Source organism: Stutzerimonas kunmingensis (genome assembly GCF_002929225.1).
Classification (GTDB): domain Bacteria; phylum Pseudomonadota; class Gammaproteobacteria; order Pseudomonadales; family Pseudomonadaceae; genus Stutzerimonas.
Window position 1 is genome coordinate 1 of record NZ_PISM01000003.1, and the last position, 57520, is coordinate 57520.

Here is a 57520-nt window from a genome sequence, read left to right on the forward strand (position 1 = left end):
AGTGGTGCCACCGCTGCCGAAGGTGATGTTGCGCAGCCCGCCATTGAACACCGTCATCTCTTCGTAGTTGGAAGAGTCGCGGTAGCTCGTGCGATCCAGCATGCCGAGATCCAGCGTGAGGCCTTCGACGTCCTTGCTCTGCAGCCAGGCGCCGCGATAGATGTTCGGCAACAGGCGGCTGTCGTTGCGCATCAGCACCGGAATCACCGGTTGCAGGGTCCCCACGTGCAGCGTGGTGGCGGACAGCTTGGCCTTCGCCGTCAGGCCTGCCGTGCCGTAGTCGTCCGCCGGCTCGCCGGAAGCCGAGCGTGGCAGGAGGCCGGTGCCGCCGCGACCGGAGCCGGAGTCGAGCTTGACGCCGAGCAGGCCGATGGCATCCAGGCCGAAGCCGACCGGTCCTTCGGTGTAACCGGACTCCATTTTCAGGATGAAGCCCTGGGCCCACTCCTCGGCCTTGGACTGAGCAGCGCCAGACTGCCGGAAGTCGCGGTTCATGTAGAAGTTGCGCAGTTCGACAGCGGCCTTGCTGTCTTCGATGAAGGCGGCGCTGGCGGGATTGGTGGCGATCACTACGGCGCCGCCGCAGAGAATGTGGCAGAGGGATTTGTGGTGCAGTCGCATGGTATTTCCTCTTGTTGTTGTTTTGGGCCGCTCTCGGGCGGCTACAGGGCATAGAGCGAAAGGCGTGCCAGGCGCGGCGCTCGAGTGGCCACCCGCCGCAATGGCACGTGGTAGAGCGGTCTATGGTCGGTTGGCTGGGCTTGCTGCGAGGGCTGCGGTGCGTCCGTTGGACTGGACATGTATGGCGGACGGTGGTGTTCTGCGGGGTCGAGGTGTCCAGTCGGGCAGACTGGACGGCGCCGGCGGGTGAGACCGGCGCCGGATCAGATCAGCGCGTGCCCCTGCGACTCTTGACGCAGACGAAGCTCGATGCGGCATTCACGTCGCCCTTGCCGAAGTACTTCGGCCAGCCGGGGTATTCACACAGCGGGCGGGTGCGGCCGGGTACGCCAACGCTGTCGGCTGCGACCTGCCGGCGCGGCGCGCGGCCCTGTTCGACCCAGTCTTCCAGCGCGGTCAGCGAATCCCAGGCGGCGTTGAACACGGTGCTGGCGGCGTGGCCGTAGCCGGGGATCTCGTAGTAGCGCAGGAAGTGCCTGGTCCTGCCTGGGCCCATGTCGCGGCGTACGCGCTTGTAATACTCGGCGGTGGCGCGGGTGCTCACCAGCTGATCGGAAGTGCCGTGGGCCATGAGGATCTTGCCGCCGTTGCGGGCGAAGGCGGTGAGGTCGGTCCGGTTGACGTCCTGGCGCAGCGACAGCTCGCTGATGCGCGCCTGCCACGGGCCGGGGTTTTGCGGGTCGAGGGTCAGCGAGTTGAAGGTGGGGTTGCGCGTCACGAAGAAGCGCACCCATTCATCCCAGAAGCCCGAATGGTAGGGCGCGCCCTCGGCGAAGCCGGTGCCGTGCACGGGCATCGGATAGCTCGGCTGCAGGGTGTTGAGGCCGAGGCGGTTGACCACCAGCTGCAGGCCTTCACCCGGCCGGCCGAGGTCGGTGCCCCAGGTGTTGAAGCCGGGGTAGTGGGTCTCGCCGCTGGCCAGCCGGAAGTTGAAGCGGATCGGCGTGTTGAACACCCGCAGCGCCTGGATCTGCGCATCCGAGAGGCAGCGTTGCGAGGTATCGGCACCGCCCGGGCAGCGCAGCGGTTTGCCGTTGAGCCTGGCGCGGGCCGGGTCGAACTGCGCATTGCAGGCCGCCTGGTGGCTGATCACGCCGTCGCGCACGCCATCCAACTTGTCGCAGGCCTGCATCGCGGCTTCCAGCAGTGCGGCGCGCTTCTCCAGGCTGGGAAAGGCGCCGGGCTGGGCGAGGGCGCGGGTGATGCGGCCGAACTGCAGGTCCAGCGCCAGGGCGTTGTAGGCGGGGTAGAGGACGATGGCGCCGTTGAAGTCGGTCGGCCATTGCTGCACCACGGCCAGCGCCTCGCGGCCACCGGTGGAGCCGCCGGCGAAATAGCTGCGCTCGGGCGCGGCGCCGTAGCGCTGTTCGATCAGGTAGACGGCGGCATCGCGCGTTTTCTTCAGCGCGTCGTGGGCGTAGTTGGCCAGGGCTTCGTCGTTCCAGGCGAAGGAGCCGGGGCTCAGCGGATCGGCCACATGCCCGGAATCGCTGCCGAACACCGCGTAGCCACGGCCGAGCGGCGTGGGTTGATCGGCGGGGCCAGCGGGTACGTTGCCGGCGACGTTCGGCACCGTGCCGTTGTAACCGCCGCCGCCGAACATCATTGCCTTACGGTTCCACTGTTCGGGCAGCACCAGGCGCATGCGGATTGCCGGTGCGGCGGGATCGACCGGGCGAATCTCGGCGCTGAGGTCGCAGTAGGCGCCGAACGTCTGCGGTGCGCTGCCGCCAGCGGCCACCGGGGTCGCCGCGGTTACGCGCGCGCCGTTGCTGGGCAGGCCGATGGCCTGGGCCGGTATCTCGCGGCCAAGCAGTTCGGTGCAGGTCGCCGCCTGCACGGATTCGGCGGCAAGTAGCGCCAGCGCCAAGGGCGTCAGGTACAGCGCGCGGCGGGTAAACGGATTGCTACGGATAGGCATCATTGGGGCTTCCTTCTTGTTGTTGTCGAGCCGATGCGCCGGGTCGGGCGCATAAGCGCTCAAGCCAATGACATGCCAGCGGACGGAAGGAAGGGAGAGCAGGCGATAGTCGGTCATCGCCGTCGGGGCGAGGGCTCTAGGGCGGGGATGCGGAGGCGCTTTGGGAGGCAGAAAAATGTTCGGCGCGGCGGAGCTCAGGTGGAGCGATGTCCGGCGCGCTGGACGACTGTCCGCCTCGCCGGACATGGCGCTGTCAGTTGTAGCGGCCGGTGATCCCGCCGACGCTGTAGCGCCCGGCACCGAGCAGCAGGATGGCCAGCGCGCCGAACAGGAACAGGCCCTGCAGTTCGATGGCCCAGCCGCCCATCGGCCCGATGTCGAACAGTTCGGCCCGGTGCGCTAGCGCCAGCGCGACGACCATGTTGCCCAGCATCAGCAGAGCGCCGAGGCGGGTGTAAAGGCCAAGGATCACCAGCAGCGGCCCGACCACCTCACCCAGATAGACGCCGTAGGCGAGGACCGTCGGCAGGCCCATGCCGGCCAGCATGCCACCGATGCCACCGATGCCATCGACGCCGTGCAGCAGTTTGTGGATGCCGTGCAGCAGCATCAGCACGCCGACTGCCAGTCTGAGAACCAGTTTGCCTGCATCGTCTGTCATCGTTGCGCGTCCCCTTGCGGCGCCGGGAATCGGCGGCCCTGCCTCCAATGTAGATCAGCCGCTGTGACATTGCCGCGTCGTCAACGACGGCCAAGCCGCGGGTTAGACCGCTCAGCGCTGGCTCAGGCCATGCTGCTGCAGCTTGCTGTAGAGGCTGGCGCGGGAGATGCCGAGCTCCATGGCGGCGCGCCGGCGGTTGCCCTTGCAGGCGGCCAGTGCGCTCTGCAGCGCGCGACGCTCTGCCTGGGCGATGGTCTGGGCCAGCGGTTGCAGCGGCAGTTCTTCGAGACTGGCTGCGGCTGCGGCTTGAGCAGGTGGAGACACGGCTGCCAGATGGCTGCTGGCGTCTACCGGGCGTGCCTGATCGCCGAGCAATGGCATCAAGTGTGCCGCCTGCAGCTGCGGGCCGTCGGCGGAAAGCTGCGCGCGCTCCAGCAGGTTGCCCAGCTCGCGCACGTTGCCGCGCCAGGGGTGCGCGCAGAGTAGCGCCAGCGCTTCGGGGCTCAGCTCCATGGGCGGCTAGCCGGAGCGGTTGGCGATGTCGTCGAGCAAGTGTTCGACCACGGCGGGGATGTCGCTGGCGCGCTCGCGCAACGGCGGCACGCGCAGGGCGAGGACGTTGAGGCGGTAGTAGAGGTCGTCGCGGAACTGGCCGGCGTTGACCTTGGCTTCCAGGTCGATATGCGTCGCGGCAATCACCCGCACGTTGAGCGCCTTGACCTGATTGGAGCCGAGCGGCTCGACCTCCTGTTCCTGCAGCACGCGCAGCAGCTTGGCCTGTAGCGGCAGGGGCAGGTCGCCGATCTCGTCGAGGACAGCGTGCCGCCATTGGCCACCTCGAACTTGCCGATACGCGCCTTGCGGTCGGCGCCGGTAAAGGCGCCGGGGGCCGTGCCGAACAGTTCGGCCTCGACCAGACTTTCCGGGATCGCCGCGACGTTGACCGCGACGAAGGGCCCGCGCGCCCGTGGCGACAGGTTATGGATGCCCTGGGCCAGTAGCTCCTTGCCGGTGCCGGTTTCGCCGCGCAGCAGCACGGTGGCATCGAGCTGCGCGGCGCGCCGGGCCTGGCGCTTGATCTCGCTGGCGGCCGGGCTGTTACCGATGAAGCCGGCGATGGTGTACCGCGCCCGGCGCGCCTTGGCCAATTCGTTCTGCGTGGCGACCAACTGCGTCTGCAGGCTGGTGTACTTGGACATCAGCGGTTTGAGATGCCGTGCGCGGTCGAACAGCACGAAGCCCAGCGCGCCGACCAGGGTGCCGTCCTCGTCGCGCAGCGGAATGCGCGTGACGACGAAGTGCTCGTCGCCGAAGGCCATCAGGTCGATGATGCTCGGCAGGCCGCTTTCCACCACCTCGCGCAGGCGGCTGGCCGGCAGCACTTCCTCGATTTCCTTGCCGAGCACGCTGGCCGGATCGCGAATGCCGACCTTCTCGGCGTACTTGTCGTTGATCCAGACGATGCGCGCCTGGCGGTTGACCGCGATGGTGCCCTCGCACTGCGCGTTCAGGTGGTCGAACAGCAGTGGCATGGCCACGGCACGGAAGCGTTCCGGCGAAACGCCGACGATCAGGCCGTGGTTGTCGAGTGCGTCGCGGGCAATGCTCATGGGCAGTCAGGTCCGTTCTGGGGCGACCGATTATGGTTGGCCCCGGCTGCCACGGGCAAGGCAGCCGGGGCATGCTCACGGCTGGGAATACACTTCGTTCGGCAGCCAGGTGGCCAGCGGAGCGAAGTAAAACACCAGGGCCAGACCGATCAGCTGGATGATGATGTACGGCAGCACGCCGAGGTAGACATCGCGGGTGGTGATACCCGGCGGGCAGACGCCCTTGATGTAGAACAGCGCGAAGCCCACCGGCGGGGTGAGAAACGAAGTCTGCAGGCAGAGCGCGAAGAGAATCGCGAACCACAACGGATCGACGCCCATGGAGAACAGCACCGGCGCTACCAGCGGCAGGATGATCAGGGTGATCTCCACCCAGTCGAGGAAGAACCCCAGCAGGAAGGTGATCGCCAGCACGGTGAGCAGCACGCCGGTCTGGCCGAACGGCAGGCCGGTCAGCGCCGCGCGGATCACGTCGTCGCCACCCAGGCCGCGCAGCACGGCGGCGAATACCGTGGCGCCAATGAAGATGCCGAAGATGAACGCGGCGGTGCGGCTGGTCTGGTACAGCGCATCCTTGAGCACCGGCAGACTCAATCGGCGGCTGGCAGCGGCCATCAGCAAGGCGCCGAAGGCACCGACGGCGGAGGCCTCGGTGGTGGTGGCGATGCCGAAGAAGATCGAGCCGAGCACAGCGAAGATCAGCGCCAGCGGCGGGACCACGGCCCAGAACACGTCGAGCAGGGCACGGGCGTCGAGCTTCGGCCGGTTGACCGGGGCCGGGGCGAAGTCCTTCTTCAGCCAGGCGACGACCACGATGTACAGCACGTACATCAGCGCCAGCATCATCCCCGGGATCAGCGCGCCCATGAACAGCTTGCCCACCGAGGCTTCCGAGGTGCCGAGGCGGTCGGCCATCAGCACCAGCATGATGCTCGGCGGGATGAGGATGCCCAGCGTGCCCACCGAGCAGGCGGTGCCCACCGCCAGGCTCTTGTTGTAATTGGCCTGCAGCATCGGCCCGATGGAGAGCATGCCGAGCAGCGCCACCGAGGCGCCGACGATGCCGGTGGAAGCGGCGAGCAGGATGCCGACCACCACCACGGTCACCGCGTAGCCGCCGCGCAGCGGACCGAGTACGCGTACCAGGCTGTGCATCAGGCGTTCGGCGATGCCGGAGCGGTCGAGCATGATGCCCATGAAGATGAACAGCGGCAGGGCGACCATCAGCTCGTTGGCGACGATGCCGTAGATGCGCGCGTCGAGCACGCCGATGGTGCCGTCCCAGGTGAACCAGAGATTGGCGTCGAAATGTTCGACCAGCACATAGCCGACCACGGCGAACAGCAGGCCGATGCCGGCCAGCGACCAGGCGACCGGGAAGCCGAGCAGCAGCAGGCCCATGAAGCTGGCGAACATGGCGATGACGAGGATTTCTTCCAGACCCATGATTGCGACTACTCCATCAGGGCTGCGAACGAGTGCTGTCGCGCTCGTCCAAGGGGGCCGTCAGGGCCCGCGGGAAATTGAACAGCAGGGTGCTGCAGCGCAACGCGCGGGACAGCAGCGCCAGCGCCACCAGGGCGAGGCCGATGGGCAGCACGCTCTTGAAGATGAAGCGATGGGGCAGCCCGCTGGGTGCCTGGGAGCGTTCGTTGTAGAGGTAGGCCTTGTAGGCGTAGGGAATCAGCGCATCGATCATCAGCGCGATCACCGGCAGGGCCAGCAGCACGATGGCGACCAGCTCGATCCAGGCGCGGCTGCGCAGGCTGAAGCGTTCGCTCAGCACATCGACGCGCACATGGTCGTCGCGCACCACGGCATAGGCGAGGGCAAGCATCAGCGCGGCGCCGAACAGGTGCCAGGACATTTCCTCCAGCGCGATGGAGCCACGCGAGAGGGCGAAGCGGCTGAACACATTGGCCAGCACGACCAGCAGCACGGCCAGCCAGAGCCAGGCGCTGGCTTCGCCGATGGCCACCAGCAGGCGATCCAGCGGCCGCGAGATGCGGTTGTACGGCAGCGCGTCGGGCGCTGGCGCATCGGGAGAGACGGGCTTGAAGGACACGGCGGACCTCGAAATCTCGACACAAGGGATAGGAGGCGGGCACGCTGCCGTGCCCGCGGGTTAGTGGCCTGTTTGGTAAGTCTGGTTGGTCAATTTCGGCGCCCATGGCCCCGATGCAGCGTTGCTGCTCATTGCCTCAACCCACTCACCGCACAGGCCACAGCGCGTAGCCGTCAGTCGTACTTGTAGAAGTCGCGCGGCAGGTAGCCCATGCCGTGCCAGATCGAGTGGTGCTTCATGAACTCGCGCTGGCTGGTCAGCACGCGCTTGAACATCTCGTCCTTGGCGGCCATCTCGTCGAGCACTTCATCGGTGACCTTCTGCAGTTCGCGCAGTACCGGCTCAGGCAACACCTGGGCCTTCACGCCCTGCTTCTGGTAGTCGCGCAGCGCGGTCGGCTGTGCCCACTCGCTTTCGGCGAAGCCCTTGAGGGTCGCCGACTCGCAACCCATCTCGATGAGTGCGCGGCTTTCCGGCTTGAGCTTGTCCCAGACGTCCTTGTTCACCAGCAGGTGCGAGGTGGTCAGCGTCTGGTGCCAGCCGGGCATGATGTAGTTTTTGATGATCTGGTCCAGGCCCAGCATCTTGTCCACCGCCGGCTGCGAGAACTCGGTGGCGTCGATGGTCTTGCGCTCCAGCGCCTGGTAGATCTCGCCGCCCGGCACCATGGTCACCGAGGCGCCGAGCTTTTCCAGCACCTTGCCGCCGATGCCGGCGAAGCGAATGCGCAGGCCATCGAAGTCATCCAGCTTCTCGATGGGTTTGGCGAACCAGCCGGCGCCTTCCGGGCCGATGATGCTGCACAGCATCGGGTGGATGTTGCGCTCGGCGTAGATCTCCTCGAGCAGCTTCTTGCCGTCGCCCTGGTAGTACCAGGCCAGATGCGCCGGCGGCTCCATGTTGAACGGCGCGCCGGAGTACAGCGGCAGGGCCGGGATGGTGCCCTGGTCGTAGCCGATCCAGGTGTAGCCGGCCGGGTACTTGCCGCTGCTCACCGCATCCATGATCTCGAACGGCGGCACCAGCTCGCCCGGCTCGTAGTAGCGCAGCTGGATGTCGCCGCCGGACACGGCCTTGAGCGATTCGGAGAGGTGCTTGACCGGAGTGGAGAGGCCGATCAGGTGCGAAGGGAAGGCCAACGGCACCTGCCAGCGGATCTTTTCCGCGGCGCTGGCGACGCCACTGAGCAGGCTAGCGCCGAGCAGGGTGGTCGCACCGATGGCGCAGGCGATACGGGAGAGTTTGTTCTTGGTCGACATGCAGGTTTCCTTCTTGTTGTTGTTCTGGTGCCCGAGGGCGGACGCGTAACCGCCCGTGGGTCGAGGGCGTTAACAGGCCAGAACAAGAACAGAGGCCGAGCCGATGCTGCCGATCCGGCGCCAGTCTTGTTCTTTGGTTTGTTCTGGCGTCGCAGGGTGGATTGCAGGTTCTGTGCCTATCGCTCGGGAGCGAGGAAAGGTGCGCTCTGCAGCGGCATTCGGATGATTGCAGGGCGATAGCGGTGTCCGCTGCGGCAGACACTGCTCAGGTGAGCACGCGGCAGTGTCCGGAATTCTGGAACATGTCCAGTTCCATGGACGGTCGCAATGACTGACTGCTGGACAAACAAAATCCGGCGTTGCGCGGGGCGCGACGCCGGATGAGAGGAGTAGAGCGGAGGGTGTGCGATCAGCTGGCGGCTTGCTTGGCCAGGGTGCTTTCCAGGGCGCTGCGGCAGCGCTCCTCGGCGGTGTCCAGTTCCAGCTGCATCTGCTGGATATCGAGTAGCTGCTGCTCCAGCTGCTGGCGCCGCTCGGCGATCATCTGCAGCATGATGTTCAGCTGCTTCTGGTTGCCGGCCTTGGGGTCGTACAGCTCGATCAGCGTCTTGCATTCAGCCAGCGAAAAGCCGATGCGCTTGCCGCGCAGGATCAGCTTCAGCGCGACGCGATCCTTGGGTGAATAGATGCGTTCCTGACCGCGGCGGGTCGGCGTGAGCATGCCCTGTTCTTCGTAGAAGCGGATGGCGCGAGTGGTGATATCCAGCTCATTGGCCAGGTCGGAAATACTGTAGGTCTGTTTCGCCATGATTCTTCCGATCATCCTCTGTCGCGCCCGGCGAACCGGGCGCGTGTCTGCCAGCATGCCCTGCCGCGACGGTGCGCTCAGGGGCGTTCGACTGCCAAGGCTACTCCCTGGCCACCACCGATGCACAGTGTTGCCAGGCCCTTGCGAACATCGCGGCGCTGCATCTCGTGCAGCAGGGTCACCAGGATGCGGCAGCCCGAGGCGCCGATCGGGTGGCCGAGGGCGATGGCGCCGCCGTTCACGTTGACCTTATCGGCATCCCAGCCCAATTCCTTACCCACAGACAGCGCCTGCACGGCGAAGGCTTCGTTGGCTTCGATCAGGTCCAGTTCGGCCAGCGACCAGCTGGCTTTTTCCAGGCAGCGGCGGGTGGCGGAAACCGGGCCGATGCCCATGATCGCCGGGTCGACGCCAGCGTTGGCGTAACCGGCGATCTTCGCCAGTACCGGCAGGCCCAGGGCCTCGGCCTTGCTGGCGCTCATCAGCACCACCGCGGCGGCGCCGTCGTTGAGGGTCGAAGCGTTGCCGGCGGTGACGCTGCCGTCCTTCTTGAACGCTGCGCGCAGGCCGCCGAGGGAGTCGGCCGTAGTGCCGGCGCGGGGTTGCTCGTCGCGGGCGAAGGCGAGCGGATCGCCCTTGCGCTGCGGGATCAGCACCGGGGTGATCTCGGCATCGAAGCGGCCGCTCTCGATGGCAGCGGCGGCGCGCTGCTGGGACTGGGCAGCGAAGGCGTCCTGCTGCGCACGGTCGATACCGTACTTGTCGGCCAGGTTCTCTGCGGTGATGCCCATGTGGTAGTCGTTGAAGGCATCCCACAGTCCGTCGGTGATCATGCTGTCGACCATCTGCGCGTGGCCCATGCGCAGGCCGGTGCGCGCGCCGGGCATGACGTAGGGCGCCAGACTCATGTTCTCCATTCCGCCAGCGATGACCACCTCGGCGTCGCCGCAGCGGATCGCCTGCACGGCCAGATGCACGGCCTTGAGGCCCGAGCCGCAGACCTTGTTCAGCGTCATGGCCGGCACGGCGTGGGGCAGGCCGGCCTTGATCGAGGCCTGGCGCGCGGTGTTCTGCCCGGCGCCGGCGGTGAGTACATGGCCGAGGATGACTTCATCGACCTGGGCCGGGTCGATGCCGGTTTTTTCCAGCAGGGCGCGGATCACGGTGGCGCCCAGTTCGACCGCCGGCACATTGGCCAGCGCGCCCTGGAAACTGCCGATGGCGGTGCGGGTTGCAGCTACGATGACGACGTCTTGCATGACGGACTCCGAATAAAAAAGCGCTACGCCGGGGCGTAACGCGAGGGCCAGACACGCGGCCTGGCTCCGGGAAAGGGTGCCCTCGAACGACAGGGGGCAAGCCGCTGGTCAGCGCGCTGGCAGACCGGTCAATGCCGCAGTATACGGGCGCCTAAGTGACTGGCCAGTGCTGGCGGCAGCCGGCTCTAGGGCGTTCGGGACAGGCGGGAAGACGCGGCGGGCAAGGGGTGCTCCTGCGTTCTTCCCGCACGCTGGCTTCAGCGCTGGATCGGGCTGCCGGTAGCCTCTTGCAGCTCATCGAAGCTGACGCCTTCGGCCAGTTCGACCAGCTTCAGGCCCTGCTCGGTGACGTCCAGTACGCCGAGGTCGGTGATGATCCGGTCGACCACGCCGAGGCCAGTCAGCGGCAGATCGCAAGCCGGCAGGATCTTGTGCGCGCCGCCCTTGGCGGTGTGCTCCATCAGCACCACGACGCGCTTGACGCCGGCCACCAGATCCATCGCGCCGCCCATGCCCTTGACCATCTTGCCGGGGATCATCCAGTTGGCCAGGTCGCCCTTTTCCGACACCTGCATGGCACCGAGGATGGCCAGGTTGATGTGACCGCCGCGGATCATGGCGAAGCTCTGCGCGTTGTCGAAGAAGCTCGAGCCGGGCAGTGCGGTGACGGTCTGCTTGCCGGCGTTGATCAGGTCCGGGTCGATCTCTTCCTCGGTCGGGAAGGGGCCGATGCCGAGCAGACCGTTCTCGCTCTGCAGCCAGACGTCCATGCCCTCGGGGATGTAGTTGGCGACCAGGGTCGGCAGGCCGATACCGAGGTTGACGTAGAAGCCGTCCTGCAGCTCCTGGGCGGCGCGCTGCGCCATCTGTTCACGTGTCCAGGCCATGGTCTCAGCTCCTCACCGTGCGTTTTTCGATGCGTTTTTCCGGGTTCGGGTTGTGCACGATGCGATGCACGTAGATGCCCGGCAGGTGAATCTGGTCCGGGTCCAGCTCGCCGGTTTCGACGATCTCCTCCACCTCGACGACGCAGACCTCGCCGGCCATCGCTGCCAGCGGGTTGAAGTTGCGCGCGGTCTTGCGAAACAGCAGGTTGCCGGCCTTGTCGGCCTTCCACGCCTTGACCAGGGCCAGGTCGGCGGTGAGGGATTCCTCCATCACGTACCACTCGCCGTTGAACTGGCGGGTTTCCTTGCCTTCGGCCACCAGCGTGCCGTAGCCGGTCTTGGTGTAGAACGCCGGAATGCCCGCGCCGCCGGCACGCAGCTTCTCGGCCAGAGTGCCTTGCGGGGTGAATTCCAGGGCCAGTTCGCCGGCCAGGTACTGGCGCTCGAACTCCTTGTTCTCACCCACGTAGGAGGAAACCATCTTGCTGATCTGCCGCGTCTCCAACAGCAGGCCGAGACCGAAGCCGTCGACGCCGGCATTGTTGCTGATGGCAGTCAGGTCCTTCTTGCCGCTGTCGCGCAGGGCGGCGATCAGCTGCTCGGGGATGCCGCACAGGCCGAAGCCGCCGACGGCGATGGTCATGCCGTCCTCGACCAGGCCTTCCAGAGCGTGGGCGGCGCTGGGGTAAATCTTGTTCATGAATTACCTCTACTTGTTGTTCTATCTGTGCCGGGTGGTCCGTTAGATGGCCGCCCGACGAATAGGGTTTAGCAAAATCGGTGCCGCTAACCGGCCTGCCTGGCGCGGGCGACCCGCGAACCGTTGGCACGCCCCAGCAGCTGGCTGATGCGCTGGCCGGCGCCGATCAACGCATCGAGGTCGATGCCGGTGGCTATGTCCAGCCCGTTGAACATGTACAGCACGTCTTCGCTGGCGACATTGCCGCTGGCGCCTTTGGCGTACGGGCAACCCCCGAGGCCGGCGACCGAGCTGTCGAACACGGCGATGCCTTCCAGAAGGCTGGCATAGATATTCGCCAGCGCCTGGCCGTAGGTGTCGTGGAAATGCCCGGCCAACCGTTCGCGCGGCACTTCACGAGCCACCATGTCGAATAGTGTGCGGGTCTTGCCCGGTGTGCCGGTGCCGATGGTGTCGCCCAGGGAAACCTCGTAGCAGCCCATGGCATACAGCTCGCGGGCGACTTCGGCGACCTTGGCTGGCGGTACCTCCCCTTCGTAGGGGCAGCCGAGCACGCAGGAAACGTAGCCACGCACACGGATGTCCTGCTCGCGGGCAGCCTCCATCAGCGGGGCGAAGCGGGCCAGGCTCTCGGCGATGGAGCAGTTGATGTTCTTCTGCGAGAAGGCTTCGGAGGCCGCACCGAACACCGCGACTTCCTTCACGCCGGCCTCGATGGCCGCTTCCAGCCCCTTCATGTTCGGCGTCAGCGCCGCGTAGGTGACACCGGCCTTGCGCTGGATTTGCGCGAAAACCTCGGCGGAACCGGCCATCTGCGGCACCCACTTGGGTGAGACGAAGCTGCCGACTTCGATGTAGCTGAGGCCAGCGGCGCTGAGGTCGTCCACCAGGCGCACCTTGTCCGCCACGCTGATGGGCTGCTGCTCGTTCTGCAGGCCGTCACGCGGGCCGACTTCCACCAGCCGGACCTGTTTGGGCAGGCTCATATGTCCTCCAGAGGGTAAATGCTTAGCGAGCCTTCACCCGTGTCGTTGAATTGTGGCGCTGCTGGTGGGCTAAAGCCCACCCTACGGATCAAGCCTCTTCCATCTCCAGCAGCACCGCGCCTTCGCTGACCATTTCGCCTTCGCTGCAGAACAGGCTCTTGACCACGCCAGCCTGGGCGCTGCGGATGCTGTGTTCCATCTTCATCGCTTCCAGCACGATCAGCGCGGTGCCGGCCTCGACATGCTGACCGGCCTCCACCAATACACGAACGATGCTGCCGTTCATCGGTGCGGTCAGGCCGCCGTGATGCTGGTGGCTGGCCTCGGCTTCGGCGATGGGGTCGAAGGCGCGCACGGCCAGCCATTCGCCGTTCCACTGCAGATACAGCGCATCGCCCTGGCGAATTGCCCTGGGCGTACGGACGTTCTGCTGCGGTGCTGCCGGGTCGACCTTCAACCGGCGGCTTTCGCCATTGCACTGCAGATGCAGGCTGATCTGCGCCGGCATGCCGAAACGCAGCCCGCTGCGCTTGGACCACGGCGAATGGGCATCGTCGCCGCGTACCTTGGTCGGTTCGGTCTGCACGAAGCACTCCGCAGCCTGCTGCCAAAACGCATCGGATAGCTCGCCAGCCGGACGCAGCAATTCGCTTTCGTGACGCGGAATAAAGCCGGTATCCAGCTCGGCCTCGGCAAACGCGCGGTGGCCGACGACGCGGCGCAGGAACGCAAGGTTGGTGCGCACGCCGCCCACGGCGGTCTCGTCGAGCATGGCCAGCAAACGCAGGCGCGCTTCCTCGCGGTTCTCGCCCCAGACGATCAGCTTGCCGAGCATCGGGTCGTAGAACGGCGACACGGTATCGCCCTCGGCGACGCCGCTGTCGACACGACGGCCCGGGCCATCCGCCGCTTCACGATATAGATCGAGGGTGCCGGTGGCGGGGAGGAAATCGTTGTCCGGGTCCTCGGCGTACAGCCGTACCTCGATGGCATGGCCGATCAGCGGCACCTGCTCCTGGCCGATCGGCAGCGGCTCGCCGCGGGCGACGCGAATCTGCCAGGCGACCAGATCGAGGCCGGTGATGGCCTCGGTGACCGGGTGCTCGACCTGCAGGCGGGTGTTCATCTCCATAAAGAAGAACTCGCCGCGGGCATCCAGCAGGAATTCCACGGTGCCGGCACCGACGTAGCCGATCGCCTGCGCGGCCTTTACCGCCGCCTCACCCATGGCGCGGCGCAGTGCCGGGGTCAGGCCGGGCGCCGGCGCTTCCTCGACCACTTTCTGGTGGCGGCGCTGGATCGAGCAGTCGCGCTCGTTCAGGTACAGGCAGTTACCGTGCTGGTCGGCAAACACCTGGATCTCCACGTGACGCGGCTTGAGCACGTATTTCTCGACCAGCATGCGCGAGTCGCCGAACGACGACTGCGCTTCACGCTGGGCGGACGCCAGCGCTTCGGCTAGATCGGCCTCGCGCTCGACCACCTTCATGCCCTTGCCGCCACCGCCGGCGGTGGCCTTGAGCAGCACCGGGTAGCCGATGGTTTCGGCGGCAGCGCGGAAGGTTTCGTAATCCTGGGCCTGGCCGTGATAACCCGGCACCAGCGGCACGCCGGCTTCTTCCATCAGCGCCTTGGCGGCGGACTTGCTGCCCATGGCGTCGATGGCCGAAGCGGGCGGGCCGAGGAAGATCAGCCCGGCCTGTTCGATGGCGCGGGCGAACTCGGCGTTCTCCGAGAGAAAGCCGTAGCCCGGGTGGATCGCTTGGGCGCCGCTGGCCTTGGCCGCCTCGATCAGCTTGTCGATGCGCAGGTAGCTGTCGGCCGGCTTGGCGCCGCCCAGGTCGATGCAGATATCGGCTTCGCGGGCGTGGCGTGCCGTGGCGTCGATGGCGCTGTGCACGGCAACGGTGGTCAGGCCCATGGCCTTGGCGGTGCGCATTACGCGGCATGCGATCTCGCCGCGGTTGGCAACCAGGAGGGTCGTTATCATTTTTGTGATTCCTGCGTGGCCTGGAAGACGTTTCCCCTCACCCTAGCCCTCTCCCCTGAGGGGCGAGGGGATGACGGAGTGGGGCGAAGCAATGAAGTGGTTCGGCAATGATTGGCGTGACCGGTTGATGTGCGATCAGCGGCATGAGCGCGGACGATATGGTTAGGCAGCCGCTCCCAAACCCCACACAACCCAACCCCATCTCCCTCTTGGGGAGCGGGCCGGGGCGAGGGGGAGTTGCTACGCACATGCACTCCCGCCCAGCCATTGCACAGACCAACTCCCTCTCCCCTTTGGGGAGAGGGCTGGGGTGAGGGGGCGGTGCTGCGGCCCTGCACAATCACCCTGCCACTGCACAAGCCAACATACTCTCCTCCTTGGGAAGAGTGCCGGGGAGCGGGCTGGGGCGAGGGGGCGGTGCCAAGGACCGACACAGCCGCCCGACCACCACACAACGCAACCCTCTCACCGCGCGTACGCGACAACGTATACGAGCGAGCACCCCACAGAAGCCCAGTCATCACGCGCGCTCCTGCCAGGCGGGCGTGCGTTTTTCCAGGAAGGCGCTCAGGCCTTCCTGACCTTCCGAGCTGGTGCGCAGGCGCGCAATGGCCTGTTCGGTGGTCTGGCGCAGGTCGGCGCTGAAATCGCCATCACCCACTTCCAGCAGCAGGTCCTTGCAAGCCTTGAGCGCCTGCGGGCTGTTGAGCAGCAGGTTGTCGACCCACTGCTCGAGCGCGGCGTCCAGTTCACTGGCCGGGTAGGTCTCGGCAAGCAGGCCGAGTTCGCGGGCACGCTTACCGTCGAAGCGTTCGGCGGTCAGCGCGTAGCGGCGGGTGGCGCGCTCGCCGATGGCCTTGACCACGAACGGGCTGATCACCGCCGGTGCCAGGCCGATGCGTACTTCCGACAGGCAGAACAGCGCATCGCTGGCGCCGATGGCCATGTCGCAGCAGGCGATCAGCCCCAGCGCGCCGCCAAACGCCGCGCCCTGCACCACGGCCAGGGTTGGCTGCTGCAGCTCATACAGGCGCTGCATCAGCTCGCCGAGCTCGTGGGCGTCGGCGAGGTTGGCCTGGTAGTCGAGTTTGGCCGATTCGCGCATCCAGCCCAGATCGGCGCCAGCGGAGAAGTGTTTGCCACGCCCGCGCAGGATCAGGAAACGGATGCTGGCATCGTCCTGCACCTGGGCCAGCGCCGCGTTCAGTTCGCCGATCACCCGGGCGTCGAAGGCGTTGTTCTTGTCCGCGCGGTTGAGCCAGAGGGTGGCCACGCCGCGCGCGTCTTTGTTCAGTTCGATGGTCTGGAAATCGGTCATCTCGGCATCCTCGATGGGACTGCAGTCGCCGGCGCGCTTGGCTGCCGACGGCTCGGATTACATGCGGAACACGCCGAAGCGGGTCGGCTCGATCGGCGCATTCAGCGCGGCGGACAACGCCAGTCCCAGCACCTCGCGGGTCTGCGCCGGGTCGATCACACCGTCGTCCCACAGCCGGGCGCTGGAGTAGTACGGATGGCCCTGGCGCTCGTACTGCTCGAGGATCGGCTGCTTGATCGCGGCTACCTCGTCGTCGCCGAGACTCTTGCCGGCGCGTTCGCTTTGCTCCTGCTTGACCTGCGCCAGCACCCCGGCGGCCTGTTCGCCGCCCATCACGGCGATGCGTGCGTTAGGCCACATCCACAGGAAACGCGGATCGTAGGCGCGGCCGCACATGCCGTAGTTGCCGGCGCCGAAGCTGCCGCCGATGATCACGGTGAACTTCGGCACCCTGGCGCAGGCCACCGCGGTGACCAGCTTGGCGCCGTGCTTGGCGATGCCGCCGGCCTCGTACTTCTGGCCGACCATGAAGCCGGTGATGTTCTGCAGGAACAGCAGCGGGATGCCGCGCTGGCAGGCCAGCTCGATGAAGTGCGCGCCCTTCTGCGCCGCCTCGGCGAAGAGGATGCCGTTGTTGGCGAGGATGGCCACCGGATAGCCGTGCAGGCGGGCGAAGCCGCACACCAGGGTGGTGCCGAACAGTGCCTTGAACTCGTCGAACTCGCTGCCATCGACCAGTCGTGCGATCACCTCGCGCACGTCGAACGGCTGCTTGGCGTCGGCCGGGATCACCCCGTACAGCTCCTCGCTGGCGTACAGCGGCGCGCGCGGCGCGGCGCTCTCCACCCGGCCCTGCTTGCGCCAGTTGAGGTTGGCCACGCAGCGGCGGGCGATGGCCAGGGCATGGGCGTCATTCTCGGCGTAGTGATCGGCCACCCCACTGGTCTTGCAGTGCACGTCGGCGCCGCCCAGCTCCTCGGCGGTGACCACCTCGCCAGTGGCAGCCTTCACCAGCGGCGGGCCAGCGAGGAAGATGGTGGCCTGGTTGCGCACCATGATGGTCTCGTCGGCCATGGCCGGCACGTAGGCGCCGCCGGCGGTGCACGAGCCCATCACCACGGCGATCTGCGGGATGCCCTGGGCGCTCATGTTGGCCTGGTTGAAGAAGATGCGGCCGAAGTGTTCGCGGTCGGGGAACACCTCGTCCTGGCGCGGCAGGTTGGCGCCGCCGGAGTCGACCAGGTAGATGCACGGCAGGCGATTCTGCTGGGCGATGGTCTGGGCGCGGATGTGCTTCTTCACTGTCAGCGGGTAGTAGCTGCCGCCCTTCACGGTGGCGTCGTTGCCGATGATCATGCACTCGACGCCTTCGACGCGGCCGATGCCGGCGACCACGCCGGCGGCCGGCACGTCCTCGCCGTAGACCTCGTGGGCGGCCAGGGCCGAGACTTCGAGAAAGGCCGAGCCGGGGTCGAGCAGGGCGTTGATGCGCTCACGCACCAGGAGCTTGCCGCGCGCGGTGTGACGCTGCTGGGCAATAGCGCCGCCGCCCTCGCTGATGCGCCCGAGCAGGGCGCGCAGGTCGTTCACCTGTTCGAGCATGGCCGCGCTGTTGGCGGCGAACTCCGGCGAACGGGTATTGAGCTGGGTATGCAGGATGGCCATGGACGGGCTCCGTTCAATTCCATCATGGATGGCATTGCCATCCACAGACTGCGGTGGAAAACCCTTCGCGGTTTTCCACCCTACGAGGCTGGGGGCGTTCTTTCCGCCCGCAGGCTCACCTGGATTCGTTGAACAGCTCGCGGCCGATCAGCATGCGGCGTATTTCGCTGGTGCCGGCACCGATCTCGTAGAGCTTGGCGTCGCGCAGCAGGCGACCGGTGGGGAATTCGTTGATGTAGCCGTTGCCGCCGAGGATCTGGATCGCCTGCAGGGCCATCTGTGTGGCGTTTTCGGCGCTATAGAGGATCACCCCGGCGGCGTCCTTGCGGGTGGTCTCGCCGCGGTCGCAGGCCTGCGCCACGGCATACAGATAGGCGCGGCTGGCGTTGAGCTGGGTGTACATGTCCGCCACCTTGCCCTGGATGAACTGGAACTCGCCGATGCTCTGGCCGAACTGCTTGCGATCGTGGATGTAGGGCACCACCACATCGACGCAGGCCTGCATGATCCCGGTCGGGCCGCCGGCCAGCACCACGCGTTCGTAGTCCAGGCCGCTCATCAGCACCTTGACGCCGCCGTTCTCGGCGCCCAGCACATTCTCTTGCGGCACCTCGACGTCATCGAAGAACAGCTCGCAGGTGTTGGAGCCGCGCATGCCGAGCTTGTCGAACTTGTTGCCGCGGGAGAAACCCTTCCAGTCGCGCTCGACGATGAACGCGGTGATGCCGTGCGCACCCTTGTCCAGGTCGGTCTTGGCATAGATCACGTAGGTGCTGGCGTCCGGGCCGTTGGTGATCCAGGTCTTGCTGCCGTTGAGCACGTAGCGGTCGCCGCGCTTCTCGGCGCGCAGCTTCATGGAGACCACGTCGGACCCGGCATTCGGCTCGCTCATGGCCAGCGCCCCGACGTGTTCGCCGCTGATCAGCTTGGGCAGGTAGCGGGCCTTCTGCTCGGGGGTGCCGTTGCGGTTGATCTGGTTGACGCACAGGTTGGAGTGGGCGCCGTAGGAGAGGGCGACCGAGGCCGAGCCGCGGCTGATTTCTTCCATCGCCACCACATGCGCCAGGTAGCCGAGGCCGGCGCCGCCGTACTCCTCGGAGACGGTCACGCCGAGCAGACCCATCTCGCCGAATTTCTTCCACATGTCCGCCGGGAACAGGTTTTCCTGATCGATGGCTTCGGCGCGCGGGGCAATCTCGGCGGCGACGAAGGCCTGCAGCTGCTCGCGCAGCATGTCGATGGTTTCACCGAGGGCGAAATTGAGGCTGGAGTAGTTCATGGGGCCACCTGCTTGTCTTGTAATTGTTCTGTTTTCAGAGGATTCGTTCGTCCGGCGGAGTGCAGGCCGGCGCTCTGGTAGCGGTTCGAGGTCATCGGCATGGATGATCGTTCGCTGCTTTACGTTAACGTAAAGGTCCGCTCTCAGTCTGTCAACACACCGCCGAGTCGGCATGCTGCAAGCATAGGCCCGCCAAGGTGCGGCCGTGGGTTGCTGGCGCGCGGTGGTGTTTCGTCGGTGGAGGGGCACTTGGCTGGAGGCTGGCGGGACTAAACAGGCAGTGGCCGCAGCGTCGGCCTGCCACCGACGAGGAAATCCATGCCCCGCATCGGCTTCGCCTGCATGTATCACCACCCGCAACAGAGCCTCTCGCTGAAGGAGCTGGAGCGCATCGAGCGCACCTTCAATCCGCGCAGCACCACGCTGCGCTGGATGGCTTCGGCGGGACGCGAGGCGGCGGAGGCGAAGCTCGAGGAGATCGTCGAGCACAATCTGAGCGCTCAGCGGGTGCTGCTCGAATACGTCGCCACGTTGCCGCCGATGCTGCGCATGTTGCGCCTGTCCAGCGACTTGCTGCCGTTCTACAGCCATGCCGAGATCGCGCCGTTCTACCGTCGCGCCGAGATACGGAACCGCCTCGAGGCTGGCTTCGCCGCGATCGGCGAACTGGCACGGGCCAACGAAATCCGTCTGTCGATGCATCCGGGGCAGTATTGCGTGCTTGGCTCGGACAAGCCGCAGGTGGTGGAAAACAGCCTGGCGGAATTCGAATACCACGCCGACATGATCCGCATGATGGGTTACGGCCGGCGCTTCCAGGACTTCAAATGCAACCTGCATATCGCCGGGCGGCTCGGCGCCGAGGGGGTGCGTGCCGTGTGGCCGCGCCTGTCGACCGAGGCGCGCCACTGCATCACCTTCGAGAACGACGAAAAGACCTATGGCCTGGACGACTGCCTGAGCCTCGCGGACCTCGCGCCGGTGGTGCTGGATATCCATCACTGCTGGATTCACGAGGGCCGCTACATCGAGCCGGACGACCCGCGCATCGAGCGCGTTCTGGAAAGCTGGCGCGGTGTGCGGCCGACCATGCACTACTCGCAGCCGCAGGAGAGCCTGATGGAGCTCGGCTTCGCGCCGGAGCAGAAGCTGGAAATCCCCGAGTTGCTGGAGAAGGTCAACAAGCGCGACCTCTATGCGCATAGCAAACGCATGTGGAACCACTGGACGAATCACTATGCGTTTCAGTTTCTTGATCGCTTCGACATCATGCTCGAAGCCAAGGACAAGAACCTCGCCGCGCTAGATTTCCATCACGAGTACCAGCGCGAATGCGGCTGACGAGGCGTCTTCGGCAGACGCATGCGCGGCATCGTTGCAGAGGCTCCGGCGCAACCGTTTTTGCGCCGCTCAGGCATGCCTTCCGACACGTCGTGTCAGCGCCGATCTGGCCGCGGCTGACCCCGTTATTCGTCACCAGATAATGGCCATTTGACTGCTCGAGCTCCTCGACTTTCGCCTACCCTGCGACATATTGTCAGCTAGTTACCTTTACGTTAACGTAATCGTGGCCTAGGGTGACTGTCAGCAGCGCCAGCACCCTTGCGAGCACGCCTCATAACAAACATAAGACTGAGGAAAATCGTCATGAGTCTTCCGAGCTATACCTGCGGACCGCAGAGCAAACCCCTGTTGCCCATGACCATCGGCGCGGCATTCGACCGTACCGTGGAGCGCTTTCCCCAGCGCGAGGCCCTGGTGGTGCGCCATCAGCAGCTGCGTTACACCTGGGCGGAGCTGGCGGAGGTGGTGGACCGTTGCGCGCGTGGCCTGTTGGCCCTCGGACTGCAAGCTGGCGAACGAGTGGGAATCTGGTCACCGAACAATGCCCAGTGGTGCATTACCCAGTTCGCCACGGCGAAGATCGGCGTGGTGCTGGTCAACATCAATCCCGCCTACCGCCTCAGCGAACTCGAGTACGCCTTGAAGCAATCCGGCTGCCGCTGGCTGATCTGCGCCGATGCCTTCAAGACCTCCGATTACCACGCCATGCTCCACGAGCTGCTGCCGGAGCTGGAAAGCGCCGCTGTCGGCGCCCTGCAGAGTCATATGCTGCCGGAGCTGCGCGGGGTGATCAGCCTGTGCGACAAGCCGGTGGACGGCATGCTCCAGTGGCAGGCGCTGATGGAGATGGCCGAGCAGGTCGGCCCCGAACAGCTGCGCCAGTGCGGCGAACGCCTGCAGTTCGACGACCCCATCAATATCCAGTACACATCCGGCACCACGGGCTTCCCCAAGGGCGCCACGCTCAGCCACTACAACATCCTCAACAACGGCTACATGGTCGGTGAGAGCCTCAGGCTGACCGAGCACGACCGCCTGGTGATTCCGGTGCCGCTGTACCACTGCTTCGGCATGGTCATGGGCAATCTCGGCTGTGTCACCCACGGCACCACGATGATCTACCCGAGCGCCGCCTTCGAACCGCTGGCGGCACTGCAGGCCGCGGCCGAGGAAAAGGCTACCGGCATGTACGGCGTGCCGACCATGTTCATCGCCATGCTCGATCACCCGGAGCGCCAGTCGCTGGACCTCAGCAGCCTGCGCACCGGCATCATGGCCGGCTCCACCTGCCCGATCGAGGTGATGAAGCGCGTCATCGACGACATGCACCTGGCGGAAATGCAGATCGCCTACGGCATGACCGAAACCAGCCCGGTCTCCACCCAGACCAGCGCCGACGACGACCTGGAACGTCGCGTGACCAGCGTCGGCCGCACCCAGCCGCATCTGGAAAGCAAGATTGTCGACGAGCACGGCGCGGTGGTGCCGCGCGGGCAGATTGGCGAACTCTGCACCCGAGGCTACAGCGTGATGCTCGGCTACTGGAACAACCCGGACGCCACCCGCGATGCCATCGACGGCGCCCGCTGGATGCACACAGGTGACCTCGCGGTAATGGACGATGAGGGTTACATCAAGATCGTCGGCCGCAACAAGGACATGATCATCCGCGGCGGCGAGAACGTTTACCCGCGCGAGATCGAGGAATTTCTCTTCACCCATCCGGCGGTGGCCGACGTGCAGGTGATCGGCGTGCCGGATAGCAAGTTCGGCGAGGAGATCGTCGCCTGGGTAAAGCTGCACCCGGGCCATCAGGTCGAGGCCGAGGCGCTGCGCGAGTTTTGCAAGGGCCGCATTGCCCACTTCAAGAGGCCGCGGCACATCCGGTTCGTCGACGATTTCCCGATGACCATCAGCGGCAAGGTGCAGAAGTTCCGCATGCGCGAAATCAGCGTGGTCGAGCTGGGCATCAGCGAACAGCACTGACCGGCACCGGCCGGGTTCGCCCGGCCGGCAATTCGCTCATCCGAAAAGGAGCTTTCCATGGCGCTGCCTACTACTCAGTCGATCAGCCGTTTTCCGCTGCCCGATAGCCTCGACACGCTGCCCGCCGACCTGCGCGAACGGATTCTCGCCGTGCAGGAAAAGGCCGGTTTCATCCCCAACGTGTTTCTCATGCTGGCTCATCGGCCGGCGGAGTTTCGCGCCTTCTTCGCCTATCACGATGCGCTGATGGAGCGCGAAGCCGACAGCCTGACCCAGGCCGAGAAGGAGATGATCGTGGTGGCGGTCAGCGCCGACCACGGCTGCCTGTATTGCGTGGTCGCCCATGGCGCGATCCTGCGGATCCTCGCCAAGGACGCGCAGCTGGCCGACCAGATCGCCGTCAACTACCGCACCGCGCCGATCTCCGAACGCCAGCGCACGATGCTCGACTTCGCCCTGCACCTGGCCGCCGGGCGCGGCGTGCTGGACGACGCCTGGCAAGCGCGGCTGGAGGCCCAGGGTTTCAGCCTCGACGACATCTGGGACATCGGCGCCATCGCCGGGCTGTTCGGCCTCTCCAACCGCCTGGTGTCCATGGCGCGCACCCCGCCCAACGACGAGTTCTATCTGCTGGGCCGCGTGCCCAGAAGCACCGCGCGCTGAGCGCGACACCGCTTTACCGCATGAAGTGGTAATCCGAGCCCGGGCAGTTGGCAGTCGGGCTCAACAGCTGCATCAACGATCACAACAACAAGAGAGATAGCTATGCAACTGAAACCAGCAAGCCGGACCTTCCTGCTTTCCAGCCTGGCTGCAGCCATCCTGGGCATGTCCAACACGGCTTCGGCCGCCTTCATCGAAGACAGCAAGGCAAGCATCGACCTGCGCAACTTCTATATGAACCGCGACTTCCGGCAGTCTGGCGCTGCTCAGTCCAAGGCCGAGGAGTGGGCTCAGGGCTTCATGCTGAAAATGGAGTCCGGCTACACCGAAGGGCCGGTCGGCTTCGGCCTGGATGCCATCGGCCTGCTCGGCGTCAAGCTTGACTCCGGCTCCGGCCGTGGCGGCACCGGCCTCCTGCCACGCTCGGCTTCCGGCGAGCCGGCGGACGACTACGGCACGGCAGGCCTGACCGCCAAGGCCAAGCTGTCCGCCACCACGCTGCACGTGGGCACGCTGCAACCGGTTATCCCGGTGCTGATGCGCAACGACAGCCGCCTGTTGCCGAACATCTATCGCGGCGCCTGGCTGCAGAGCAAGACGTCGCAGGCCTCACGCTGGATCTCGGCATGCTGGATCGCACGAGCTACCGCGACTCTTCCAACTACGAAGAGATGACGGTGTTCAATGGCGGGCTGCGCAACATTACCTTTGGCAGCAATACGACGATTCCCGGGCTGAGCCTGATGACCCGCTACGTCTCCGGTGACAACGTCGACCGTGGCGCCGGCGCCAGCGAAGGCAAGACCTGGGAGCGCAACACCGACATCGCCTACGTCATCCAGAGCGGCCCACTGAAGAACCTCGGCTTCAAGCTGCGCAACGCCACCACGCGAAGCAACTTCCAGAGCGACCTGGACGAGAATCGCTTTATCGTCAGCTACAGCCTGCCGTTGTGGTAACCGCGAAACCGCTGTGAACCTCCTCGTTGGAAATTTCCGGGCCGCATAGGCCCGGCTTTTTCTGCGTCGGCCGGGCCTTCTTTCGGCGCTCGCGGTTTGCATCGCCGATGCAAACCAACTACCTCAATGGCGCGAAAAATACTGGCCTTTTGCCTTTCATTTGCCCGCTTTACCGCTCAATCACCCGTTTGAAAAAGCCACTTGCCGTATACGGAAACTGGTTGTTATCGTTTACGTAAAGGTCATGCAGCGACCTGCGCCATAACCAACAACAACAAACAAGGTTAGAGGGCACCCAAAGGAACCAGAGTTCGTGCTGGAAACGCGCGGCCTGACCAAGGAATTCCGCGGCTTCACCGCAGTGGATTCCGTCGATCTGAAGGTCCGTCAGGGTCACATCCATGCGCTTATCGGCCCCAACGGCGCCGGCAAGACCACCGTATTCAATCTGCTCACCAAATTCCTCACGCCCACCCGTGGCGAGATCCTCTATCGCGGCAAGAACATCACCTCGATGAAGGCCAACGAGATCGCCCGGCTCGGCCTGGTGCGCTCGTTCCAGATTTCCGCAGTATTTGGCCACATGAGCGTGCTGGAAAACGTGCGTGTAGCGCTGCAGCAGAAGATGGGCAACTCCTTCCATTTCTGGAAATCCGAACGCAGCCTGCGCGAGCTGGACGACCAGGTGATGCAGCTGCTCGCTGAAGTCGACCTGCAATCCTTCGCCCAGACCCTGGCAGTCGAGCTGCCCTACGGCCGCAAGCGCGCGCTGGAGCTGGCCACCACCCTGGCGCTCGACCCCTTCGTGCTGCTGCTCGACGAACCGACCCAGGGCATGGGCAGCGAAGACGTCGACATGGTCGTCGAGCTGGTGCGCAAGGCCGCGGCCAACCGTACGGTGCTGATGGTCGAGCACAACCTCAGCGTGGTCAGCCGCCTGTGCGATCGCATCACTGTGCTGGCGCGTGGTTCGGTACTCGCCGAGGGCGACTACGAAAGCGTGTCGGCCAACCCGCAGGTGCGCGAGGCCTACCTCGGCAGCGAAGCCGCGACACTCGAGGAGGCGCACGCATGAATCCACCCATGGACCGCGATCAGCTGCGCGTCAGTGATCTGCATGCCTTTTACGGCGAATCGCACATTCTGCACGGTGTCGATCTGGTGGTCGGCCGCGGCGAGCTGGTGACCCTGCTCGGACGCAACGGCGCCGGGCGCTCCACCACGCTGCGGGCGATCATGAACATGGTCGGTCGGCGCACCGGCTCCATCGTGGTCAACGGCAACGAAACCATCGGTATGCCGGCCCACCAGATTCCGCGGCTGGGCGTTGGCTACTGCCCGGAAGAGCGCGGCATCTTCGCCAGCCTGAGCGTCGAGGAGAACCTGCTGCTGCCGCCGACGGTGCGCAGCGGCGGCATGAGCCTGGACGAACTCTACGAGATGTTTCCCAACCTCTACGAGCGCCGCTTCAGCCAGGGCACGCGGCTGTCCGGTGGCGAGCAGCAGATGCTGGCCATGGCGCGCATCCTGCGCACCGGTGCCAACCTGCTGCTGCTCGACGAGATCACCGAAGGCCTGGCGCCGGTCATCGTGCAGAAGCTTGGCGAGGTACTGATCAAGCTCAAGCAGCGTGGCCTGACAATTGTCCTGGTGGAGCAGAACTTCCGCTTCGCCGCGCCGTTGGCCGACCGCCATTACGTCATGGAGCACGGCCGCATCATCGAGGAGATCGAGGCGGCGGAGCTGGATTCGAAGAAGGACTTCCTCAATTCCTGTCTCGGGGTGTGAACCTCAGGAAGCTGTAAACCGGCCGCAGTGGATGCCGGCCCGAACCACAACAAAAACAATCGAGAGTGGTGAATACATGAGCTTTTTCCGCAAGAGCGCGAGCGCCATCCTGGCTTCTTCCCTGATCGCTTCGGCCGCCCAGGCCGAGATCAGCAATGACGAAATCCGCATCGGCTACCTGGCCGACATGTCCGGCACCTATCGCGACCTCTCCGGCCCGGGCGGCCTGGAAGCGTTGAAGATGGCGGTGGAGGATTTCGGCGGCAAGGTCGACGGCAAGAAGATCGTTGTCTTCCATGCCGACGACCTGAACAAACCCGACGTCGGCGCCAATACCGTGCGCCAGTGGATCGACGAGCGTAACGTCGACATGGTGACCGGCATGGTCGCCAGCTCCGTGGTGCTGGCCGCAAGCAAGGTGGTGGAGCAGGGCGGCAAGCTGGCGCTGATCTCCGGCGCGGCGGCCTCCAGCATCACCAACGAGTTTTGCTCACCGAACCATATCCACTGGACCTACGATACCTACGCGCTGGCCAATGGCACGGCCAAGGCCGTACTCGCCGATGGGGGCAAGAGCTGGTACATCCTCACCGCCGACTATGCCTTCGGCCACGCCATGGAAAACGACATCACCAAGGTGGTGGAAGGCGAGGGCGGCAGCGTCGTCGGCAAGGTCCGCCATCCGTTCCCAAGCAACGATTTCTCTTCCTATATGCTGCAGGCGCAGGGCTCCGGAGCCGAGGTCATCGCCCTGGCCAACGCCGGTGCCGATACGGTCAACTCGCTGAAGACCGCCAGCGAATTCGGCGTCACCCAGTCCGGGCAGAAGCTCGCCGGCATGGTGGTGTTCCTCAACGACATCCATGCCATGGGCCTGGAGGTGACCCAGGGCCTGATGCTGACTACCGGCTGGTACTGGGACATGAACGACGACACCCGCGCCTGGGCCAAGCGCTACTACGAGCGCACCAAGCGCATGCCGGGCATGGTGCACGCCGGCATCTATTCGGCCACAACGCATTATCTGAACGCGGTAAAGGCCGCCGGCACCGACGAGACCGTCGCAGTGCGTGCGCAGATGGCCAAGACGCCGGTCAACGACATGTTCGCCAAGGACGGTCGTATCCGTGAGGACGGCCGCATGGTGCATGACATGTATCTGGTGCAGGTCAAGACACCGGCCGAATCCACCGGCGAGTGGGACCTGTACAAGATCGTCAGCACCATTCCGGGAGAGCAGGCCTACCGGCCGATCGCCGAGACCCAGTGCACCAAGCTGGTCGCCAAGGACTGACCGGCTGATCCGCGCCATCACCCGGTCGGCAACGGCCGGGTGCCACGGACTTCCTTTGGGTGGTGAACCATGACTCTCGTATTCGGCGTACCCCTAAGCGTGCTGCTCGGGCAGTTGCTGCTCGGTCTTATCAACGGGGCGTTCTACGCACTGCTGAGCCTTGGCCTGGCGATCATCTTCGGCCTGCTGCGCATCATCAACTTCGCCCATGGTGCGCAGTACATGCTGGGCGCCTTCGTGGCCTTCCTCGGGCTGAACTACCTGGGTGTGAGCTACTGGTTCGCGCTGGTGCTGGCGCCGTTGCTGGTGGGTTGCCTGGGCATGGCCATCGAGCGCGGCCTGCTGCGGCGCATTGCCGGTGAGGATCACCTTTACGGATTGCTGTTGACCTTCGGCCTGGCGCTGATCGTCGAGGGCAGCTTCGTCAAGCTGTTCGGCGTGTCCGGCTCGTCCTATCCAATGCCGGAGTTGCTGCGTGGCGGCTTCAATCTCGGCTTCATGTTTCTGCCGACCTACCGCGCCTGGGTGATCGTCGCCGCGCTGGTGGTGTGCCTGGCGACCTGGTACGTCATCGAACGCACGCGGCTGGGTTCCTATCTGCGCGCCGGTACCGAGAACCCGAAACTGATGCAGGGCTTCGGCATCAACGTGCCGCTGCTGGTGACCCTGACCTACGGCTACGGTGTGGCTCTGGCGGCCTTCGCCGGCGTGCTGGCTGCGCCGATCTACGCGGTGACGCCGGGCATGGGCTCGAACCTGCTGATCGTGGTGTTCGCCGTGGTGGTGATCGGCGGCATGGGCTCGATCCTCGGCGCCATCATCACCGGCATCGCCATGGGGCTGATCGAGGGGCTGACCAAGGTGTTCTATCCGGAAGCGGCCAACACCGTGGTGTTCCTGGTCATGGTGGCGGTGTTGCTGATTCGTCCTGCGGGACTCTTTGGTAAGGAGGCATGAGCATGACGAATCCAGCAAACGTGCAGGCCGCAGCGCTGCGGCAGGCCAGTGTGGTACGCGAGCGCAGGCATGCAGCCGCGCGGCGGCAGAAGATCTTCTACGCGGTGCTGCTGGTGATTGCGCTGTTGGCACCGTTGGCGGTGTATCCGGTGTTCCTGATGAAGCTGCTGTGCTTCGCCTTGTTCGCCTGCGCCTTCAACCTGCTGCTCGGCTACGCGGGGCTGCTGTCCTTCGGCCATGCGGCCTTCTTCGCCACCGGCGGCTACATCACCGGCTACATGCTGAGCAGCTACAGTGGGCTCAGTACCGAGCTGGGGATACTCGCCGGCACCCTGGCCTCGACAATGCTCGGTGCGCTGTTCGGCATGCTGGCGATCCGCAGGCAGGGCATCTACTTCGCGATGATCACCCTGGCGCTGGCGCAGCTGGTGTTCTTCGTCTTCGTTCAGGCGCCGTTCACCGGGGGCGAGAACGGTCTGCAGGGCGTGCCGCGCGGGCATCTGTTCGGCCTGGTCGACATGAAGAACAACATGGCCATGTACTACTTCGTGCTGGCGGTGTTCGTCATTGGCTTCGCCATCATCCAGCGCACCATCCACTCGCCGTACGGCCAGGTGCTCAAGGCCATCCGTGAGAACGAGCCGCGGGCGGTGTCGCTCGGCTACAACGTCGATCGGCACAAGCTGCTGGCGTTCGTCATCTCCGCGGCGCTTGCCGGCCTGGCTGGCGCAACCAAGACCGTGGTGTTTCAGCTGGCCTCGCTGACCGACGCGCACTGGCACATGTCCGGCGAGGTCATCCTGATGACCCTGCTTGGCGGCGTCGGCACCATCCTCGGGCCGCTGGTCGGCGCCACCGTGGTGGTGACGCTACAAAGCTCGCTGTCCAACGGACCGTTGGGCGAGTGGGTGCATGTGATCCTCGGGGTGATCTTCGTGCTCTGCGTGCTGCTGTTCCGCTCCGGCATCGTCGGCTGGCTGGAGCGGCTGGTGAAGCGCAACTTCAAGTAGCGATCCGATGCGGGACCGTCCAGATTGCGCCGGACGGTCCCGCCATCGGCGAACCCGCTGCAGGGATACATGCCTAACGTCCCAGGCCCCTTTCAGAGGACAGAGCCATGCCTGGCACCGAACCCCAAATGCAGCCGCAACCCACCTGGCCCTGGCGAGCCGACGAATCGCCCCTCAACGACCTCGACGACGCGGAGAGCGATACCGAGTTCGAAGGCCCGGACGAGCTGCCGGAAGAAGTGCTCGAACAACTCGAGAAGGTCGCTCCGCCGCCGGATCCGATGCCCGACCCTGGTCCGCTTTAACGGATTGCACTCCCTTCGATAGAAACTAAAAGGCCCCGACGAGTCGGGGCCTTTTTTCAAGCGAGCGGACGCTTAGACGTTAAAGCGGAAGTGCATGACGTCACCGTCCTTGACGATGTATTCCTTGCCTTCCAGGCGCCACTTGCCGGCTTCCTTGGCGCCGGCTTCGCCCTTGTACTGGATGAAGTCGTCATAGGCGATGACTTCAGCGCGGATGAAGCCTTTCTCGAAATCGGTGTGGATCACCGCGGCCGCCTGCGGAGCGGTCGCACCGATTCTGACGGTCCAGGCGCGGACTTCCTTCACCCCGGCGGTGAAGTAGGTCTGCAGGTTGAGCAGCTCGTAACCGGCGCGGATCACACGGTTCAGACCTGGTTCTTCCATACCCATGGTTTCGAGGAACATCTGCATCTCTTCCAGATCGTCCAGCTCGGCGATCTCGGCCTCGATCTTGTTGCACACCGGCACGACGATGGCGCCTTCTTCCTCGGCGATGGCGTTGACCACGTCCAGGAGCGGGTTGTTCTCGAAGCCATCCTCGGCGACGTTGGCGATGTACATCACCGGCTTGGTGGTCAGCAGGTGGAAGGTCTTGGCCAGGCGCTTTTCCTCGTCACTGAAGCTCTTCAGCAGGCTGCGTGCCGGCTTGCCTTCGGTGAGGTGCGGGATCAGCTTCTCCAGCAGCCCCTTCTGTGCGACTGCTTCCTTGTCGCCGCCCTTGGCGGTACGGGCGACGCGCTGCAGCTGCTTCTCGCAGCTGTCGAGGTCGGCCATGATCAGTTCGAGGTCGATGATCTCGATGTCACGCTTGGGGTCCACGCTGTTGGCGACGTGGATGACATTCTCGTCTTCGAAGCAGCGCACCACATGGGCGATGGCGTCGGTTTCGCGGATGTTGGCGAGGAATTTGTTGCCCAGGCCTTCGCCCTTCGAAGCGCCGGCGACCAGGCCGGCGATGTCGACGAACTCCATGGTGGTCGGGATCACCCGCTCCGGCTTGACGATCGCCGCCAGCGCGTCGAGGCGCGGGTCGGGCATCGGCACGATGCCGCTGTTCGGCTCGATGGTGCAGAAGGGAAAGTTCTCAGCCGCGATGCCGGATTTGGTCAGGGCGTTGAACAGGGTGGACTTGCCGACGTTGGGCAGACCGACGATGCCGCAGTTGAATCCCATGGTGATCTTGCCTCGGAGTTAGGTTCAGGCCTTCTGGCTGTGCAGGCGCTGCATCGCGCGGGTCCAGTCGCCGGCCAGGATTTCTGGCACGACATCCAGCGCAAAGTCGATGCTGGCGTCGAGCTTTTCGCGCTCGGTCTGCGGTGCGGGGCCCAGTACGTAGCCACTGACCAGGCTGGCGTGGCCAGGATGGCCGATACCCAGGCGCAGGCGATGAAAGCCGTTCTGATTGCCGAGCTTGGCGATGATGTCACGCAGCCCGTTGTGCCCGCCATGACCGCCACCCTGCTTGAGCTTGGCGACGCCCGGGGGCATATCGAGCTCATCATGGGCGACCAGGATGGACTCGGGGGGAATTCTGAAAAAGCCGGCCAATGCCGCCACCGCCTGACCGCTGCGGTTCATGTAGGTAGTGGGGATAAGCAGGCGGATGTCTTCACCCTGATGGCTGAATTTGCCGACCAGGCCAAAGTACTTGCGATCGTTGCTGAGCGAGACGCCTTCACGGGCAGCCAGACGCTCAACGAAAAGAGCCCCCGCGTTGTGCCGGGTCTGGTCGTATTCAGGGCCTGGGTTTCCCAGGCCGACGATCAGTTTTACGGCAGTCACGACGGGGGCCTCTTCTTCGACTATGCGAGTGGATTACTCGGCAGCGTCTTCTTCTTTCGGAGCGTCTTCCTTGTTCACGCGCGGAGCGTGAACGTTGGCTACTGGCAGGTCGCTGCCGTGGGCCAGGGCGACCAGCTCAACGCCTTTCGGCAGCTTGATGTCGGTCATGTGCAGAACCTGGCCGACTTCGACGTTGATCATGTCGACTTCGATGAATTCCGGCAGGTCTTGCGGCAGGCAGGAAACTTCGACTTCGTTCAGGTTGTGCAGGATTTCGCCGCCTTGCTTCTTCACGCCCACGGAGGTTTCCTGGTTGATGAAGTGCAGGGGAACGGTTGCGGTCAGCTTGTGGCCGGCAACGACGCGAACGAAGTCAGCGTGCAGGACAAAGCTCTTGGCCGGATGGCGCTGCAGTGCCTTGATCAGAACGGATTCGTTCTGGCCGTCGACGTTCAGGTTCAGCACGTGGCTGAAGGAGGCTTCGTTTTCCAGCAGCTTGGCGAAGTCCTTGGCCAGGATGCTGATGGACTGCGGGGCTTTGTCGCCACCGTAGATGACGGCCGGAACCAGGGCGGCGTTACGACGCAGGCGGCGGCTCGCACCTTTCCCCAGGTCGGAACGCACTTGGGCATTCAGAGTGAAATCGTTCATGGTGATTCTCCAGTAGCAACATTACCTGTCGCGCTTGCGACCAGCGCTCGGGCTGTTGGGCAAAAAGCCCCGCACGAGGCGGGGCACATTACGTTCAGTGCGATTCGCGAAGCTTTTCGCTTAGCGGAACATCGCGCTGATCGATTCGGCATTGCTGATGCGGCGAACCGCTTCAGCCACCACTGGCGCGATGTCCAGTTGGCGAATTCGGGTGCAGGACTGTGCGGCAGCCGACAGCGGGATGGTGTTGGTCACCACCAGTTCGTCAAGCACGGAGCCTTCGATGTTCTCGATGGCGCGGCCGGACAGGATCGGGTGCGTGCAGTAGGCGTAGACCTTGGCGGCGCCATGATCCTTCAGCGCCTTGGCTGCATGGCACAGGGTGCCGGCGGTATCGACCATGTCATCGACGAGGATGCAGGTACGGCCTTCGATATCACCGATGATGTGCATCACTTCGGACTGGTTGGCTTTCGGCCGACGCTTGTCGATGATCGCCAGGTCGACGCCGAGGGATTTGGCCACCGCACGGGCGCGGACCACACCACCGATGTCCGGGGAGACGATCATCAGGTTCTCGAAGCGCTGAGCCTGGATGTCGTCGACCAGGACCGGCGAGCCGTAGATGTTGTCCACCGGCATGTCGAAGAAGCCCTGGATCTGGTCGGCGTGCAGGTCAACGGTCAGCACACGGTTGACGCCAACGACGTCGAGCATGTCGGCCACGACCTTGGCGCTGATCGGTACACGGGCAGAGCGCGGACGACGATCCTGGCGGGCATAACCGAAGTAGGGGATCACTGCGGTGATGCGCGACGCCGAGGAGCGGCGGAAGGCGTCGGCCAGTACCACCAGTTCCATCAGGTTGTCGTTGGTCGGAGCGCAGGTCGGCTGGATCAGAAATACGTCCTTGCCGCGAACGTTCTCGTTGATCTCGACACTGATTTCGCCGTCGGAGAACTTTCCGACGTAGGCATCACCGAGGGGGATATGCAGCTGACGTACGACACGCCGGGCCAGGTCGGGGTTGGCGTTCCCCGTGAAGACCATCATCTTGGACACGCGCAGTACCTGCCTGAGGGTGGGTCCGATGAATAAAAAGCTGTTCAAAAGGCGAGCTTCTGAACAGCTTCAAGTGTATGGCAGGGGCGGCTGGATTCGAACCAACGCATGCCAGGATCAAAACCTGGTGCCTTACCGCTTGGCGACGCCCCTGTAGGGTCAACTTCATTGGTGCTATTGCAGTCGTACGAACCTTGGGAGGTTATGGCAGGGGCGGCTGGATTCGAACCAACGCATGCCAGGATCAAAACCTGGTGCCTTACCGCTTGGCGACGCCCCTGTATCGTACAACCTGTGTGCTACGCACTCGCTTCCTGCGCCAGTTTTTCAAGGCTTCGGTGCAACATCGAAACGTTACGACCGTGGGCAACGAAACTTGGCAAAGTGTCTGGAAGTTGGCGGCGGACTTTATCAGCCTCGCCTTCGTTTGGGAAGCTCCCAAACACACAAGCTCCAGTGCCAGTCATGCTTGCCGGAACGAATTTGTTCAACAAGCTCAAAGCGTTACGAACTTCTGGATAACGCTTCTCGACTATTGGCTGACAGTCATTATGACCGCCCCCTGCAAGAAGGCTGCGAACTGTAATGGCCGGGGTATTACGTGTCAACTCTGGGTCGGCAAATATTTCCGCTGTACTAACAGAGACTTGCGGCGCGATTACGAGGAACCATGGTTCGGGCAAATCGACCGGTTGCAGGCGCTCGCCAACCCCCTCGGCAAATGCCGCCCGGCCGCGTACGAACACCGGTATGTCGGCGCCCAGGGTCAGCCCCAGCGCGGCCAGTCGGTCTTCGCCCAGGTGCAGTTGCCACAGGTGGTCGAGGCCGAGCAGGGTGGTCGCTGCGTCGGAGCTGCCGCCGCCAATGCCGCCGCCCATGGGCAGACGTTTGAGCAGGGTGATATCTGCGCCGAGCGAGCAGCCGCTGGCGCGCTGCAGCAGGCGCGCCGCACGGACGATCAGGTTGCTGTCGTGATCGACGCCCGGCAGTTCGGTATGCAGGCGAATCTCGCCGTCAGCACGCAGGCGGAAGCCGAGTTCGTCGCCATGGTCGAGAAACTGGAACAGCGTCTGCAGCTCGTGATAGCCGTCTGCGCGGCGGCCGACGATATGCAGCATCAGATTGAGTTTGGCCGGTGCCGGCAGGGTCAGCGTCTGCATTCAGCGGCCCAGCTGGCGCGCTTGCCAGTCCTTGACCACCAGGGTGATCTGCAGGTCATGGCCTTGCAGGCGGATGCGCTCGGGCAGCGTGAAGCCGTTGTGTTCGCCGTATGCCAGGTAGTCGACCTGCCAGCCGTCCTGTTCCAGTCGTGCCAGGCGGCTCTCGCTGTCCAGGCTCAGACGGCTGCGGCTGTCCGGCGCAGGCAAGCCACGCACCCACCAGAGCAGGTGCGACACCGGCAGCTGCCAGCCGAGCTGCGCTTCGACCAGGGCCTCCGGGGATTCGGCTTCGAATCGGCCCTGGCCGGCGACTTCCAGAGATACGGCGTCGGGGCGGCCGGTCAGGCGGGTGGCGCCTCGGCCCAGGGGGCCGGACAGGCGAATGTCGAAGTAGTCCTGGCGCTGCAGCCAGAACAGTGTGCCGCTGCCGGATTCCTGCGGTGCGCGAATGCCGATCTTGCCGCTGATCTGCCAGCCATCGACCGTCGCGACCTGGCTGCGATGCTCTTTCCAGGCGGAGGCATTGCCGGGGCCTTCAACCGATTCGCGTGGGCCAAGCCCGGCACAGCCAGCAAGCAGGAGGGCCAGGCAGGGAGCAAGAAGGTTTTTCAACAGGGACATGGGTCAGGGCTTCTCCGATCCGGTCAGCCGTTTCAGCGTTTCGCGCAGGATCTGGCTGTCCGGTTGTAGTTTGAGTGCCTTCGACCAGACCGCGCGGGCCTCGCTGTGTTCACCCTGGGCCCAAAGCACCTCGCCCAGGTGCGCGGCGACTTCGTGGTCGGCAAAGCGTTGCAGCGCCTTGCGCAGCAGCGCTTCGGCCTCGGTCAGATTGCCCAGGCGGAAGTTGACCCAGCCGAGGCTGTCGAGGATCGCCGGGTCGTCGGGGTTGAGCTGGTAGGCCTGCTCGATCAGCTGGAGCGCTTCCTTGTGGCGATCAGTACGGTCGGCCAGGGTGTAGCCGAGCGCGTTGAGCGCCATGGCGTTGTCCGGCTCACGCTCGATGATGAAGCGCAGGTCGCGTTCCAGTTGCGCCAGATCGCCGCGCTTTTCCGCAAGCATGGCGCGGGTGTACAGCAGATTGAGGTCGTCGGGGAAATCGGCAAGCGCCTGCTCCACCAGTTGCCAGCCTTGTTCGGTGCGGTCCTGCTCGGAGAGCGCTTCGATCTCGATCAGGTACAGCTGGATGGCGTAGTCAGGCTGCTGCTGGCGTGCGTCGGCCAGTACCGCGGACGCTTCCTGGTCGCGATTGCCGGAATAGAGCAGCTGGCTCTGCAGCAGTTTCGCTGGCAGGTATTCGTTGCCAGGGCCGACATGAGCTAGCGCGTCGAGCGCCTTGGCGTTCTTGTCCATAGCCTGATAAGCACGGCCAAGATTGAAGTAAGCCGCGTCAACGTGGCTGCCGCGTTCGATGAGCTCTTCCAGGTACACGGTGGCTTCGCGCCAGGCCTCAGCCTCCATGCAGACCAGCGCCATGGAGAAGCGCAGGTCGTCGTCGGTGGGGTGCTGCTGGACCAGGGTGGCGAACTCGCCCATGGCGTCTTCCAGGCGCTCCTGTTCCACCAGAAGGCGTGCATAGGTCAGGCGCAGACGCTTGTCCTCGGGGTGCTGGCGAAGGCTTCGCTCGAGCAGCGGTATCGCTTCGTCGCTGCGCTGCAAGCTGTGCAGAAGGCGTGCTTCGAGCAGGATCGACGGGATCTGCCGTTCCTTATCCGGCTGCTTCTGCAGCAGCGCCAGTGCTTCCTCGCTGCGATCATCCTGTTGCAGCAGCACGGCCTTGCCGAAGGAGAGCTGTGGGTTGTCGGGGTGTTTGACCAACAGCTTGTCGAAGCTTTGCAGCAGACCGGCGCGGGTGTCCGGGTCGGTTTCCGAGGCCGAAAGGGCGAGGAAATCGAAATGAGTGTCGCCCTGGCCCTGCAGAACCTTCTCCATGAACTCGAGCGATTCTTCGTAACGCCCGGCGCGGGCCAGCTGCACGGCTGCGGCGCGCTGCGCGTCGAGATTGTCAGGGGCGTTGCGCGCCCAGATCATTGCGGTATCCAGCGCCGCCTGGTCTGCGCCAAGGTATTCGGCGATACGGAATCCGCGTTCGGCGACGCCGGCGTCCTGTGTCGCATGCGCCTGCTGTACGTAATTGCCCAGGGCAATGTCGAAGCGGTTGCGCTGGCCGGCAAGCTCTGCGACCAGAAGTGCATAGAGGGATTGGCGACTGAATGAGCCGTACTCTGCCGCGTCGCTGGCGGAGCTCTCCTGGGCAGCGTCCTCGACCGGCGGACTGCTTTCGGGGGCTTGCTGCGTGAAGGTCTGGCAGCCGCCGATGAACAGCAGGGCGGCAAGTGCGGCGAGTTTTTTCATAGGGGAAATGTACGGCTGGTGTGCGGTCACGGCATGATGACACAAGCCGCAGGTCAAGCCCATGGGCCCTGGGAGGCGCGCAGGCCGGTTCGGTAGCTGATTGGCAGTACCAATCGAATCCGACAATCGAGGGCAATGGTTGTTCTCCATCTGACGAAGTAGGAGAATTGCGCGCTCTGTTATCGAATCAGCGATTCTGCATGGCTTTCCTCGCGCTTGGCATTAATCACAAGACCGCTTCGGTGGACGTCCGCGAGCGCGTAGCCTTCACGCCCGACCAGATGGTCGAGGCCTTGCGGCAACTGTGCCGCGTCACTCCGACCCGCGAAGCGGCGATCCTCTCGACCTGCAATCGCAGCGAGCTGTATCTGCAACAGGATCAGGTCGAGGCCGATGCTGTGCTCGCCTGGTTGGCCAATTATCACCGTCTCAGCCTCGACGAGCTCAAGGCATGCGCCTATGTGCATGTCGACGATCAGGCCGTGCGCCACATGATGCGCGTTGCCTCCGGGCTCGACTCGCTGGTGCTGGGCGAACCGCAGATTCTCGGGCAGATGAAGTCGGCCTATGCGGTCGCCCGTGAGGCCGGCAGCGTCGGGCCTCTGCTTGGCCGGTTGTTTCAGGCCACCTTCAGCACCGCGAAGACCGTGCGCACCGACACCGCCATCGGCGAGAACCCGGTTTCGGTGGCGTTTGCCGCGGTCAGTCTGGCGCGGCAGATCTTCAGCAATCTGCAACGCAGCCAGGCCCTGCTGATCGGCGCCGGTGAGACCATCACCCTGGTCGCGCGCCATCTGCACGAGCAGGGCGTGAAGAAGATCGTGGTCGCCAACCGCACGCTTGAGCGGGCCAGCGCGCTGGCCGCCGAGCTAGGGGCGCAGGCGATCCTGCTTGCCGATATCCCGGACGAGTTGCACAACAGCGACATCGTCATCAGCTCCACCGCCAGCCAGTTGCCGATTCTCGGCAAGGGCGCGGTCGAACAGGCGCTGAAGCGACGCAAGCACAAGCCGATGTTCATGGTCGATATCGCCGTGCCGCGGGACATCGAATCGCAGGTCGGCGAGCTGGACGACGTCTATCTGTACACGGTCGACGATCTGCATGAGGTGGTTGCGGAGAACCTCAAGAGTCGCCAGGGCGCGGCCCAGGCCGCCGAGGAGTTGGTCGCGGCCGGCACCGAGGACTTCATGCAGCGCCTGCGCGAACTGGCCGCGGTGGACGTGCTCAAGGCCTACCGGCAGCACGCCGAGCGCATTCGCGACGACGAGCTGAGCAAGGCTCAGCGCCTGCTGGCCAATGGGGGCAGCGCCGAGGAGGTTCTCGTTCAGCTCGCCCGTGGCCTGACCAACAAACTGCTGCATGCACCCAGCGTGCAACTGAAGAAACTCTCCGCCGAGGGCCGCGTCGAGGCGCTGAGCATGGCCCAGGAACTCTTCGCCCTGCACGAGGGCACGGAAAAACCATGAAAGCTTCGCTGCTGAACAAGCTGGACATCCTGCAGGACCGTTTCGAAGAACTCACCGCACTGCTCGGCGACGCCGAAGTCATCAGCGATCAAAGCCGTTTTCGCGCCTATTCCCGCGAGTACGCCGAAGTCGAGCCGGTGATCGTCGCCTATCGGCAGCTGTGCAAGGTTCAGCAGGATCTCGAGGGCGCTCAGGCGCTGCTCAAGGACAGCGATCCCGACATGCGCGAGATGGCCGAGGAGGAGGTTGCCGAAGCCAAGGCCCAGCTCGAGACGCTTGAAGCCAACCTGCAGCGCATGCTGCTGCCCAAGGACCCCAACGACGGGCGCAACGTGTTCCTCGAGATCCGCGCCGGCACTGGCGGCGACGAGGCGGCGATCTTTGCCGGCGATCTGTTCCGCATGTATTCGCGCTATGCCGAGAAGCAGGGCTGGCGCGTCGAGATCCTCTCCGAGAGTGAGGGCGAGCACGGCGGCTACAAGGAAGTGATTTCCCGCGTCGAGGGTGACAACGTCTACGCCAAGCTCAAGTTCGAATCCGGCGCGCACCGCGTGCAGCGCGTGCCGGAGACCGAATCCCAGGGACGCATTCACACCTCCGCCTGCACCGTGGCGGTGTTACCGGAGCCGGATGAGCAGGCGGCGGTGGAGATCAATCCGGCCGAGCTGCGTATCGACACCTATCGCTCCTCCGGCGCCGGCGGTCAGCACGTCAACAAGACCGACTCGGCGATTCGTATCACGCACCTGCCCACTGGCATTGTGGTCGAGTGTCAGGAAGAGCGTTCGCAGCACAAGAACCGCGCCAAGGCCATGGCCTGGCTCGCCGCCAAGCTGCAGGACCGCCAGGACGCCGCGGCGCACAAGGAAATCTCCGAGACGCGCAAGTTGCTGGTCGGCTCCGGGGATCGCTCCGAACGTATCCGTACCTACAATTTCCCCCAGGGCCGGGTCACCGACCATCGCGTCAACCTGACGCTGTATTCGCTCAACGAAGTGATCGGCGGCGCCGTGGAGCAGGTCATCGAGCCGCTGTTGCAGGAATACCAGGCTGACCAGCTGGCCGCGCTGGGCGACTGATCCTTTTCGCTGCGCACCGCGCTAAGAGCACCTCATGCCAACCATCGAGTCCCTGCTGCAAAGTGCCGATCTGCCGGACTCGCCGAGCGCCAGGCTGGATGCCGAATGGTTGCTCGCGGCCGCCCTGAACAAGTCGACCAGCTATCTGCGCACCTGGCCGGAGCGCGAGGTGCCGGCAGAGTGCGCCTCGCGCTTTGCTGCTGATCTCGCACGGAGGCGTCAGGGTGAACCGGTCGCCTACATTCTCGGGCGCCAGGGCTTCTGGAGTCTGGAACTTGAAGTGGCAGCGGATACGCTGATCCCCCGGCCTGACACCGAACTGCTGGTGGAGACCGCGCTGCAGCTGCTCTCCGCTGCACCGGCCCGGGTGCTCGATCTGGGCACCGGCACCGGCGCGATTGCGCTGGCTCTGGCGACCGAGCGGCCGGCGTGGCAGGTCTGCGGTGTGGACCGTATCGAGGCCGCCGTGAGGCTGGCTGAGCGCAACCGGCTGCGGCTCGGACTGCACAACGCTGCGTTCACCCTGAGCGACTGGTTTGCCGGTCTGAACGGCGAGCGGTTCCAGATGATCGTCAGCAACCCACCCTATATTCCGGCCAGCGACCCGCACCTGCTGCAGGGCGATGTCCGCTTCGAGCCGCAGAGTGCGCTGATCGCGGGTGCGGATGGCCTGGACGACATCCGCACGATCATCGCCCAGGCGGCGGCGCACCTGCAGTCGGGTGGCTGGTTGCTGCTGGAGCACGGTTACGATCAGGCTGAGGCGGTGCGCATGCTTTTGCTTTCCCGCGGTTTCGAGGATGTGCAAAGCCGGCTCGATCTGGGTGGGCATGAGCGCATCAGCCTTGGCCGCCTGCCATGAGTGCGTTTTGTGAGGTGCTTGGATGCTGAGTGACGAAGAGCTGCTGCGCTACAGCCGGCAGATCCTGCTCAAGCAGGTCGATATCGACGGCCAGTTGCGCCTCAAACAGAGTTGCGTGCTGATCGTCGGGCTTGGCGGGTTGGGCTCGCCGGTAGCGCTCTATCTGGCGGCCGCTGGTGTCGGTGAGCTGCACCTGGCCGACTTCGATGCGCTGGATCTGACCAATCTGCAGCGGCAGATCGCTCACGACACACCCTCGCTTGGCCTGCACAAGGTCGACTCGGCCATGGCCCGGCTGGGGGCGCTGAACCCCCATGTACAGCTGGTGCCGTATCGCAGCGGGTTGGACGCCGATTCCCTGGATGCGGCAGTGGAGCGGGTCGATCTGGTGCTTGATTGCACGGACAACTTCGGCATTCGCGAAGCGGTGAACGCCGCATGCGTGAAAGCGAAAAAGCCGCTGGTCAGCGGCGCGGCGATCCGTCTTGAGGGGCAGCTTTCGGTGTTCGATCCGCGAGTCGAAACGAGCCCCTGCTACCACTGCCTCTATGGGCACGGTAGCGAAGCCGAGCTGACCTGCAGCGAAGCCGGTGTAGTGGGGCCGCTGGTGGGCATGGTTGGCAGCCTGCAGGCGTTGGAAGCGCTCAAGCTGCTGGTTGGCTTCGGCGAGCCGCTGATTGGTCGACTGCTGCTGATCGATGCGCTGTCCAGTCGCTTCCGTGAGTTGCGGGTCAAGCGCGATCCACATTGTGCGGTGTGTGGCGCAAGCCATGGCTGACTGCGCCGCACCGGTCGGCGTCTTCGACTCCGGAGTAGGCGGGCTCTCGGTGCTGCGTGAGATCCGGCAGCGCCTGCCGCATGAGTCGCTGCTCTATCTCGCCGACAGCGCCCATGTCCCCTATGGCGAAAAGAGCCCGGAATACATCCGTGAGCGCTGCCGTGTCATTGCGGCCTTTTTTGTCGAGAAGGGCGCGAAGGCGCTGGTGGTGGCCTGCAATACTGCGACCGCCGCTGGCGTCACCGAATTGCGCGAGCTGTATCCGCAATTGCCGATCATCGCCATGGAGCCTGCCGTCAAGCCTGCCGCCCAGGCCACGCGGAGTGGCGTCGTCGGCGTGCTGGCGACCACCGGAACGCTGAAGAGCGCCCGCTTTGCCGCGTTGCTTGATCGCTTTGCCGCAGATGTACGGGTGATCACTCAGCCGTGCCCCGGCTTGGTCGAGCGCATCGAGGCAGGCGATCTGAACAGTGCCGGAACGCGCGCCATGCTGATGGCGTGGGTCGGGCCGCTGCTGGCACAAGGCTGCGACACGCTGATTCTGGGTTGCACGCATTACCCCTTTATAAGGCCGCTGCTCAGCGAGCTACTGCCTGGAAACGTCCGCCTGATTGATACTGGGGCAGCCGTCGCGCGACACTTGCGCGATCTGCTGGCAGAGCGCCATCTACTCGCCAGCGGGGTGGCCTCCGAGCGTTTCTATTGCAGCGGCGATCCGCGGCGAATGGCCAGCGTGTTGCCTATACTTTGGGGCGAAAACGCGAAAGTCGAGTTTTTTCCCCGATAGGAACTCCAAGCGCAGCGGGGTTTCTCAAATATGCTGGCACCAAAAAACCAAACAAACGCAGTGTTTGATAAGGAAGTTCTCATGAAAAAACTGTTCTCCCTGGCTGCAGTGGCGGCACTCTCTGTAGGTTCGATGGCGGCTGCCCACGCCGTAGACTTTACCGTTGCGGTCGGCCAGACGGACGAGTCGACCATGACCTATCGCCTGGGTGCGCAATTCGATTTCGGTACCAGCTGGTTCCAGACCAGCGTGGGCCGACTGACCGGCTACTGGGATGCCGGTTATACCTACTGGGAGGGCGACGAATCGTCGAGCAATCACAGCATCTCGCTGGCCCCGGTCTTCGTCTACGAGTTCGCTGGTGAATCGGTGAAACCTTATGTCGAGGCAGGCATCGGTGTCGCGGCATTCGAGAACACCGAGGTCGAGGGCAACGGTCTCGGTTCGTCTTTCCAGTTCGAGGATCGGATCGGTGCGGGCCTGCGCTTCGCCGGTGGCCACGAAGTGGGCGTGCGCGCAATCCACTATTCCAACGCCGGCATCAAGAAGCCGAACGATGGTGTCGAAAGCTACGCCCTGCATTACCGCATGGCGTTCTAAGCGAGTTTTCTCTAGGTGCTGCAGGGCGTTTCGCCAGCCCTGCACTGCCAATAGCGTTCAGCCATATGCCGTGGCGCTGCCCTTGCGCTCTTCGTGGCAATCCTCTGATCCCAGTTCGAACTCCCTGCAGATCAATGGCCGGTTTTCGTAGATCGTGCAGCGCATGCTGTCCCGATCAAGCGCCGCGCACCAGCCATCCTCCAGGCGCAGCATGACTTCGCCGCCCCAGCTGTCAGTGTCGATATAGCGCTGCGGAACGCCGGTATCGCTGAACAGCAACACTTCGAGTCGACAGCAGCAGGCGGCGCAGGTGGCGCAGCTCACGCTGGTATCTTCGAGTTGTTGGTGGGGAATGGTCGAATCGTTCATCGCGCCAGTCTAGTCGATACGCTCGACCGGGCGCCCACTCAGGGCGCCGAGTGGTGGCACCAGCAAAGCCGGTGTCACGCTTTTACAGCTCTTCGTTCAGCTGCTTGTTGCGCCAACCATCCCCGCCGGGGAGCAGGAGGTTGAGCAGCAGGGCGATGATCGCGCACAGCGAAATGCCGGACAGGGTGAATTCACCGTAGCCGAATGCCATGCCGCCGATGCCGAACACCAGCGTCACCGAAACGATGATGAGGTTGCGTGCCTCGGACAGGTCGACCTGATGACGAATCAACGTGCTCAGACCCACCACGGCAATCGAGCCGAACAGCAGACAGAGAATGCCACCCATAACCGGAACCGGAATGCTCAGCAAGCCGGCGCCGAATTTGCCGATGAAGGCCAGGGCGATGGCGAATACCGCCGCCCAGGTCATGATCTTCGGGTTGTAGTTTTTGGTCAGCATCACCGCGCCGGTCACTTCGGCATAGGTGGTATTCGGCGGGCCGCCGAAAAGGCCGGCTGCCGAGGTGGCCACGCCATCGCCCAGCAGCGTGCGGTGCAAGCCTGGCTTCTTGACGTAGTTGTTGCCTGTCACGCTGCCGATGGCCACCACGCCGCCGATATGCTCGATGGCCGGTGCCAGGGCGACCGGCACCATGAACAGGATGGCGCCGATATTGAACTCCGGTGCGACGAAGTTCGGCATCGCTAGCCAGGGTGCGGCCGCGATACCGCTGGTATCCACCACGCCGAAAGCAAACGACAGCCCGTAGCCGACCGCAACGCCGGCGAGAATCGGTACAAGGCGAAACAAGCCCTTGCCCAGCACCGCCACGAGCAGGGTTGTGACAAGTGCCGGCATCGAGATCAGCATCGCCGTCTGGTAGGGAATCAACTGGGCGCTGCCATCGCCAGCCTTGCCCATGGCCATGTTCACCGCCACCGGTGAGAGCGCCAGACCGATCGAAATGATCACTGGGGCGATGACCACCGGCGGCAGCAGGCGATCGATGAAGCCAGGGCCCTTCAGGCGCACCGCGAAGCCGAGCAGCATGTAGACAAGTCCGGCAGCGACCACGCCACCCATGACCGCCGGCAGGCCGAACTCACCCTTAGCCGCAATGATCGGTGCGATAAAGGCGAAGCTGGAGGCCAGGAATACCGGTACCTGACGCCGCGTGATCAGCTGGAACAGCAGGGTGCCAAGGCCGGCGGTAAACAGCGCTACGTTGGGGTCCATGCCGGTGATCAGCGGCATCAGCACCAGGGCGCCGAAGGCCACGAACAGCATCTGTGCGCCGGCCAGTACCTGCCGGCCAAGCGGCTCGTCGGTATGCGACATGCTCAGATGTCCTTCTGCTTGGTGCCGAAGATCTTGTCGCCAGCGTCACCCAGGCCCGGGACGATGTAGCCGTGTTCGTCGAGACGCTCATCGATGGATGCCGTGAAGATCAGCACGTCCGGGTGTGCTTTTTCCACAGCGGCGATGCCTTCCGGGGCGGCGACCAGCACCAAGGCACGGATTTCCTTGCAACCGGCCTTCTTCAGCATGTCGATGGTGGCGACCATCGAGCCGCCGGTGGCGAGCATGGGGTCGATGATGATGGCCAGGCGCTGTTCGATTTCCGGAACCAGTTTTTCCAAATAGGTCTGCGCCTGCAGCGTTTCCTCGTTACGGGCGATGCCTACCGCACTGACCTTGGCGCCCGGGATCAGGCTGAGCACGCCGTCGAGCATGCCGATGCCCGCACGCAGGATGGGTACGACGGTGATCTTCTTGCCGGATATCTTCTCGACCTGCACCGGGCCGCACCAGCCGTCGATGCTGTAGTGTTCCAGCGGCAGATCAGAAGTTGCTTCATAAGTGAGGATCGAGCCCACTTCCTGAGCCAGTTCACGGAAGTTTTTGGTGCTGATGTCGGCGCGGCGCATCAGGCCGAGCTTGTGGCGGATCAGCGGATGGCGGATCTCTCGAATGGGCATTGTGGGCTCCGGCGGGCAAATAAACCGGCTTAGATTAAAGCATCGTCGAGTCAGCGGCTATTCGCGCGTCATTCGACCGGCAGACTTGCTGCGGCCCGCGGGGGTGGGTATCTTCCACGCCCTTTCGCGGACGGCTGAAAGTGGGCTGTTCGGTCAGGTTTTTCGCTGTTCAGGATACGGCGATTCAACCGCGCGAGTTGCCAGGTTCAGTTGGCGCTCTAACACTCATCTTTCTGAGGGGAATCGCATCATGTCCGTCGATCTCGCACATATCCGCCAAGTCATGGCCGAGGCTGACTGCCTGTACACGGAAGAACAGGTAGAAGCTGCAATCAGCCAGGTCGCCGAAACAATCAACGGCGAGCTGGCCGACCGCAATCCTGTGGTCTTCTGCGTCATGAATGGCGGCCTGATCTTTTCCGGCAAGCTCGTCCCTAAGCTGAACTTCCCGCTCGAACTGTCCTACCTGCATGCCACTCGTTATCGCAATGAAACCAGTGGCGGTGAGCTCTTCTGGAAAGCCAAGCCGGAAATCTCCTTCATCGATCGCGACGTGCTGATCATCGATGACATCCTGGATGAAGGACACACCCTGGGTGCGATCATCGATTTTTGTCGCCACGCGGGCGCCGCCGCGGTGCATACAGCGGTGCTGATCGACAAGGATCATCAGCGTAAGGCGCGTCCGGATCTCAAAGCCGATTACGTTGGCCTCAGCTGTATTGATCGCTACATCTTTGGGTACGGCATGGATTACAAGGGTTACTGGCGCAACGCACCGGGAATCTATGCGGTGAAAGGGCTATAGGTAGCCAATTTCGGGCGAGCTCGTCCCGCTTAGAAAGGCATGCGTGCGCAGCAGTGGCGGGGTGCGCTTCGCAGCTGTGACGCTGTGACGCAATGGGCGCCGAGCGGCGTCGGGCGGCCCTCCGCTGCTGACCGACGCGGCAATTCCAGCGAACCAAAGCGTACACGCCGGCCCGTCTGTTTCCTTTCGCCCCACCTCATCGTTGCGGTAACGCCCTCCTTTCCGTTTTTCGCGTGTGTTGGCTATTTCCTTTGGTCGGCTGAATGACGGCCTGCGCCTTTTGTCGTCCGACTCATTCGGCGGGTTTCGTGTGCGTTATCGCGCTCATGAATTGAACTTTAGGATAACTGACCGACAATTCTTCTATCTTGCAAGCTGAAAGGCTCTGGATCGGGCTTTGCGGCCCTGGCATTCACGGCTAAGCTGATTTGGACCTTAAAGGGCATGGCTTCGCGCAATCACGCTGAAAGCCACTGCTGTAAAGGCTATTAGCACTAAAGGATTACAAGCTAAATCAAACCTTAGTGCGCTTAACCCTGTTCCGGTGTCTGGGTAGGGTTGACGCACTTCGAACCAACCAGGAGCGCCTCATGACAAAAACAACAAGGCAAGGAATCTTCCAGCCAAAGTCTCTAGCTCTCGCCGTCGCGCTGGGCACTGCTGCCCCGGCCTACGCCGTGAACTTCAATATTGGCGAAATCGAAGGTCAATTCGATTCTTCCATGTCGATTGGCGCCAGCTGGTCGACCACTGACCGTGATATGGATCTGGTCGGTGCGGCCAATGGTGGTACTGGCTTTACCCAGACAGGTGACGACGGACGTCTGAACTTCAAGAAGGGCGAAACCTTCTCCAAAATCTTCAAAGGCGTACACGATCTTGAGCTGCGTTACCGGGACAGCGGTGCTTTCGTTCGCGGCAAATACTGGTATGACTTTGAACTGAAGGACGAGAATCGCCTGTTCAAGGACATCAGCGATAGCAACCGGAAAGAAGCGGCCCAGTCGTCGGGTGCTCAAATCCTGGATGCGTTTGTCTATCACAACTATTCCGTTGGCGATCTTCCGGGCACTGTTCGTCTCGGTAAGCAGGTGGTCAGCTGGGGCGAAAGTACCTTTATTGGCAACAGCATCAATTCGATCAACCCCTTGGATGCTGCTGCGTTCCGCCGGCCTGGTGCTGAGATTAAGGAAGGGCTGATCCCAGTAAATATGTTCTATGTCTCGCAAAGCCTAAGCGATCGTTTGAGTATGGAGGCGTTTTATCAGTTGGAGTGGGATCAGACTATCGCGGATAACTGCGGGACGTTCTTTTCAGGCTCCGATCCGTTGCAGGACGGCTGCGATACCAATTACAACGTATTGGGGCCCTTCCCAGCAGGGGTCCCTGGGGCCTTGGGTGGCGTAGGCGTTACCGTTACGGACGAAGGAGTGATGATTCCCCGGGGCGGTGATCGTGATGCAAAAGATTCTGGCCAGTTTGGTCTTGCGCTACGTTGGTTAGGCGACTCAACGGAGTATGGCGCGTACTTCATGAACTATCACAGCCGCACGCCAAATTTAGGTATGACGAATGCGAACGCTGGTGCGCTTGCAGAAGTACTTGGCGCAGTTGGTGGCGGCACCTTACCGCTAGCTTTGGCGCCAGCAGCGCTGCTTGGTCGCGGTCAGTACTTCTTGGAGTATCCAGAGGATGTTCGACTGTATGGCTTGAGTTTTTCTACTACGCTGCCAAGTGGAACAGCTTGGTCGGGTGAGATCAGTTATCGTCCTAATTTGCCAATTCAGATTAACACGACTGATGTAACTTCACTGCTCGCAAGTGCGGGGCAGATATTCCAGGGCGGTGGCGACCCTTTCTCGGTGGCTGGTATTGATTATCATGGGTATAACCGAAAAGAAGTGACACAGTTGCAGACAACCTTCACACACTTCTTCGATCAAGTTCTTGGTGCTGGCCGCGTTACGGTCATCGGCGAGGTTGGTTACACACATGTTGGTGGTTTGGAAAGCAAACGAGATGTGCGGTATGGGCGTGACGCAATTTTCGGATCTCCTGCGACAAATGCTGACGCTGAGGCCCGGTACGGTTGGGATGGTTTTGTAACGGCCGACTCTTGGGGCTACCGCCTGCGCGCCATTGCGGATTACAACAATGTGTTCGCAGGTATTAACCTTAAGCCAAACCTATCCTTTTCCCATGATGTTGATGGATATGGGCCAAATAACTTGTTTGTTGAAGGCTCCAAAGCGGTCAGCATCGGTCTAGATGCCGAGTACCAGAACACCTACACCGCCAGCCTGTCCTACACCGACTTCTTCGGCGGCGATTACAACACGTTGGTTGATCGCGACTTCCTCGCGTTCAGCGTGGGCGTGAACTTCTAAGGAGATCAGCCTGACGTCCGGCCGGCGAGGAAGCGCCGGCCGGACGATAGCGGTAGGCATGGCCTCCGGCCGTATAACAAGATCAAGAGGAACTGGAATCGTATGAAAACAACAAGAAAGCTATTCAGTGTCTTGGCCTTCTCTCTGCTCGCGAGCAGTGTGATGGCTGCCGTTTCCCCAGAAGAAGCCGCCAAGCTCGGTACATTACTGACGCCGCTGGGCGCGGAAAAGGCCGGTAACGCCGACGGCAGCATCCCTGAGTGGACCGGTGGTCTCAAGACCGACGCGGCCCCCCTCAACAATGGGCATCTGACTAACCCGTTCAAGGACGAGCAGCCGAAGTTCGTCATCACCGCGCAGAACGCCGAACAGTACAAGGACAAGCTGACCGCAGGTCAGATGGCCATGTTCAAGCGCTATCCGGAAACCTACAAGATTCGCGTGTTCCCGACTCATCGTTCGGTCGCCGTACCGGATGAGATCTATGAGGCTGCGAAGAAGAGTGCGGTGAATACCGAACTCGTCGAGGGCGGCAACGGTATCGCCAACTTCACCGACAGCCGCTATTACGCGTTCCCGATTCCGAAGAATGGTTTGGAAGTGGTGTGGAACCACATCACCCGCTATCGCGGTGGCAACGTCCGTCGCAATATCGTCCAGGCTACCCCGCAAACCAACGGTAGCTACACCATGGTTCACTTCGAGGACGAAGTGGCGTTCCCGCTGGGTATGACTGATCTGGATCCCGAGCGCGCCAAGAACGCCCTGCTTTTCTTCAAACAGCGGGTGACTGCGCCGTCTCGCCTGGCAGGGAACGTCCTGCTGGTGCACGATTCGCTGGATCAGGTCAAAGAGCCCCGTCAGGCCTGGATCTACAACGCCGGCCAGCGTCGGGTACGCCGCGCGCCGCAAGTTGCATACGACGGGCCGGGTACCGCTTCGGACGGTATGCGCACCACGGATAACTTCGATATGTTCAGCGGCGCACCTGATCGCTACGACTGGAAGTTGATCGGCAAGAAAGAGCTGTACATCCCGTACAACAGCTATGAAATCGCCTCCAGCGAACTGAAGTACGACGACGTCATCAAGGCTGGCCACGTCAATCAGGATTTGGCGCGTTACGAGCTACACCGCGTCTGGGAGATTGAAGCCACGCTCAAGAGCGGCGAGCGCAACATCTACGCCAAGCGCCGTTTCTTCGTCGACGAGGATAGCTGGACCATCGTCCAATCGGAGCTGTATGACGGCCGTGGGCAGCTTTGGCGTGTAGGTGAGGCCCACTCGCTGCAGTACTACCAGCACAAAGTGCCGGCTTACGCGTTCGAGGCGCTCTACGACATCATCTCCGGCCGTTACATCGCGATCGGCATGAGCAACGAGGAGAAGCCACACGAGTACGGCTATCGTGCCTCCGCTCGGGACTTCACGCCGGCTGCCCTGCGTAACGCAGGGGTGCGCTGATCGACTGACATTTAACCTGTGAATAAGGCGGCCAAGTGGCCGCCTTTTTTTTTGCTGCGAACCAGTGGATGATAATTTCCATTCGGTGCCCGAGGTCAGGATGATCGCATCGCTGGAACACCGAGCCCAATATGCGACGTGTGCAACGACAAGGCTGGCGTTTCGGCTGCCCGTGGTAACGACCGAGCGCGATGCCTGGCACAGACCGCGCTGTGTTTCAATGGACTGATTCGAACAAGAGAACCTTTGCCATGTCCGTACGCTTCATTCCTGATGCGCTCAGTGCAGAGGCAGGTGCCGTAGAGCAACTCGCATCCATTCCTCGGCTGCCGCCGCTGCATATCGACCGGCCCAGGCTGGTTCGTGCGCTGCTCGAAACCGATTGCCGTCTGCGCCTGATCTGCGCCCCAGCCGGGTTTGGCAAGACCGTGCTGATGAGCGAGTGCGCGCGCTTGGTGCCTCCGGGCACACGCCTGGTGTGGCTGGATCTCGGCGGTCGGGCATGTACGGTTCAGGCGCTGTACGGCCAGTTGAGCGATGCGTTGGGGGAGCGGACGGGCAAGGATGATCGTTCCGAGAACGACATGCTGGCGCTGCTGCGACAAGTCCGGCAGCCGCTGTGGATCATGCTCGACGACTACCCGCGTGATTACAGCCCGGAGCTCGATGCTTGCATTGATATGTTGTTGGACATGGGGCCGGCACAAGTCAGTTGGTGGGTATCCAGTCGCCGCCAGCCGGCGTGGAAGCTTCCACGGCTCCTGCTGCAAGGGCACCTTCTGGAGCTGGAGGCGGAAGCGCTGGCGTTCACCGCCGAAGAGCTCGAGCAACTCCTGAACGTCCATCGTCTGACGCTCTCGCCCGAGACTTTTCAGCAATTGCATCGTGTGATGGAGGGGTGGCCGGCTGGAGTCTGTCTGATGTTGCTCCACGCCGATGAGCAGGCGTTGCGTGAGCGTCTGGTTGCCGGGACGCCATTGCTGCGTGATTACGTCCAGCGTGAGGTCATGGCTGGACTGAGCGATGAAGTGCGGCGGGCCATGCTGGCACTGGCGCGTATGCCGCGTTTCTCGGCAGAGCTCTGCGACCATGTGCTCGACGGTGTTGGTCGCGAAATCCTCGATATCCTCAAGACGCTCCAGCTCTTCATTCGGCAGATCGACAATTGCGGTGAGTGGTTTCGCCTTTGGAAGCCGCTGGCGCTGATGCTGCAGCGCTCCGCAGAAACGACCGCTCCGACCCAGGCCCATCTGCGTGCCTGTCAGTGGTTCGCCAGTCGCGGCGAGATGCGCGAGGCGGTAGAGCATGCACTATGGGCCGGCCAGCCTGAGGTCGCTGCCAACTACCTGCAGCGTTACGGACAGGAACAGCTGCTGATCGGCGATAACGTATCGCGCTTTCTGAAATGGCGAAGCGAGCTGCCACAGGACCTGTTCGCCAGCACCACGCGCCTGATCGTCTTGCAGGGCTGGGCGCTGATCATTTCGGCGCGACTTGATGAAGTGGATGACTGTCTGGCCGAGCTGGCCAAGTTCTTCCCCCAACCCGATGCGCGCCGGCAAGCCCAGTTATTGGCTCAGTGGCAGGCCCTTCGTGGGTTTCTGGCCCGCCTGCGCGGTGAGCCCGAGGCACGCCAGAACTGCTTGCAGGCGCTAGAGGTACTGTCCGATCACGCCTGGGCGCAGCGCGTGCTCTGTTATCAGGTGCTTACGCAGCAAGCGATGGCCGAAGGTGAGCTCGACCTTGCCCAGCAATACAACAGCGAAGGCATGAAGCTCGCACGGCTGAAAGGTAGCGTGCTCTACGAAGTGATGCTCAGCGTCGATCGAATCCAGTTGCTTGAACTCACCGGTGAGTTCGAGCGTGCGGTCGGCGTGCTCAACGAGACACTCCAGGCGTTACGTGACTCCGTCCGGCGCAGCCCTCTCATCGGCAGGCTGCAACTGCTGCAGGGGCATCTGCTGGCTTACCAGGGGCTCGACGAGCCGGCGCAGGAGGCATATCAGCTCGGTAAGGCGGAGACCGAAACCTGCGGTGATTCCTACTGTTTCTTCGGTTATGTCGGGCTTGCCGAGCTTGCCGCGCGCAGTCACGAGTTTGCCTGCGCCTATCACTGGCTGCGGGACGCCGAGCGCCTGTCTCAGTGGCGCCATGTACCTGAGGCGAGATTCCGCGGCATCCTGCCGCTGATAAACGGTGTGGCCTGGCTGCATCAGGGCGAGCTGCGCAAGGCGCGTGGTGCGCTGTATCAGGTACTGGAACTGTATGAAGGACGGGGTTACCTGTCGCCGTCCGGATTCTACGAGCTGTTGCCTCGGGTGCGGCGCTATCTGGCGGTCATCGATGTGCTCGAGGGACAGCCAGCACGAGCGATCACAGCCTTGCGTGAGCAGATCGAGCAGAACCTGCTTGCCCAGCGTCTGGGGCTGGCATGCGAGTGTCGTTTCAGTCTGGCGGAAGCGTTACAGGCCGATGGCCAGGTCGCCGAGGCGGAGCTGGAGCTGCGTCTGGCGCTCAGCGAGGCCGCGCGTCAGCATCTGGTCAAGCCCTTGTACGAACTACAGTATCGGCAGCCGCAATGGCTGGCGCGAGTGCTACCCGCAGCGAAGGGCGAATCGCTTCGGCAGCGGCTGCTGAGCTACGAGCGTGAGCCGGAAATGACGCTCCCGGCAGCGGATGAAACGGTGCTCAGCAACCGCGAACTGACGGTGTTGCGGCTGATCGCCCAGGGGTGCTCGAACCAGGAGATTGCCGAACAGCTGTTCATATCCCTACATACCGTGAAGACCCATGCGCGCAGGATAAACACGAAGCTGGGCGTCGCGCGCCGTACTCAGGCGGTGGCGAAGGCCAAAGCGCTGGCCTGGCTCTGAGAACAAGCAGTCATCCAAGGGATCATTCATCGTCGCGCCTGAAACAGCAAAGTTCAGGCGCGCCGATTCGCTGCAAGCCTGGCGGCTGTCAGACGAAGATGGATTCTTGTTTTTGTTGGGTAAGTTTCGGGGCGGAGCGGCGCAACCTGCAGGCAGTCAGGTTGATGACATTACACTGGTGCGGGTTGCAAGCCTCCGTGGGACATCCGTTGTGGCAACTGCTCGCCGCGCTCGATGGCCAGACTGACTTGCAGGCTGGTGATGAGTCGCTGCAATTGCTGTTGATCGCGCCATTGGTAGGCACTGATGTAGCGCTTCACTGCAACGCCTTCCGAGCCCGTCAATGTCAGCAGAATGCTGCCATCGGGCTTCTCGATGCTGAAGTTGACGTTGTAGCGCGGACGAAACACATCACTGATCTTCTGAAATGGACTCGTCATGCCTGGATACCTATGTGAGGGGTTGCCAGCAATGGACCAGGCAAGGCGATGACAAGTTTCCCGGGCGCAACGGCATGACCGCCGCAAAAATGTCGCGGGCATACCTGCTATCTCATTTCATGCTTGCGCAGTCAGCTCCGTCAGAACATCGGGGCTGCTCTTGAATGCCTTGGCAAACAACTCGCGGTGCCTGGCCATGTAGATGCCGATGTCTTCGGCTTGCTGTTCGCTCAGCGACGGCGAAGCTTGCTGCAGCACCGCAGCTAGCGCTTCTGCCAGCTCAAGCATCTTGTCGTGACGATCGGCTTCGGCTTTATCCATGAACAAACGCTCCAGGTCCCTACTGCTGCGGTACACCACTTCGACGGCCATTTACCACCTCGGTCATTGGCAGATTGATACTGTTTATTTGTACAGCATAAGCGGCTGCGGCGAAGATTGAAAGTCTGCGCAGGAAGCGGAGTTTCGTCAGTTCTTGAATCGGCCTTGCACGCGCTCGGCCCTAAACTCCAGTGTGGCGGCGCGGTAACCGGCGCGCAGCAGCGGTAGCGGCAGGCAGGATTCCCAGCTTGCGCCGGGCTGCAGGCCACCTGCCCCCTGGTAGTCCGGTGCATCGTAGGCGCGTCGCGCCAGGTTGGTGCGCGAGCCCGGCGCATAGGCGGCGACTTCCCACTGCAGGCTCTGCAACTTTTTGTCGGTGTGATTGTGCAGGCGCACATGCAGCGGCTGCCCGCCAGCGCAGCGACGAGGGTCGTGAGTCAGCTGAATTTCGATACGAGCGAGCAACTGCTCTTCGCGATGCTCCTGCCAGAGTACCCAGCCAGCGACCAAGGCAAGGCCGAGCACGGCACCCAGTGAAATGGGTACGGCCCTGAATGGATAGCGGATCAGCAGTACCAGCCAGGTCAGGATGAGCAGAGCGCCAATCAGCATGGTCGAGTACCGACGATCAGGTGGTTGGGCAGCATGGACGTCCTCCGTTGCAATGGGGGCATGCTAACCCGTGGCGGCGGACCCCGGGCAACAACGATGTGGCAAGCATTTGTCGCAGGATGTCAGTCGTCCACTTTGCTGCGGCTGGCCAGACGTTCCAGTGCAGCGCGAAGCTTGGGGTCGCGGATGCCATCAGCTGCCGCCTGAATGCTGTCGGCGGCGTTGCTCGAAAGCGGTTGCGTACGCGCCGGCGTGTGCCTGGGCGGGGGCGGTGGCTGTACCTTGAACTGGATACGCGTCAGGCCGGCGAACTCTTCGAGCACTTCCAGTTGACGTTGCAGACGCCGCTGCTGATAGCGCAACCGTGTCGCCCAGTGGCCGTCAGTGACGATAAGCAGCAGACAACCTTCGCGCCAGGATGCCACGCGGCAGTGTTCGCGTGCTGCGGGCTGCAACTGGCTCTCCAGCAGCTGTTGCAGACGATCGAGCCGAAGGGCTTCGCCGAACAAAGCTCTGAGGGGCTTCGCTTCGCGCAACAATGAGGCAGGAGCACGAGCCGGCGACGGGCGAAAGGCCATGATGGTCCGAGATGCTTGGTAGAAGCGTGAATGGTAGCAGAAGCCGGTTCGGGGAATATCCTGCCGCCTCCGGCTTTGGCGTGCTGCGCAAATGCCCAGCCTAGAGGGTTTATCGCCTGCCAGCTGCGAATATACAGGTACCCGGTAGCGCGTCCGTTGCGTCATGGCGCTGCGCAGTCAGGCACCTTTCCTCACTGCCGTTTCCGAGTAGAATGGCTCCTTTGCACGCAGCCGTGACCTCGCGGACGTGCCTCCATCCCCAGCATGGAAGTCTTTGTCGATATGTTTGCGCCTTTATTGAAGAAACTCTTTGGAAGCAAGAATGAGCGTGAGGTCAAACGCATGCTCAAGGCGGTGCAGTCCGTCAATGCCCTCGAAGAGCAGATGCTGTCGCTCTCCGACGAGCAACTGCGCAGCAAGACCGAAGAGTTCAAGGCCCGTCTCGAGAAAGGCGAAACCCTCGATCAGATCCTCCCCGAAGCATTCGCCGTCTGCCGCGAAGCGGGCAAGCGCGTCATGGGCATGCGCCACTTCGATGTCCAGTTGATCGGTGGCATGACCCTGCACGAAGGGCGCATCGCCGAGATGCGTACCGGTGAAGGCAAGACCCTGGTGGCTACCCTGGCCGTTTACCTCAATGCGCTGGCCGGCAAAGGTGTGCACGTAGTCACGGTCAACGACTACCTGGCGCGACGCGATGCCAACTGGATGCGCCCGCTGTACGAATTCCTTGGCCTCTCGGTCGGCATCGTCACCCCGTTCCAGCCGCCGGAAGAAAAGCGCGCTGCCTACGCAGCCGACATTACCTATGGCACCAACAACGAGTTCGGCTTCGACTACCTGCGTGACAACATGGCGTTCAGCCTGCAGGAAAAGAACCAGCGCGAACTCAACTTCGCCGTGATCGACGAAGTCGACTCCATCCTGATCGACGAAGCGCGCACACCGCTGATCATTTCCGGCCAGGCTGAAGACAGCTCCAAGCTTTACCAGCAGATCAACCTGCTCATTCCACGCCTTACCCAGCACATCGAGGAAGAGGAGGGAGTCGTTACTCAGGAAGGGCATTTCTCCATCGATGAGAAAACCCGTCAGGTCGAGCTGAACGAACAGGGTCACCAGTATATCGAGGAGCTGCTGACCCAGGCCGGTCTGCTGGCCGAGGGCGAAAGCCTCTATTCGGCGCATAACCTCGGTTTGCTGACTCATGTGTATTCTGGCCTGCGCGCCCACAAGCTGTTCCATCGCAACGTCGAATACATCGTGCAGAACAACCAGGTGCTGCTGATCGACGAGCACACCGGCCGCACCATGCCGGGCCGCCGCCTTTCCGAAGGTCTGCATCAGGCCATCGAAGCGAAGGAAGGGCTGCAGATCCAGCCCGAGAGCCAGACCCTGGCTTCGACCACCTTCCAGAACTACTTCCGCCTGTACAAGAAGCTGGCCGGCATGACCGGTACCGCCGACACCGAAGCGTTTGAATTCCAGCAGATCTACAACCTGCCGGTGGTGGTCATCCCGACCAATAGGCCGCTGGCGCGCAAGGACTTCAACGACCTGGTTTATCTGACCCAGGAAGAGAAGTTCGCCGCGATCATCTCCGACATCAAGGAGTGCCGGGAGCAGGGCCGTCCGGTGCTGGTCGGTACAGCCACCATCGAGTCCTCCGAATACGTGTCGCGCCTGCTGGAGGCCGAAGGTTTCGAGCACAAGGTGCTCAACGCCAAGCACCACGACAAGGAAGCCGAGATCATCGCCCAGGCCGGGCGCCCCGGTGCCGTGACCATCGCCACCAACATGGCCGGCCGTGGTACCGACATCCTGCTGGGCGGCAACTGGGAAGTGGAAGTCGCGGCGCTGGACAACCCGACCGAAGAACAGGTCGCGCAGATCAAGGCGGATTGGCAGAAGCGTCACCAGCAGGTCCTCGAAGCGGGCGGCCTGCACGTGATTGCATCCGAGCGTCATGAATCCCGTCGTATCGACAACCAGTTGCGCGGTCGTGCCGGTCGTCAGGGCGACCCGGGTTCGAGCCGTTTCTATCTGTCGCTGGAAGACAGCCTGATGCGCATCTTCGCCTCCGATCGGGTGAAGAACTTCATGAAGGCGCTGGGCATGGAGTCCGGCGAGGCCATCGAGCACCGCATGGTCACCAATGCCATTGAAAAGGCGCAGCGCAAGGTCGAAGGCCGCAACTTCGACATGCGCAAGCAGCTGCTCGAGTACGACGACGTGGCCAACGAGCAGCGCAAGGTGATCTACCACATGCGCAACAGCCTGCTCGCAGCCGATGAAATCGGCCAGACCATCGCCGAATTCCGCCAGGAAGCGCTGGATGCGGCGATCAGCGCGCACATCCCGCCGCAGTCGCTGCCTGAACAGTGGGATATCCCGGGCCTGGAGGCGGTGCTCTACAGCGATTTCGGTACGCGTCTACCGGTCCAGCAGTGGCTCGACGAGGACGAAAAACTCTACGAGGAAACGCTGCGCGAGCGCATTCTCGAAGCGCTGCTGGCCGCCTACAACGAGAAGGAAGAGCTGGCTGGCGTCGAGGCACTGCGTTCCTTCGAGAAGCAGATCGTGCTGCGTGTGCTGGATGATCTGTGGAAAGACCACCTGTCGACCATGGACCACCTGCGTCACGGCATCCACCTGCGAGGCTACGCGCAGAAGAACCCGAAGCAGGAATACAAGCGCGAGTCCTTCACGTTGTTCCAGGACCTGCTCGAATCGATCAAGCGCGACAGCATCCGCGTGCTGTCCCATGTGCAGGTTCGTCGAGAAGATCCGGCCGAAGAAGAAGCCCGTCTGCGCCGCGAAGCCGAAGAGCTGGCCAAGCGCATGCAGTTCCAGCATGCCGAGGTGTCCGCGCTGGATCAGCCGGAGGAGGAGCCTGAGGTCGAAGGTCAGGCCGACGTCGCCGCGGCGCCGGTGCGTACCGAACCGAAGATCGGTCGCAACGAGCCTTGCCCGTGCGGATCGGGCAAGAAGTACAAGCATTGCCACGGGCAGGTTCAGTAAGTCCGACCTCGCCTGATGATTCCGCGCCGCGACCGGCTTCTGCCGCTCGCGGCGTTTTTGTCGCAACCCCTCTCTCGGCCTGTTGGCCATCCATTGTTCTGAAGGAGCGCATCCATGGCTGTCGGTCTTGGTCCTTTACCTACTCTGCACCCGGTACCCGGTTTCGAACTCGGCATCGCTTCGGCCGGCATCAAGCGACCAGGGCGTAAGGACGTAGTGATCATGCGCTGTGCCGAGGGCTCCCGTGTCGCCGGCGTGACCACCACCAACGCCTTTTGCGCTGCCCCCGTGCTCGTCACCCGCGAACGCATGCACGGCCCGGTGCGTTACCTGCTGACCAACACCGGTAACGCCAATGCCGGAACCGGCCCGCAAGGTCTTGCCGACGCCCGTCACACCTGTGCGGCCCTCGCGGCCATCACCGGAATCGACGAGACGGCCGTGCTGCCTTTCTCGACTGGCGTGATCGGTGAGCCGCTGCCGGTACAGAAGATCGAGTCGGCATTGCAGGCTGCACTCGACGATCTGTCGCCGGACCACTGGGCCGAGGCCGCGACCGGCATCATGACCACCGATACGCTGCCCAAAGGTGCCAGCCGTCAGTTCCAGCACGATGGCGTGACGGTGACCGTCACCGGTATCAGCAAGGGTGCCGGCATGATCCGCCCGAACATGGCGACCATGCTT

Annotated in this window: 50 protein-coding genes, 2 tRNA genes and 2 pseudogenes (1 of these 54 cut by a window edge); 22 read left to right on the forward strand and 32 right to left on the reverse strand. The window is 63.4% G+C overall.

Annotated elements, in window-relative coordinates; translation table 11 throughout:
* From CW305_RS00770 to CW305_RS00845, 16 genes and pseudogenes are all read right to left on the reverse strand, one after another.
* Positions 1–621: OprD family outer membrane porin (locus tag CW305_RS00770; RefSeq protein ID WP_146067129.1), on the reverse strand; the 621-nt coding region annotated here is incomplete at its 3' end.
* Positions 622–889: 268 nt separating this feature from the next.
* Entirely contained in the window at positions 890–2605 is a 1716-nt protein-coding gene (locus CW305_RS00775) for a tannase/feruloyl esterase family alpha/beta hydrolase (protein ID WP_104096874.1), read from the reverse strand.
* A gap of 250 nt (positions 2606–2855) precedes the next feature.
* Positions 2856–3263 (reverse strand): DoxX family protein, encoded by a 408-nt coding sequence (locus CW305_RS00780; RefSeq protein ID WP_104096858.1) that lies wholly within the window; start codon positions 3261–3263, stop codon positions 2856–2858.
* Positions 3264–3374: 111 nt separating this feature from the next.
* Positions 3375–4873 (reverse strand): annotated as a pseudogene (locus tag CW305_RS00785) (sigma-54 interaction domain-containing protein).
* Positions 4874–4948: 75 nt separating this feature from the next.
* A complete protein-coding gene (locus tag CW305_RS00790) occupies positions 4949–6319 on the reverse strand; it encodes a TRAP transporter large permease (protein ID WP_104096859.1) in 1371 nt (456 codons plus the stop codon).
* Between the two features lie 16 nt (positions 6320–6335).
* Positions 6336–6938, reverse strand: coding sequence for a TRAP transporter small permease subunit (locus CW305_RS00795; protein WP_104096860.1), 603 nt, complete (start codon positions 6936–6938; stop codon positions 6336–6338).
* A 173-nt stretch (positions 6939–7111) separates the two neighbouring features.
* On the reverse strand, positions 7112–8197 hold the full coding sequence (locus CW305_RS00800) for a TRAP transporter substrate-binding protein (protein WP_044314770.1): 1086 nt from the start codon (positions 8195–8197) through the stop codon (positions 7112–7114).
* 409 nt (positions 8198–8606) lie between these two features.
* Positions 8607–9005 (reverse strand): MerR family transcriptional regulator, encoded by a 399-nt coding sequence (locus CW305_RS00805; protein WP_014597531.1) that lies wholly within the window; start codon positions 9003–9005, stop codon positions 8607–8609.
* Between the two features lie 77 nt (positions 9006–9082).
* A complete protein-coding gene (locus CW305_RS00810) occupies positions 9083–10264 on the reverse strand; it encodes an acetyl-CoA C-acetyltransferase (protein WP_041016198.1) in 1182 nt (393 codons plus the stop codon).
* 257 nt (positions 10265–10521) lie between these two features.
* Complete coding sequence (locus CW305_RS00815) at positions 10522–11151, reverse strand: CoA transferase subunit B (protein ID WP_003280093.1); 630 nt, start codon at positions 11149–11151, stop codon at positions 10522–10524.
* Between the two features lie 4 nt (positions 11152–11155).
* Positions 11156–11851: a CoA transferase subunit A gene (locus tag CW305_RS00820; protein WP_003294550.1), complete on the reverse strand. Its 696-nt coding sequence runs from the start codon at positions 11849–11851 to the stop codon at positions 11156–11158.
* 86 nt (positions 11852–11937) lie between these two features.
* Positions 11938–12837, reverse strand: coding sequence for a hydroxymethylglutaryl-CoA lyase (locus tag CW305_RS00825; protein ID WP_104096861.1), 900 nt, complete (start codon positions 12835–12837; stop codon positions 11938–11940).
* An 88-nt stretch (positions 12838–12925) separates the two neighbouring features.
* A complete protein-coding gene (locus CW305_RS00830; RefSeq protein WP_104096862.1) occupies positions 12926–14827 on the reverse strand; it encodes an acetyl/propionyl/methylcrotonyl-CoA carboxylase subunit alpha in 1902 nt (633 codons plus the stop codon).
* 520 nt (positions 14828–15347) lie between these two features.
* Positions 15348–16145: a gamma-carboxygeranoyl-CoA hydratase gene (locus CW305_RS00835; protein ID WP_042922357.1), complete on the reverse strand. Its 798-nt coding sequence runs from the start codon at positions 16143–16145 to the stop codon at positions 15348–15350.
* 57 nt (positions 16146–16202) lie between these two features.
* Positions 16203–17810: a carboxyl transferase domain-containing protein gene (locus CW305_RS00840; RefSeq protein WP_104096863.1), complete on the reverse strand. Its 1608-nt coding sequence runs from the start codon at positions 17808–17810 to the stop codon at positions 16203–16205.
* Between the two features lie 115 nt (positions 17811–17925).
* Complete coding sequence (locus CW305_RS00845) at positions 17926–19089, reverse strand: isovaleryl-CoA dehydrogenase (protein WP_042922353.1); 1164 nt, start codon at positions 19087–19089, stop codon at positions 17926–17928.
* Positions 19090–19407: 318 nt separating this feature from the next.
* Between CW305_RS00845 and CW305_RS00850 the strand changes: the two genes are divergently transcribed.
* The 10 genes and pseudogenes from CW305_RS00850 to CW305_RS00895 all read left to right on the forward strand — a co-directional run bounded on the left by CW305_RS00850 (position 19408) and on the right by CW305_RS00895 (position 29395).
* Positions 19408–20430 (forward strand): UV damage endonuclease UvsE, encoded by a 1023-nt coding sequence (locus tag CW305_RS00850; protein ID WP_042922349.1) that lies wholly within the window; start codon positions 19408–19410, stop codon positions 20428–20430.
* A gap of 306 nt (positions 20431–20736) precedes the next feature.
* Positions 20737–22419, forward strand: coding sequence for an AMP-binding protein (locus CW305_RS00855; RefSeq protein ID WP_104096864.1), 1683 nt, complete (start codon positions 20737–20739; stop codon positions 22417–22419).
* Positions 22420–22476: 57 nt separating this feature from the next.
* Positions 22477–23082 carry a peroxidase-related enzyme gene (locus tag CW305_RS00860; RefSeq protein WP_042922343.1) on the forward strand — a complete coding sequence of 202 codons (606 nt, stop codon included), beginning with the start codon at positions 22477–22479 and terminating at the stop codon, positions 23080–23082.
* A 102-nt stretch (positions 23083–23184) separates the two neighbouring features.
* Positions 23185–24041, forward strand: a pseudogene (locus CW305_RS00865) (OprD family outer membrane porin).
* Positions 24042–24354: 313 nt separating this feature from the next.
* Positions 24355–25116: an ABC transporter ATP-binding protein gene (locus CW305_RS00870; protein WP_014597518.1), complete on the forward strand. Its 762-nt coding sequence runs from the start codon at positions 24355–24357 to the stop codon at positions 25114–25116.
* On the forward strand, positions 25113–25829 hold the full coding sequence (locus tag CW305_RS00875) for an ABC transporter ATP-binding protein (RefSeq protein WP_023446998.1): 717 nt from the start codon (positions 25113–25115) through the stop codon (positions 25827–25829). The genes CW305_RS00870 and CW305_RS00875 overlap by 4 nt, the downstream gene beginning before the upstream one ends.
* A 76-nt stretch (positions 25830–25905) precedes the next feature.
* Positions 25906–27123: an ABC transporter substrate-binding protein gene (locus CW305_RS00880; RefSeq protein ID WP_042922340.1), complete on the forward strand. Its 1218-nt coding sequence runs from the start codon at positions 25906–25908 to the stop codon at positions 27121–27123.
* A 69-nt stretch (positions 27124–27192) separates the two neighbouring features.
* A complete protein-coding gene (locus tag CW305_RS00885) occupies positions 27193–28080 on the forward strand; it encodes a branched-chain amino acid ABC transporter permease (RefSeq protein WP_042922339.1) in 888 nt (295 codons plus the stop codon).
* Positions 28081–28082: 2 nt separating this feature from the next.
* Entirely contained in the window at positions 28083–29090 is a 1008-nt protein-coding gene (locus tag CW305_RS00890) for a branched-chain amino acid ABC transporter permease (RefSeq protein WP_042922336.1), read from the forward strand.
* Positions 29091–29197: 107 nt separating this feature from the next.
* Positions 29198–29395 carry a hypothetical protein gene (locus CW305_RS00895; RefSeq protein WP_014819329.1) on the forward strand — a complete coding sequence of 66 codons (198 nt, stop codon included), beginning with the start codon at positions 29198–29200 and terminating at the stop codon, positions 29393–29395.
* A gap of 72 nt (positions 29396–29467) precedes the next feature.
* Here the strand turns inward: CW305_RS00895 and ychF are convergent, their stop codons facing one another.
* The 9 genes from ychF to CW305_RS00940 form a co-directional block, all read right to left on the reverse strand.
* Positions 29468–30568 (reverse strand): redox-regulated ATPase YchF, encoded by a 1101-nt coding sequence (ychF, locus tag CW305_RS00900; protein WP_023446969.1) that lies wholly within the window; start codon positions 30566–30568, stop codon positions 29468–29470.
* A 24-nt stretch (positions 30569–30592) separates the two neighbouring features.
* A complete protein-coding gene (pth, locus tag CW305_RS00905; protein WP_104096865.1) occupies positions 30593–31177 on the reverse strand; it encodes an aminoacyl-tRNA hydrolase in 585 nt (194 codons plus the stop codon).
* A gap of 33 nt (positions 31178–31210) precedes the next feature.
* Positions 31211–31828 carry a 50S ribosomal protein L25/general stress protein Ctc gene (locus CW305_RS00910; protein WP_041016211.1) on the reverse strand — a complete coding sequence of 206 codons (618 nt, stop codon included), beginning with the start codon at positions 31826–31828 and terminating at the stop codon, positions 31211–31213.
* A 120-nt stretch (positions 31829–31948) separates the two neighbouring features.
* Positions 31949–32890, reverse strand: coding sequence for a ribose-phosphate pyrophosphokinase (locus CW305_RS00915; RefSeq protein WP_003294564.1), 942 nt, complete (start codon positions 32888–32890; stop codon positions 31949–31951).
* A gap of 78 nt (positions 32891–32968) precedes the next feature.
* Positions 32969–33043, reverse strand: a tRNA-Gln gene (locus tag CW305_RS00920).
* Positions 33044–33095: 52 nt separating this feature from the next.
* Positions 33096–33170 (reverse strand) — tRNA-Gln (locus CW305_RS00925).
* Positions 33171–33189: 19 nt separating this feature from the next.
* Positions 33190–34050 (reverse strand): 4-(cytidine 5'-diphospho)-2-C-methyl-D-erythritol kinase, encoded by an 861-nt coding sequence (ispE, locus tag CW305_RS00930; RefSeq protein ID WP_104096866.1) that lies wholly within the window; start codon positions 34048–34050, stop codon positions 33190–33192.
* Complete coding sequence (lolB, locus tag CW305_RS00935; RefSeq protein ID WP_023446925.1) at positions 34051–34671, reverse strand: lipoprotein insertase outer membrane protein LolB; 621 nt, start codon at positions 34669–34671, stop codon at positions 34051–34053.
* A 3-nt stretch (positions 34672–34674) separates the two neighbouring features.
* Positions 34675–36402, reverse strand: a complete 1728-nt coding sequence (locus tag CW305_RS00940) for a tetratricopeptide repeat protein (RefSeq protein ID WP_090522267.1) — start codon at positions 36400–36402, stop codon at positions 34675–34677.
* 200 nt (positions 36403–36602) lie between these two features.
* On the opposite strand from CW305_RS00940, the gene hemA reads away from it, so the two are divergent.
* From hemA to CW305_RS00970, 6 genes are all read left to right on the forward strand, one after another.
* A complete protein-coding gene (gene hemA / locus CW305_RS00945) occupies positions 36603–37871 on the forward strand; it encodes a glutamyl-tRNA reductase (RefSeq protein ID WP_014819346.1) in 1269 nt (422 codons plus the stop codon).
* Positions 37868–38950 (forward strand): peptide chain release factor 1, encoded by a 1083-nt coding sequence (gene prfA / locus CW305_RS00950; protein WP_011914265.1) that lies wholly within the window; start codon positions 37868–37870, stop codon positions 38948–38950. The genes hemA and prfA overlap by 4 nt, the downstream gene beginning before the upstream one ends.
* Before the next feature lie 34 nt (positions 38951–38984).
* The gene (gene prmC / locus CW305_RS00955; RefSeq protein WP_104096867.1) at positions 38985–39812 is read left to right on the forward strand and encodes a peptide chain release factor N(5)-glutamine methyltransferase; all 828 of its coding nucleotides are present in this window, start codon (positions 38985–38987) and stop codon (positions 39810–39812) included.
* A gap of 22 nt (positions 39813–39834) precedes the next feature.
* The gene (locus CW305_RS00960) at positions 39835–40590 is read left to right on the forward strand and encodes a molybdopterin-synthase adenylyltransferase MoeB (RefSeq protein ID WP_104096868.1); all 756 of its coding nucleotides are present in this window, start codon (positions 39835–39837) and stop codon (positions 40588–40590) included.
* Positions 40583–41377, forward strand: coding sequence for a glutamate racemase (gene murI, locus CW305_RS00965; protein ID WP_090522264.1), 795 nt, complete (start codon positions 40583–40585; stop codon positions 41375–41377). The genes CW305_RS00960 and murI overlap by 8 nt, the downstream gene beginning before the upstream one ends.
* 81 nt (positions 41378–41458) lie before the next feature.
* Complete coding sequence (locus CW305_RS00970; RefSeq protein ID WP_014819350.1) at positions 41459–41977, forward strand: acyloxyacyl hydrolase; 519 nt, start codon at positions 41459–41461, stop codon at positions 41975–41977.
* A gap of 57 nt (positions 41978–42034) precedes the next feature.
* Here the strand turns inward: CW305_RS00970 and CW305_RS00975 are convergent, their stop codons facing one another.
* The 3 genes from CW305_RS00975 to upp form a co-directional block, all read right to left on the reverse strand.
* Positions 42035–42346 (reverse strand): YkgJ family cysteine cluster protein, encoded by a 312-nt coding sequence (locus tag CW305_RS00975; protein ID WP_003284787.1) that lies wholly within the window; start codon positions 42344–42346, stop codon positions 42035–42037.
* A gap of 82 nt (positions 42347–42428) precedes the next feature.
* A complete protein-coding gene (locus CW305_RS00980; RefSeq protein WP_003284785.1) occupies positions 42429–43688 on the reverse strand; it encodes a uracil-xanthine permease family protein in 1260 nt (419 codons plus the stop codon).
* Between the two features lie 2 nt (positions 43689–43690).
* Complete coding sequence (gene upp / locus CW305_RS00985) at positions 43691–44329, reverse strand: uracil phosphoribosyltransferase (protein WP_003284783.1); 639 nt, start codon at positions 44327–44329, stop codon at positions 43691–43693.
* A 250-nt stretch (positions 44330–44579) separates the two neighbouring features.
* On the opposite strand from upp, the gene CW305_RS00990 reads away from it, so the two are divergent.
* The 4 genes from CW305_RS00990 (at position 44580) to CW305_RS01005 (ending at position 51861) form a co-directional block, all read left to right on the forward strand.
* Positions 44580–45137, forward strand: coding sequence for a hypoxanthine-guanine phosphoribosyltransferase (locus CW305_RS00990; protein WP_041016218.1), 558 nt, complete (start codon positions 44580–44582; stop codon positions 45135–45137).
* 590 nt (positions 45138–45727) lie between these two features.
* On the forward strand, positions 45728–47524 hold the full coding sequence (locus tag CW305_RS00995; protein WP_014819352.1) for a DUF1302 domain-containing protein: 1797 nt from the start codon (positions 45728–45730) through the stop codon (positions 47522–47524).
* Between the two features lie 102 nt (positions 47525–47626).
* Positions 47627–48988, forward strand: coding sequence for a DUF1329 domain-containing protein (locus tag CW305_RS01000; protein WP_014819353.1), 1362 nt, complete (start codon positions 47627–47629; stop codon positions 48986–48988).
* 251 nt (positions 48989–49239) lie between these two features.
* On the forward strand, positions 49240–51861 hold the full coding sequence (locus CW305_RS01005; protein WP_104096869.1) for a LuxR C-terminal-related transcriptional regulator: 2622 nt from the start codon (positions 49240–49242) through the stop codon (positions 51859–51861).
* Between the two features lie 170 nt (positions 51862–52031).
* On the opposite strand, the gene CW305_RS01010 is transcribed toward CW305_RS01005, so the two are convergent.
* From CW305_RS01010 to CW305_RS01025, 4 genes are all read right to left on the reverse strand, one after another.
* On the reverse strand, positions 52032–52301 hold the full coding sequence (locus tag CW305_RS01010) for a DUF3509 domain-containing protein (protein ID WP_023444084.1): 270 nt from the start codon (positions 52299–52301) through the stop codon (positions 52032–52034).
* 117 nt (positions 52302–52418) lie between these two features.
* Positions 52419–52673, reverse strand: a complete 255-nt coding sequence (locus CW305_RS01015; protein ID WP_003299828.1) for a YebG family protein — start codon at positions 52671–52673, stop codon at positions 52419–52421.
* Between the two features lie 96 nt (positions 52674–52769).
* On the reverse strand, positions 52770–53234 hold the full coding sequence (locus tag CW305_RS01020) for a hypothetical protein (RefSeq protein ID WP_014819356.1): 465 nt from the start codon (positions 53232–53234) through the stop codon (positions 52770–52772).
* A 122-nt stretch (positions 53235–53356) separates the two neighbouring features.
* A complete protein-coding gene (locus tag CW305_RS01025) occupies positions 53357–53812 on the reverse strand; it encodes a DciA family protein (protein WP_023444086.1) in 456 nt (151 codons plus the stop codon).
* Between the two features lie 282 nt (positions 53813–54094).
* On the opposite strand from CW305_RS01025, the gene secA reads away from it, so the two are divergent.
* On the forward strand, positions 54095–56833 hold the full coding sequence (gene secA, locus CW305_RS01030; protein WP_023444087.1) for a preprotein translocase subunit SecA: 2739 nt from the start codon (positions 54095–54097) through the stop codon (positions 56831–56833).
* A gap of 114 nt (positions 56834–56947) precedes the next feature.
* A protein-coding gene (gene argJ, locus CW305_RS01035) for a bifunctional glutamate N-acetyltransferase/amino-acid acetyltransferase ArgJ (RefSeq protein ID WP_104096870.1) crosses the window boundary here: on the forward strand, positions 56948–57520 show its 5' end (the start). Its footprint extends 645 nt past the window's final position; the window shows 573 of its 1218 coding nt (coding positions 1–573); it begins with the start codon at positions 56948–56950; its stop codon lies beyond the right edge, outside the window.

Excerpts from the sequence above, each read along its gene's own strand:
- CW305_RS00775 (WP_104096874.1), bottom strand. The coding sequence starts at position 2,605 with ATGATGCCTATCCGTAGCAATCCGTTTACCCGCCGCGCGCTGTACCTG.
- CW305_RS00780 (WP_104096858.1), bottom strand. The coding sequence starts at position 3,263 with ATGACAGACGATGCAGGCAAACTGGTTCTCAGACTGGCAGTCGGCGTG.
- CW305_RS00790 (WP_104096859.1), bottom strand. The coding sequence starts at position 6,319 with ATGGGTCTGGAAGAAATCCTCGTCATCGCCATGTTCGCCAGCTTCATG.
- CW305_RS00800 (WP_044314770.1), bottom strand. The coding sequence starts at position 8,197 with ATGTCGACCAAGAACAAACTCTCCCGTATCGCCTGCGCCATCGGTGCG.
- CW305_RS00805 (WP_014597531.1), bottom strand. The coding sequence starts at position 9,005 with ATGGCGAAACAGACCTACAGTATTTCCGACCTGGCCAATGAGCTGGAT.
- CW305_RS00810 (WP_041016198.1), bottom strand. The coding sequence starts at position 10,264 with ATGCAAGACGTCGTCATCGTAGCTGCAACCCGCACCGCCATCGGCAGT.
- CW305_RS00815 (WP_003280093.1), bottom strand. The coding sequence starts at position 11,151 with ATGGCCTGGACACGTGAACAGATGGCGCAGCGCGCCGCCCAGGAGCTG.
- CW305_RS00820 (WP_003294550.1), bottom strand. The coding sequence starts at position 11,851 with ATGAACAAGATTTACCCCAGCGCCGCCCACGCTCTGGAAGGCCTGGTC.
- CW305_RS00825 (WP_104096861.1), bottom strand. The coding sequence starts at position 12,837 with ATGAGCCTGCCCAAACAGGTCCGGCTGGTGGAAGTCGGCCCGCGTGAC.
- CW305_RS00830 (WP_104096862.1), bottom strand. The coding sequence starts at position 14,827 with ATGATAACGACCCTCCTGGTTGCCAACCGCGGCGAGATCGCATGCCGC.
- CW305_RS00835 (WP_042922357.1), bottom strand. The coding sequence starts at position 16,145 with ATGACCGATTTCCAGACCATCGAACTGAACAAAGACGCGCGCGGCGTG.
- CW305_RS00840 (WP_104096863.1), bottom strand. The coding sequence starts at position 17,810 with ATGGCCATCCTGCATACCCAGCTCAATACCCGTTCGCCGGAGTTCGCC.
- CW305_RS00845 (WP_042922353.1), bottom strand. The coding sequence starts at position 19,089 with ATGAACTACTCCAGCCTCAATTTCGCCCTCGGTGAAACCATCGACATG.
- CW305_RS00850 (WP_042922349.1), top strand. The coding sequence starts at position 19,408 with ATGCCCCGCATCGGCTTCGCCTGCATGTATCACCACCCGCAACAGAGC.
- CW305_RS00855 (WP_104096864.1), top strand. The coding sequence starts at position 20,737 with ATGAGTCTTCCGAGCTATACCTGCGGACCGCAGAGCAAACCCCTGTTG.
- CW305_RS00860 (WP_042922343.1), top strand. The coding sequence starts at position 22,477 with ATGGCGCTGCCTACTACTCAGTCGATCAGCCGTTTTCCGCTGCCCGAT.
- CW305_RS00875 (WP_023446998.1), top strand. The coding sequence starts at position 25,113 with ATGAATCCACCCATGGACCGCGATCAGCTGCGCGTCAGTGATCTGCAT.
- CW305_RS00880 (WP_042922340.1), top strand. The coding sequence starts at position 25,906 with ATGAGCTTTTTCCGCAAGAGCGCGAGCGCCATCCTGGCTTCTTCCCTG.
- CW305_RS00885 (WP_042922339.1), top strand. The coding sequence starts at position 27,193 with ATGACTCTCGTATTCGGCGTACCCCTAAGCGTGCTGCTCGGGCAGTTG.
- CW305_RS00890 (WP_042922336.1), top strand. The coding sequence starts at position 28,083 with ATGACGAATCCAGCAAACGTGCAGGCCGCAGCGCTGCGGCAGGCCAGT.
- CW305_RS00895 (WP_014819329.1), top strand. The coding sequence starts at position 29,198 with ATGCCTGGCACCGAACCCCAAATGCAGCCGCAACCCACCTGGCCCTGG.
- ychF (WP_023446969.1), bottom strand. The coding sequence starts at position 30,568 with ATGGGATTCAACTGCGGCATCGTCGGTCTGCCCAACGTCGGCAAGTCC.
- CW305_RS00910 (WP_041016211.1), bottom strand. The coding sequence starts at position 31,828 with ATGAACGATTTCACTCTGAATGCCCAAGTGCGTTCCGACCTGGGGAAA.
- ispE (WP_104096866.1), bottom strand. The coding sequence starts at position 34,050 with ATGCAGACGCTGACCCTGCCGGCACCGGCCAAACTCAATCTGATGCTG.
- lolB (WP_023446925.1), bottom strand. The coding sequence starts at position 34,671 with ATGTCCCTGTTGAAAAACCTTCTTGCTCCCTGCCTGGCCCTCCTGCTT.
- CW305_RS00940 (WP_090522267.1), bottom strand. The coding sequence starts at position 36,402 with ATGAAAAAACTCGCCGCACTTGCCGCCCTGCTGTTCATCGGCGGCTGC.
- hemA (WP_014819346.1), top strand. The coding sequence starts at position 36,603 with ATGGCTTTCCTCGCGCTTGGCATTAATCACAAGACCGCTTCGGTGGAC.
- prfA (WP_011914265.1), top strand. The coding sequence starts at position 37,868 with ATGAAAGCTTCGCTGCTGAACAAGCTGGACATCCTGCAGGACCGTTTC.
- prmC (WP_104096867.1), top strand. The coding sequence starts at position 38,985 with ATGCCAACCATCGAGTCCCTGCTGCAAAGTGCCGATCTGCCGGACTCG.
- CW305_RS00960 (WP_104096868.1), top strand. The coding sequence starts at position 39,835 with ATGCTGAGTGACGAAGAGCTGCTGCGCTACAGCCGGCAGATCCTGCTC.
- murI (WP_090522264.1), top strand. The coding sequence starts at position 40,583 with ATGGCTGACTGCGCCGCACCGGTCGGCGTCTTCGACTCCGGAGTAGGC.
- CW305_RS00970 (WP_014819350.1), top strand. The coding sequence starts at position 41,459 with ATGAAAAAACTGTTCTCCCTGGCTGCAGTGGCGGCACTCTCTGTAGGT.
- CW305_RS00975 (WP_003284787.1), bottom strand. The coding sequence starts at position 42,346 with ATGAACGATTCGACCATTCCCCACCAACAACTCGAAGATACCAGCGTG.
- CW305_RS00980 (WP_003284785.1), bottom strand. The coding sequence starts at position 43,688 with ATGTCGCATACCGACGAGCCGCTTGGCCGGCAGGTACTGGCCGGCGCA.
- upp (WP_003284783.1), bottom strand. The coding sequence starts at position 44,329 with ATGCCCATTCGAGAGATCCGCCATCCGCTGATCCGCCACAAGCTCGGC.
- CW305_RS00990 (WP_041016218.1), top strand. The coding sequence starts at position 44,580 with ATGTCCGTCGATCTCGCACATATCCGCCAAGTCATGGCCGAGGCTGAC.
- CW305_RS00995 (WP_014819352.1), top strand. The coding sequence starts at position 45,728 with ATGACAAAAACAACAAGGCAAGGAATCTTCCAGCCAAAGTCTCTAGCT.
- CW305_RS01000 (WP_014819353.1), top strand. The coding sequence starts at position 47,627 with ATGAAAACAACAAGAAAGCTATTCAGTGTCTTGGCCTTCTCTCTGCTC.
- CW305_RS01005 (WP_104096869.1), top strand. The coding sequence starts at position 49,240 with ATGTCCGTACGCTTCATTCCTGATGCGCTCAGTGCAGAGGCAGGTGCC.
- CW305_RS01010 (WP_023444084.1), bottom strand. The coding sequence starts at position 52,301 with ATGACGAGTCCATTTCAGAAGATCAGTGATGTGTTTCGTCCGCGCTAC.
- CW305_RS01015 (WP_003299828.1), bottom strand. The coding sequence starts at position 52,673 with ATGGCCGTCGAAGTGGTGTACCGCAGCAGTAGGGACCTGGAGCGTTTG.
- CW305_RS01020 (WP_014819356.1), bottom strand. The coding sequence starts at position 53,234 with ATGCTGATTGGCGCTCTGCTCATCCTGACCTGGCTGGTACTGCTGATC.
- CW305_RS01025 (WP_023444086.1), bottom strand. The coding sequence starts at position 53,812 with ATGGCCTTTCGCCCGTCGCCGGCTCGTGCTCCTGCCTCATTGTTGCGC.
- secA (WP_023444087.1), top strand. The coding sequence starts at position 54,095 with ATGTTTGCGCCTTTATTGAAGAAACTCTTTGGAAGCAAGAATGAGCGT.